General features: G+C 55.7%; 46 protein-coding genes and 1 tRNA gene (2 of these 47 cut by a window edge). 33 read left to right on the top strand and 14 right to left on the bottom strand.

Going from position 1 to position 57,671, the window contains the following annotated elements; translation table 11 throughout:
• Positions 1-1,134, bottom strand: partial view of an MATE family efflux transporter gene (locus RTU96_RS06045; protein ID WP_312635556.1) — the 5' portion only. Its footprint begins 279 nt before the window's first position; only the first 1,134 of its 1,413 coding nucleotides appear in the window; the start codon lies at positions 1,132-1,134; its stop codon lies off the left edge, out of view.
• A gap of 215 nt (positions 1,135-1,349) precedes the next feature.
• Positions 1,350-2,483: a cysteine desulfurase family protein gene (locus RTU96_RS06040; RefSeq protein ID WP_312635554.1), complete on the bottom strand. Its 1,134-nt coding sequence runs from the start codon at positions 2,481-2,483 to the stop codon at positions 1,350-1,352.
• A gap of 124 nt (positions 2,484-2,607) precedes the next feature.
• Here RTU96_RS06040 and mtaB point away from each other — a divergent pair, with 124 nt between their 5' ends.
• The 3 genes from mtaB (at position 2,608) to RTU96_RS06025 (ending at position 4,740) form a co-directional block, all read left to right on the top strand.
• A complete protein-coding gene (gene mtaB, locus RTU96_RS06035) occupies positions 2,608-3,903 on the top strand; it encodes a tRNA (N(6)-L-threonylcarbamoyladenosine(37)-C(2))-methylthiotransferase MtaB (protein WP_312635552.1) in 1,296 nt (431 codons plus the stop codon).
• Positions 3,900-4,475 carry a 5'-deoxynucleotidase gene (gene yfbR / locus RTU96_RS06030; RefSeq protein WP_312635551.1) on the top strand — a complete coding sequence of 192 codons (576 nt, stop codon included), beginning with the start codon at positions 3,900-3,902 and terminating at the stop codon, positions 4,473-4,475. The genes mtaB and yfbR overlap by 4 nt, the downstream gene beginning before the upstream one ends.
• Positions 4,476-4,557: 82 nt before the next feature.
• Positions 4,558-4,740: a DUF4177 domain-containing protein gene (locus RTU96_RS06025; RefSeq protein ID WP_312635549.1), complete on the top strand. Its 183-nt coding sequence runs from the start codon at positions 4,558-4,560 to the stop codon at positions 4,738-4,740.
• Between the two features lie 44 nt (positions 4,741-4,784).
• Here the strand turns inward: RTU96_RS06025 and RTU96_RS06020 are convergent, their stop codons facing one another.
• Both RTU96_RS06020 and RTU96_RS06015 read right to left on the bottom strand, forming a co-directional pair.
• Entirely contained in the window at positions 4,785-5,903 is a 1,119-nt protein-coding gene (locus RTU96_RS06020) for a DUF362 domain-containing protein (protein ID WP_312635547.1), read from the bottom strand.
• 79 nt (positions 5,904-5,982) lie between these two features.
• Positions 5,983-6,396, bottom strand: a complete 414-nt coding sequence (locus tag RTU96_RS06015; protein ID WP_293008175.1) for a hypothetical protein — start codon at positions 6,394-6,396, stop codon at positions 5,983-5,985.
• Positions 6,397-6,605: 209 nt separating this feature from the next.
• On the opposite strand from RTU96_RS06015, the gene murI reads away from it, so the two are divergent.
• The 6 genes from murI (at position 6,606) to RTU96_RS05985 (ending at position 11,060) form a co-directional block, all read left to right on the top strand.
• On the top strand, positions 6,606-7,421 hold the full coding sequence (murI, locus tag RTU96_RS06010) for a glutamate racemase (protein ID WP_312635545.1): 816 nt from the start codon (positions 6,606-6,608) through the stop codon (positions 7,419-7,421).
• Positions 7,387-7,851, top strand: a complete 465-nt coding sequence (locus tag RTU96_RS06005; protein ID WP_312635544.1) for a DUF1934 domain-containing protein — start codon at positions 7,387-7,389, stop codon at positions 7,849-7,851. The genes murI and RTU96_RS06005 overlap by 35 nt, the downstream gene beginning before the upstream one ends.
• 51 nt (positions 7,852-7,902) lie before the next feature.
• Positions 7,903-9,648: an arginine--tRNA ligase gene (gene argS, locus RTU96_RS06000; protein ID WP_312635543.1), complete on the top strand. Its 1,746-nt coding sequence runs from the start codon at positions 7,903-7,905 to the stop codon at positions 9,646-9,648.
• A gap of 85 nt (positions 9,649-9,733) precedes the next feature.
• Complete coding sequence (locus tag RTU96_RS05995; protein WP_293008183.1) at positions 9,734-10,018, top strand: hypothetical protein; 285 nt, start codon at positions 9,734-9,736, stop codon at positions 10,016-10,018.
• Positions 10,019-10,023: 5 nt separating this feature from the next.
• A complete protein-coding gene (locus RTU96_RS05990) occupies positions 10,024-10,734 on the top strand; it encodes an AzlC family ABC transporter permease (RefSeq protein ID WP_312635542.1) in 711 nt (236 codons plus the stop codon).
• Complete coding sequence (locus tag RTU96_RS05985) at positions 10,725-11,060, top strand: branched-chain amino acid transporter permease (RefSeq protein WP_312635541.1); 336 nt, start codon at positions 10,725-10,727, stop codon at positions 11,058-11,060. Before RTU96_RS05990 ends, RTU96_RS05985 begins: the two co-directional genes overlap by 10 nt.
• 187 nt (positions 11,061-11,247) lie before the next feature.
• Here RTU96_RS05985 and RTU96_RS05980 read toward each other — a convergent pair whose 3' ends face one another.
• Complete coding sequence (locus RTU96_RS05980) at positions 11,248-12,414, bottom strand: S-layer homology domain-containing protein (protein WP_312635540.1); 1,167 nt, start codon at positions 12,412-12,414, stop codon at positions 11,248-11,250.
• Positions 12,415-12,586: 172 nt separating this feature from the next.
• Here RTU96_RS05980 and RTU96_RS05975 point away from each other — a divergent pair, with 172 nt between their 5' ends.
• On the top strand, positions 12,587-12,940 hold the full coding sequence (locus RTU96_RS05975) for a hypothetical protein (protein WP_293008191.1): 354 nt from the start codon (positions 12,587-12,589) through the stop codon (positions 12,938-12,940).
• Positions 12,941-13,020: 80 nt separating this feature from the next.
• Here the strand turns inward: RTU96_RS05975 and typA are convergent, their stop codons facing one another.
• Complete coding sequence (typA, locus tag RTU96_RS05970; RefSeq protein WP_312635538.1) at positions 13,021-14,844, bottom strand: translational GTPase TypA; 1,824 nt, start codon at positions 14,842-14,844, stop codon at positions 13,021-13,023.
• A 398-nt stretch (positions 14,845-15,242) separates the two neighbouring features.
• Between typA and RTU96_RS05965 the strand changes: the two genes are divergently transcribed.
• Entirely contained in the window at positions 15,243-16,409 is a 1,167-nt protein-coding gene (locus RTU96_RS05965; RefSeq protein WP_312635537.1) for a phosphoglycerate dehydrogenase, read from the top strand.
• Between the two features lie 56 nt (positions 16,410-16,465).
• On the opposite strand, the gene RTU96_RS05960 is transcribed toward RTU96_RS05965, so the two are convergent.
• Entirely contained in the window at positions 16,466-17,122 is a 657-nt protein-coding gene (locus RTU96_RS05960) for a CoA pyrophosphatase (protein WP_312635536.1), read from the bottom strand.
• A gap of 30 nt (positions 17,123-17,152) precedes the next feature.
• Complete coding sequence (locus tag RTU96_RS05955) at positions 17,153-18,043, bottom strand: YegS/Rv2252/BmrU family lipid kinase (protein ID WP_312635535.1); 891 nt, start codon at positions 18,041-18,043, stop codon at positions 17,153-17,155.
• 178 nt (positions 18,044-18,221) lie between these two features.
• Here RTU96_RS05955 and RTU96_RS05950 point away from each other — a divergent pair, with 178 nt between their 5' ends.
• From RTU96_RS05950 to RTU96_RS05920, 7 genes are all read left to right on the top strand, one after another.
• Positions 18,222-19,508 carry an AI-2E family transporter gene (locus RTU96_RS05950; RefSeq protein ID WP_312635534.1) on the top strand — a complete coding sequence of 429 codons (1,287 nt, stop codon included), beginning with the start codon at positions 18,222-18,224 and terminating at the stop codon, positions 19,506-19,508.
• 161 nt (positions 19,509-19,669) lie between these two features.
• Entirely contained in the window at positions 19,670-21,226 is a 1,557-nt protein-coding gene (locus tag RTU96_RS05945; RefSeq protein ID WP_312635533.1) for an ABC transporter substrate-binding protein, read from the top strand.
• A gap of 46 nt (positions 21,227-21,272) precedes the next feature.
• Positions 21,273-22,217: an ABC transporter permease gene (locus RTU96_RS05940; protein WP_312635531.1), complete on the top strand. Its 945-nt coding sequence runs from the start codon at positions 21,273-21,275 to the stop codon at positions 22,215-22,217.
• Complete coding sequence (locus RTU96_RS05935) at positions 22,214-23,047, top strand: ABC transporter permease (protein WP_312635530.1); 834 nt, start codon at positions 22,214-22,216, stop codon at positions 23,045-23,047. Before RTU96_RS05940 ends, RTU96_RS05935 begins: the two co-directional genes overlap by 4 nt.
• Entirely contained in the window at positions 23,040-23,837 is a 798-nt protein-coding gene (locus tag RTU96_RS05930) for an ABC transporter ATP-binding protein (RefSeq protein WP_312635529.1), read from the top strand. The genes RTU96_RS05935 and RTU96_RS05930 overlap by 8 nt, the downstream gene beginning before the upstream one ends.
• 65 nt (positions 23,838-23,902) lie before the next feature.
• Positions 23,903-24,637, top strand: a complete 735-nt coding sequence (locus tag RTU96_RS05925) for an ATP-binding cassette domain-containing protein (RefSeq protein WP_312635528.1) — start codon at positions 23,903-23,905, stop codon at positions 24,635-24,637.
• A gap of 5 nt (positions 24,638-24,642) precedes the next feature.
• Entirely contained in the window at positions 24,643-25,743 is a 1,101-nt protein-coding gene (locus tag RTU96_RS05920) for a DUF3810 domain-containing protein (protein WP_312635527.1), read from the top strand.
• 268 nt (positions 25,744-26,011) lie between these two features.
• Here the strand turns inward: RTU96_RS05920 and RTU96_RS05915 are convergent, their stop codons facing one another.
• Positions 26,012-26,740, bottom strand: coding sequence for a FadR/GntR family transcriptional regulator (locus RTU96_RS05915; protein WP_397356534.1), 729 nt, complete (start codon positions 26,738-26,740; stop codon positions 26,012-26,014).
• 600 nt (positions 26,741-27,340) lie between these two features.
• On the opposite strand from RTU96_RS05915, the gene dgoD reads away from it, so the two are divergent.
• The 13 genes from dgoD (at position 27,341) to RTU96_RS05850 (ending at position 41,321) form a co-directional block, all read left to right on the top strand.
• The gene (gene dgoD / locus RTU96_RS05910) at positions 27,341-28,489 is read left to right on the top strand and encodes a galactonate dehydratase (RefSeq protein ID WP_312635524.1); all 1,149 of its coding nucleotides are present in this window, start codon (positions 27,341-27,343) and stop codon (positions 28,487-28,489) included.
• A 49-nt stretch (positions 28,490-28,538) separates the two neighbouring features.
• Positions 28,539-29,486 (top strand): ABC transporter ATP-binding protein, encoded by a 948-nt coding sequence (locus RTU96_RS05905; protein ID WP_312635523.1) that lies wholly within the window; start codon positions 28,539-28,541, stop codon positions 29,484-29,486.
• A complete protein-coding gene (locus tag RTU96_RS05900) occupies positions 29,483-30,184 on the top strand; it encodes an ABC transporter permease subunit (RefSeq protein ID WP_312635522.1) in 702 nt (233 codons plus the stop codon). Before RTU96_RS05905 ends, RTU96_RS05900 begins: the two co-directional genes overlap by 4 nt.
• Before the next feature lie 5 nt (positions 30,185-30,189).
• Positions 30,190-31,653, top strand: coding sequence for a GldG family protein (locus tag RTU96_RS05895; protein WP_312635521.1), 1,464 nt, complete (start codon positions 30,190-30,192; stop codon positions 31,651-31,653).
• The gene (locus tag RTU96_RS05890; RefSeq protein WP_312635520.1) at positions 31,650-32,987 is read left to right on the top strand and encodes a DUF4340 domain-containing protein; all 1,338 of its coding nucleotides are present in this window, start codon (positions 31,650-31,652) and stop codon (positions 32,985-32,987) included. The genes RTU96_RS05895 and RTU96_RS05890 overlap by 4 nt, the downstream gene beginning before the upstream one ends.
• A gap of 111 nt (positions 32,988-33,098) precedes the next feature.
• Entirely contained in the window at positions 33,099-33,584 is a 486-nt protein-coding gene (locus RTU96_RS05885; RefSeq protein ID WP_312635519.1) for a TRAP transporter small permease, read from the top strand.
• Positions 33,585-33,586: 2 nt separating this feature from the next.
• Positions 33,587-34,876 carry a TRAP transporter large permease gene (locus RTU96_RS05880; RefSeq protein ID WP_312635517.1) on the top strand — a complete coding sequence of 430 codons (1,290 nt, stop codon included), beginning with the start codon at positions 33,587-33,589 and terminating at the stop codon, positions 34,874-34,876.
• A gap of 70 nt (positions 34,877-34,946) precedes the next feature.
• Positions 34,947-36,053, top strand: coding sequence for a DctP family TRAP transporter solute-binding subunit (locus RTU96_RS05875; protein ID WP_312635516.1), 1,107 nt, complete (start codon positions 34,947-34,949; stop codon positions 36,051-36,053).
• A 99-nt stretch (positions 36,054-36,152) separates the two neighbouring features.
• Positions 36,153-36,623, top strand: coding sequence for a PH domain-containing protein (locus RTU96_RS05870; RefSeq protein WP_312635515.1), 471 nt, complete (start codon positions 36,153-36,155; stop codon positions 36,621-36,623).
• A 109-nt stretch (positions 36,624-36,732) separates the two neighbouring features.
• Positions 36,733-38,427, top strand: a complete 1,695-nt coding sequence (gene ilvD, locus RTU96_RS05865; protein WP_312635514.1) for a dihydroxy-acid dehydratase — start codon at positions 36,733-36,735, stop codon at positions 38,425-38,427.
• Between the two features lie 251 nt (positions 38,428-38,678).
• Entirely contained in the window at positions 38,679-39,335 is a 657-nt protein-coding gene (locus tag RTU96_RS05860; RefSeq protein ID WP_312635513.1) for a bifunctional 4-hydroxy-2-oxoglutarate aldolase/2-dehydro-3-deoxy-phosphogluconate aldolase, read from the top strand.
• Positions 39,336-39,373: 38 nt separating this feature from the next.
• Complete coding sequence (locus RTU96_RS05855; protein ID WP_397356529.1) at positions 39,374-40,393, top strand: PfkB family carbohydrate kinase; 1,020 nt, start codon at positions 39,374-39,376, stop codon at positions 40,391-40,393.
• Between the two features lie 121 nt (positions 40,394-40,514).
• Positions 40,515-41,321, top strand: coding sequence for a TRAP transporter large permease (locus RTU96_RS05850; RefSeq protein ID WP_312635512.1), 807 nt, complete (start codon positions 40,515-40,517; stop codon positions 41,319-41,321).
• A 112-nt stretch (positions 41,322-41,433) separates the two neighbouring features.
• Here RTU96_RS05850 and RTU96_RS05845 read toward each other — a convergent pair whose 3' ends face one another.
• The 3 genes from RTU96_RS05845 to RTU96_RS05835 all read right to left on the bottom strand — a co-directional run bounded on the left by RTU96_RS05845 (position 41,434) and on the right by RTU96_RS05835 (position 48,429).
• The gene (locus tag RTU96_RS05845) at positions 41,434-45,027 is read right to left on the bottom strand and encodes a response regulator (RefSeq protein WP_312635511.1); all 3,594 of its coding nucleotides are present in this window, start codon (positions 45,025-45,027) and stop codon (positions 41,434-41,436) included.
• Positions 45,028-45,081: 54 nt separating this feature from the next.
• Positions 45,082-47,280 (bottom strand): EAL domain-containing protein, encoded by a 2,199-nt coding sequence (locus RTU96_RS05840; protein ID WP_312635510.1) that lies wholly within the window; start codon positions 47,278-47,280, stop codon positions 45,082-45,084.
• Between the two features lie 267 nt (positions 47,281-47,547).
• Positions 47,548-48,429, bottom strand: coding sequence for a GDSL-type esterase/lipase family protein (locus tag RTU96_RS05835; RefSeq protein WP_312635509.1), 882 nt, complete (start codon positions 48,427-48,429; stop codon positions 47,548-47,550).
• A gap of 286 nt (positions 48,430-48,715) precedes the next feature.
• On the opposite strand from RTU96_RS05835, the gene RTU96_RS05830 reads away from it, so the two are divergent.
• Both RTU96_RS05830 and RTU96_RS05825 read left to right on the top strand, forming a co-directional pair.
• Positions 48,716-48,792: transfer RNA gene (locus RTU96_RS05830), tRNA-Val, on the top strand.
• A 263-nt stretch (positions 48,793-49,055) separates the two neighbouring features.
• Complete coding sequence (locus RTU96_RS05825) at positions 49,056-49,589, top strand: protein kinase domain-containing protein (protein WP_312635508.1); 534 nt, start codon at positions 49,056-49,058, stop codon at positions 49,587-49,589.
• A 279-nt stretch (positions 49,590-49,868) separates the two neighbouring features.
• On the opposite strand, the gene RTU96_RS05820 is transcribed toward RTU96_RS05825, so the two are convergent.
• Both RTU96_RS05820 and RTU96_RS05815 read right to left on the bottom strand, forming a co-directional pair.
• Entirely contained in the window at positions 49,869-56,903 is a 7,035-nt protein-coding gene (locus RTU96_RS05820; RefSeq protein ID WP_312635507.1) for a S8 family serine peptidase, read from the bottom strand.
• A gap of 96 nt (positions 56,904-56,999) precedes the next feature.
• On the bottom strand, positions 57,000-57,671 hold the final stretch of the coding sequence (locus RTU96_RS05815) for an S-layer homology domain-containing protein (RefSeq protein WP_312635506.1). The gene runs 3,363 nt beyond the window's last position; the window shows 672 of its 4,035 coding nt (coding positions 3,364-4,035); its start codon lies off the right edge, out of view — the gene reads right to left on this strand; the stop codon is at positions 57,000-57,002.

Genomic DNA, 57,671 nt, shown 5'->3' with positions numbered 1-57,671 from the left:
ATAGACCGTGCACATGGTCACCGCCACCTTTACGGCGGTTTCCGTCAGGCTGAACAGCGGATAGAGAATTGGAATAAACAGCGTGGGAAGCAGCACCGCCAGCACCACGGCAACCCCCGCTCCCAGTAAAAAAGACACCAGCAAGAGGCAATAGCTCAGATTGTAAACCTCCTCCTCCGAGGCCCGCTCACCGATGCGCTTGCCCACGATGACGGCGGTGGAGCCCGCCAGCCCGAAGCAGGCCACCGTGGCAAATTTGTCAATATTGCCCATGATGGCATAGGCCGCCAGCATATCCGCGCTGATCACCGTATGTCCCATAATCGCGGTCATCACCGCTGTGCCAAGACCCCACAGCGTTTCGTTCACAATGACCGGCCCTGCATAGACCACCGCGCTTTTTGCCATGGCTTTGCCGGGGCGCAGCAGCGCCCGGGGGACCAGCGGAATCCGCCGGTTGGTAACGGCGTATATAAATACAATGGCAAATTCCACCACCCGAGCAGTCAGCGTGGCCAGCGCCGCGCCGGCAATTTCCAGCCGGGGCGCGCCAAACTTTCCAAAAATCAGGCAGTAGTTCAAAAATGTATTCAACAGCATGGAAATAGCAAATACCACCATGCCAAAACCGGGATTTTCCGTACTCCTCTGCATTCCAACATACACAGAACTGACGGCGTTGAACACATAGGATATGCCCACAATCCGCACATACGGCGCACCCAGTACAATCAGCCCCGCGTTGTTGGTGACAAGGCCCATCACCCATTCCGGAAACAAAAACAGCACCAGCGCCGCAAGCCCGGAGACAACAAGTCCCGCATACGCCGCCACGCCCATCACACGGTTGATGGAAACGGTATCTCCCTTGCCCCAATACTGGCACACCAATACCGTAAGGCCGCTCATCACCCCAAAAATGATCACCTGCACCAGAAATATCGGCGTGTTGGCGGCAGTGACCGCGGACAGCTCATCGTTGCCCAGCAGGCCCACCATGAAGGTGTCCACAAAGCCAAGGGACGTGGTAATAAGATTTTGCAGAATAATCGGAAGCGACAGCTTCCACAGTCGGCCGTAAAAGCCTGGCTTTTGGCGAAGCACGGAAAACATAATTACCTCAATCGTTCTCAAAATATTTCATACAGAATATGCCCCCAACTGTTTCTACAGCAATTCCACAGAAGAATGCGAAAAAAGGAAGCAGCGTAAAATGGCTGCAAGGCGGAGGACGCTGACGGGCTGACGCCCGTCAAGGACAACAACGCAGCAGACTGTCATTTTGCACGCTGAACTTTTTGCAGTTTTTTGTGGAATTGCTGTAAACAGCGCGGGAATTTTCAGACGCGTCACAGCATGGGAAACCGGGCGTCGTGATGCCGATGCAGGGCGTCCGCCGCCGCGTCAATTTCCTCTTTTGTGGTTTCCGGTCCAAAGCTCAGCCGCACCACTCCGGCGGCTTCCCGCTTTTCAAGACCCAGCGCCGCCGTCACCTGACTGGGCTTTCCCTGATGGCAGGCGGACCCGGCGGAGATGCAGATGCCCGCCTCTGACAGCTCGTTCACCACGTTCTGGCTGGGATACCCCGGCATGGAGACGGACAGCACATGGGGCGCGGTCCCCTTTGCGACAAACTTCAAATCTGGGATTTCCCCCAGCCGCTCCACGGCGTAGGCTTTGATCTCCGCCATGTGCCGCAGCTTCACATCAAAATCCTCCAGCCGCAGCTCCACCGCTTTGGCAAAACCCGCAATCTGGGCGGTGGCCTCCGTCCCGGCGCGAAAGCCGGACTCCTGCCCTCCGCCGGGCAGCAAGGGGCGCGGAGCGCGGACCCGCCCGCCGATATACAGCGCGCCGATGCCCTTGGGCCCCCCGATTTTGTGGGCGGAAAGAGCAATGAAGTCCGCGCCCAGCGTTTTGGCGGAGAAGGGGATTTTCAAAAAGCCCTGCACCGCGTCGGTATGCAGCAGGGTTTTTTCATTTTTCGCTCCCAGCCCGGCGGCAATTTCCGAAATAGGGTAAACGTTCCCCGTCTCATTGTTCACCAGCATCACGCTCACCAACACCGTGTCCGGCCGGACAGCCTTCAGCACCTTCTCTGCCGGAATATTCCCGTCCCTGTCCGGGAGGATGCGGGTAATCTCATACCCATCCTGTTCCAGCCAGCGGCACCGCTCCAGCACGGCGCTGTGCTCCACCGCGGTGGTGACAATATGTTTTCCCACCCGCCGGTTCTGCCACAGGGCGGCGGTGAAGGCCCAATTGTCCGACTCGGTTCCGCAGGCGGTAAAAAACAGCCGCGCCGTCTCGCAGCCAAGGGCCTGCGCCACGGTTCCGCGGCAGTCCTCCACCAGACTTTTGGCGCGGCGGCCATAGGCGTACTGGGAGCTGGGATTGCCGTATTCCTCCGTCAGCACGCGGACCATCTCCTCCGCCACCGCCCTCGGCACCGGCGTGGTGGCGGCGTGGTCGAGATAAATCATGAAAACACTCCTTTGATTGGGGCTTGCCCCAGCGGTAAAATACACGTATAATAGAGTTGTGCCGCCAATTGCGGCTCAATCGTATTATTATAAAGAAAATCGTCTGAAATAGCAAGGAGAATCCATGAAAATCGCCATTTACACCCTGGGCTGCAAGGTGAATCAATATGAGACGCAGGCCATGGAGCAGGAGCTTTCCCGCCGTGGCCACGAAATCGTTTCCTTTTCAGGCGCGGCGGACGCCTATGTGGTGAACACCTGCTCCGTCACCGCCGTCAGCGACCAGAAGTCCCGCCAGATGCTCTCCCGCGCCCGGCGGGAACACCCCGGGTCGGTGGTGGCCGTGTGCGGCTGCTATCCCCAGACCCGGCCCGAGGACGTGCGCAAGCTGGACGTGGACCTGATTGCGGGCACCGGGGACCGGATGGGCTTTCTGGACCTTCTGGAGCAGGAGCTGGAGGACCGCAGGCCCATGGAGGCCGTGGATCGCGTGTTTGACCGCCGCGCCTTTGAAATTCTCCCCGCCGGAGGGCTGGAGGGCCGCACCCGGGCCATGCTGAAGGTAGAAGACGGCTGCGTCAACTTTTGTTCCTACTGCATTATTCCCTACGCCCGCGGCCCCGTGCGCTCCCTGCCGCCGGAGGAGGCGGCGGCGCGGGCCAAAGAGCTTGCGGTAGCGGGATATCAAGAGATGGTGCTCACAGGCATCGAGATTTCCTCTTGGGGAGCGGATTTAAAGACCGGTCAGAGCCTGATTGATTTGATGGAGATTCTCAGCACCGCCGCCCCCGGTCTTCGGCTGCGGCTGGGCAGTCTGGAACCCCGCACCATCGACGAGGACTTTTGCCGCCGGGCCGCGAAGCTGCCCAATCTCTGCCCCCAGTTTCACCTGTCCATGCAGTCCGGCTGCGACGAAACCTTGAAGCGCATGAACCGGAAGTATGACACCGCGCGGTATTTCCGCTCCGTGGCGCTGCTGAAGGAATACTTTGACCGCCCCGCCGTCACCACCGACATGATCGTGGGCTTCCCCGGCGAGACAGAGGAGGAATTTTCCCAATCGCTGGACTTTATTCGCCGGTGCGGCTTTGCCCGGATGCACATTTTCCCCTATTCTATCCGCCCCGGAACCCCGGCAGCAGAGCTTGCGCAAATTCCCGCCGCCGTGAAGGAACACCGGGCCGCCCGGGCCGCCACCGTGGCGGACGAAATGCGCAAAGAATATCTTGCGGGCTGTGTGGGGCAGGTGTACCCCGTGCTGTTTGAGCAGGCCAAGGGAAATCACTTTTCCGGTCACGCACCCAACTATACGGAAGTTTTGGTTCCGGGCGGCGAGAACCTTCACAACCGCGTGCTTGCCACCCGCATCACCGGCACAGAGGGATTTGCCCTGTTGGGAGAATTGGAGGAAACGCCATGAAAAGCCACTTTTTTGCATATATATCCCGGCTGCGGTTCATCTCCCGCTGGGCGCTGATGCGCAACACCGCCCCCGAAAACGTGCAGGAGCACAGCCACCAGACGGCGGTGCTGGCCCATGCGCTGGCGCTCATCCGGAACAAGCGCTTCGACGGTCATGTGGACCCCGGTGCGGCGGCGGTGGCGGCGCTGTATCACGACGCGTCGGAAATTCTCACCGGCGATATGCCCACTCCCATAAAGTATTACAGCCCCTCCATCCGCTCCGCCTATCAGGAAGTGGAAGCGGAAGCAAACCGGAAGCTGCTGGAAATGCTGCCTTCGGAGCTGCGGGAGAGCTATGCCCCGGTGCTGGAAATTCCAGACCCGGAGCTGCGGGCGCTGGTGAAGGCGGCGGACAAGCTCTCCGCCTATATTAAGTGCGTGGAGGAGGTCAAGGCCGGAAACGGCGAGTTTGGCGATGCGGCAAGGCAGACCCGCGCCGCGCTAGAGGCCTTCGGCCTTCCCGAGGTGGACTATTTTCTCAAGACCTTTATGGACAGCTTTTCCCTGACGCTGGACCAGCTAAAATAAGGTGCGCTTTCAGTATTTTTGGTAACAGTGGGCTATTTGGGGCCAGAAGCAATCACGCGCAAATTTGAAAGGACGGATTCTTATGAAGCAATATGAATATAAGTTTGTGAAATTCAATATTGAGACGGGCTTCAATTATGATAAAAAGATTACCGACTTGGAGACGCAATGGAATGCGCTGGGCGAACAGGGCTGGGAATTTTGCCGGGATGGAGATGGATTTTCCGTATTTATTAGAGAACACAGCGCGGCGGAAGGTTTTTGACAAACAAGCGCGGGCTTCGGAGGATTCCGAAGCCCGCGCTTGTTTTAAATCTTAATCAGCTCGTATTCCCGGGTTCCAAGACCCAGCTTTTCTCCGTGCTCCAGACACACGCGCCAGTCGGTGTCGGGATGGAGCGCGACGAAATGGTCGCCACAATTGCAGTCCCACGCCCCGTCGGACAGGGCGGAGCCCGCCATCACGGGCTGGGCATTCACCGCGTCGGCACAGGCCTGATCCAGCGCCACCGGGTCAAAGGAGGCAAACATCCCCACGTCCGGGGCAATGGGCGCGTCGTTTTCCCCGTGGCAGTCGCAGTTGGGCGAGATGTCCAGCACCAGCGACACATGGAAGCAGGGCCGTCCGTCCACCACTGCCTTGGTATACTCCGCGATTTTTTTATTCAGGATGTTGGGGGCCTCGTCATTGGCGGCAACAATCGCATCCTTGGGGCAGACCCCAAGGCACCTTCCACAACCCACACATTTGACCGGGTCGATAGAGGCCTTGCCGTCAGTGACGGTGGGCGCGTCGTGAGCGCAGATTTTCACACACGCGCCGCAGCCAATGCACCGCTTCTGCTTGACATAGGGCGTACCGGAGCTGTGCATCTCCATCTTCCCCGCCCGGGAGCCGCAGCCCATGCCGATGTTCTTCAGCGTGCCGCCCATGCCGGTCTGCTCGTGGCCCTTAAAGTGGGTCAGAGAGATGAACACGTCCGCGTCCATCACCGCCCGGCCAATTTTGGCTTCTTTCACATATTCGCCGCCCACCACTGGCACCAGAACCTCGTCGGTTCCTTTCAGCCCGTCGCCGATTAGGATGTGACAGCCGGTTGAAAAGGGGGAAAACCCGTTTACATAGGCCGACTCGATGTGGTCCAGGGCATTCTTCCGCCCGCCGACATACAGTGTATTGCAGTCCGTCAGATAAGGTCTTCCGCCCTGAGACTTCACAAGGTCCGCCACTACCTTGGCCCAGTTTGGCCGGAGATACGCCAAATTCCCCGGCTCGCCGAAGTGCATTTTGATCGCCGCGTATTTTCCCTCCATGTTGATGTCGCCAAACCCGGCGGTCATCATCAGGCGCGCCAGCTTTTGGGGCAGATTTTCCCGCCAGCTTGGGGCCCGGAAATCCGCAAAATAAACCTTTGCCTTTCCTGCCATCTTCAGTTTTCCTCCCTGTTTTCTCTTCCTGTGCTCTTTTCCTGCGCTTTCTTTGTTCTATTCCCGAAATTGCCTCTGCTTACTCGTCCAGCTCCACGTTCACGTGGTCCGTCCCGTGCTCTTCAAATTCGTCCATATAAGTATCGATGCGCTCCATCAGCTCGTTGTAATTCTCTCTGGTCATGGGCTCTCCGTCCATGTCCCGCAGGGCCAGCTCCTCCGCCAGAATTTCATAGAACACCACATCCTCATAATCTGCGATGGCCTCGTGAATTCCGCCGTCGGCAAACGCGCGGGAGGGGATAATCTCCCCGTCCAGATGCTCCGCCAGCTTATGCATTCCGTGGGCGGGGCAGTGAGAGAAGATCAGGCTCTCCACCTTGTCGTATTCCGCAATGCGGTCGTCCTCACGGGCGGAGTTCATCACCCAATTCCCGATGTACACCAGATCCAGCAGATAGCGATACTGCTGCTCTGTCAGCTCGATCTTCACGGCAAACACCTCCCTCATCCGGTTTTTTCGGCCGCAAGGCCGATCCTTTCAGCATTATACCAAATCCCATTTGGAAATTCCACATCAAAAACCGGGAAAAAAGCCTAAAATCTGTCTTGCCCGGTGTTCACATACATAGTATAATGGTCAAGTTGGGGCTATATGATAGGAATATGGCCCTTTCAGCCACAGATATGGAGGCACTTTGCATGGATAAGCGACCCATCGGCGTGTTCGACTCCGGGCTTGGCGGGCTGACCGCCATCCGCTCCCTGCGGGAGATTTTGCCCGAGGAGGACCTGATTTACTTTGGAGACACCTCCCGCGTCCCCTACGGGGGCCGGTCCCGGGAGACGATTTTGAAATACGCGCGGCAGGACGTGCGGTTCCTGCGATCCTTTGACCTCAAGGCAATTTTGATTGCCTGCGGCACCGTATCCACCACCTCTTTGCCCGCGTTGCAGGCGGAAAACGATTTGCCCATGGTAGGCGTGGTGGAGCCCACCTGCCGCCGGGCCGTTGCGGTGACAAAAAACAAGCGGGTTGGCATGATTGCGACACAGGCCAGCGTCCGGGCGGGGGCTTATGCAAAGACCCTTGCGGAGCTGGACCCGGAGATTGAGGTGTTTTCCAAGGCATGTCCCCTGTTCGTCCCTCTGGTTGAAAACGGACGTTTCCGCAAGGGGGACGCGGTGATTGAAACCGTGGCCCGGGAGTATCTTGCGTCCATGCAGGAGACAGGCGTGGACACCCTGATTCTGGGCTGCACCCACTATCCCCTTCTGGAGGAAATTATCGGCGGAGTGATGGGACCGGAGGTAGAGCTGGTGTCCGCCGGAGAGGAGTCCGCCTTTGAGCTGAAACGGCTGCTGAAGGCGGGAGAGCTGCGAAACAGCGAGGGTCGTCACGGCGACGCCACATATTATGTCAGCGACCGGGTGGAGAGCTTCGAGGAAACCGCCTCCTGGTTCCTGCGGGAGGATTTGCGCCATGGAGCCAATCAAATTGATATCGACCGATACTGAAAGCCCGCCCCTGCCGGTGATTATCTCCGTGCGGGGAGAGCAGTATTTTGACGGCTGCGATCCCGACGGTACGGAGCTGACCACCGAGGGGACGCTGCGCCCGCTCCCGGACGGGCTGCTGCTGCGCTATGAGGAAAGCGCCCTCACCGGGATGGAGGGCACCGTCACCACCTTCGAGCTGCGGGGGCAGAAGGTTTTTCTGACCCGCGCGGGCAAGGTGAACTCTCAGATGATTTTCGAGGAGGGGCGGCAGCACACGTCTTTGTATGAAACGCCCATGGGAGAACTGAGCGTGGACATTTTAACCAGCTTCCTGCGCCACAGCCTGACGGAGCGGGGAGGCCTTCTTGAAATCCGATATTCCATCGCGGTGGACCACACCGCCACGGGAAAAAATGCGTTTAAAATCCGCGTACGGCCCAAAAGCTGACAGAAGGAACGTGCCTTCCGTCACCACACCAATGAAAACGAGGGATATACCATGCTGCATATGATTCAAAAAGCAAAGGACCAGGCGGCGGAGCTGACCAGAAGCGCCTATCGCGCCGCCGTTTCCGACGGGACCCTTCCCGAGGCGGAGATTGCTTCCGTTCCTGTGGAAATTCCCAAGGACACGAAAAACGGCGACTTTACCACCACCTTCGCGCTGGCTGCGTCCAAGGCCCTGCGCCAGCCGCCCAGGGCCATTGCGCAGGCGCTGCTGGAACGTCTGGCGCTGGAGGGCAGCTATTTTGACTCCGCCGAAATCGCCGGCCCCGGCTTTTTAAACTTCCATCTGGGGCAGGCGTGGTTTGGCGACGTGCTCTCCGCCGTGGAGAGCGAGGGAGAGCAGTACGGCCAGAACGACGAGCTGGCAGGCCGGAAAATCATGGTGGAATTTGTCTCCGCCAACCCCACCGGCCCTATGCACATGGGCAACGCCCGGGGCGGCGTGCTGGGAGATACGCTGGCTTCCGTCCTCTCCTTCTGTGGGGCGGAGGTGTCCCGTGAATTTTACGTCAACGACGCGGGACATCAGATTGAAAAATTTGCCCAGTCCATCGAGGCCCGCTACCTCCAGCTTATCCGGGGCGAGGACGCGGTTCCTTTCCCGGAGGACGGGTATCAGGGCGAGGACATCCGAGATTTGGCGCAGGCCTACCGCGCCGAGCACGGAGACGCGCTGGCCGACGCGGAGGATGAGGTCCGGCGAGACACGCTTGCCCAATTTGGCCTAAGCGTGAACCTGCCCAAGATGAAGACCGATCTGGCCCGGTATAAAATTCAGTACGACACCTGGTTTTACGAATCCGCACTCCACGAGTCCGGGTATGTTGCCGAGACGGTGGACAAGCTCACCGACGCGGGCTTCACCTATGAAAAGGACGGGGCCCTGTGGCTGAAAACCGCGGAAATTATGGCCGCAAACCTCCGCCGGGAGGGAAAAAAGGACGCGGACATCGAAAAGCTGGAGCTGAAAGACGACGTGCTGCGCCGAGCCAACGGGTTTTACACCTATTTTGCCGCCGACATCGCCTATCACCGCAACAAGCTGGCTGTCCGGGGCTTTGATAAGGTCATCAACGTCTGGGGCGCGGATCACCACGGCCACGTCGCTCGTCTCAAGGGCGCGCTGGACGCGCTGGGACTGGACGGCGCAAACCGGCTGGACATTGTGCTGATGCAGCTTGTAAAGCTCCTGCGAGACGGCGAGGCTGTGCGCATGAGCAAGCGCACAGGCAAGGCCATTTCCCTGTGCGATCTGCTGGACGAGGTGCCCGTGGACGCGGCAAGGTGGTTTTTCAATGCCAAGCCGGACACCCAAATGGAGTTTGATCTGGGACTTGCCGTCCGGGAGGACAGCGAAAACCCCCTGTACTACGTGGAATACGCCCACGCCCGCATCTGCTCGCTGCTGCGGGCCATGGAGGGCGAGGGGCTGCGCGTCCCCGCCGCTGCGGACGTGGACATGGCGCAGGTGAGCGGCGAAGCGGAGCAGGCCCTGATCAAGCAGTTGGCCCAGTTCTGCGAAATCGTCCGTCTTTCCGCCAGAGATTATGACCCCTCTTTCATCAATCGATATCTTCAGGAGCTTGCAGCCTGCTTCCACAGGTTCTACACGGCCTGCCGCATCAAGGGCGAGGCCCCGGAGCTGGCACAGGCACGCCTGAAGCTGGCGGACTCCGCCCGCGCGGTTCTGCGCAGCGGACTAAAGCTCCTCGGCGTGGACGCGCCGGAGAAAATGTAACGCGAACGGATCCATTCCATCAGAGACAGCGAGGCCCGCGCCGGTCGGGCGCGGGCCTCATTTCAAGAGAAAGAGGGAAGCTCTCATGAGTATTTTTGAGGCGCTGATGCTGATTTGCTTTGGCCTTTCGTGGCCGGTGAATATCCGCAAGTCGTGGGTGACCCGCTCCGCCGTGGGCAAGAGCTTATTTTTTCTCATTATCATTGAGTTTGGCTACATCTGCGGAATGCTGAACAAGGTTTTGGTACGGTTCGACTGGGTGTTTTTCCTATACGTGCTGAACTTCCTGATGGTGGGGACCGACGCGCTCATTTACTTCCGCAACAAAAAACTGGATCGCCTGCGGGCGGAGCAGGAACAGGAGACCTGAATTTCATGAACGCACCCCAGAACAAGACAGAGCGCCGCCTTGGCCCCGCCCTGCGCGCCGCCTTTCCCCACACCATCCCGGTCTTGACCGGCTTTCTCTTCCTTGGCATTGCTTACGGCGTTCTGATGAACGCCAAGGGCTACGGTCCCCTCTGGTCCACCCTGATGAGTGCGGTGGCTTTTTGCGGAAGTATGCAGTTCGTGGCAATCACCCTGCTGACCACGGTGTTCGACCCCGTTCAGGCAGTGCTGTTGTCCTTCATGGTAAATGCCCGGCATCTTTTTTACGGCATTGTCATGCTGGAAAAATATCGGGGGCTGGGCAAGGCCCGCATTCCGCTCATCTACGTTTTATGCGACGAGACGTTTTCCCTTGTTTCCACGGTGGAACCGCCGGAGGGCGTGGATAAAAAGTATTTTTACCTCTCCATCTCCCTGCTGGACTATTTATACTGGGTGGGGGGTACGGTTCTGGGTGGCCTGTTAGGGGACTTCATTCCCTTTGACACCGCAGGGCTGGACTTTGCCCTGACGGCGCTGTTTGTGGTACTGTTTATGGAGCAGTGGAAAAAGAGGGAAAACCGGGCCGCCGGACTGATCGGTATCGGCGCAACAGCGGCGTGCTTGCTGGCGTTTGGGCCGGAAAATCTGGTGATTCCCGCCATGCTTGCAATCGTCGCAATTTTGCTGATGGGGAGGAAAAAGCTGTGTACCTGAGCGTGCCGCAAACGCTGATACTCATTCTGGCCGTGGCTGTGGGGGCGCAGCTTACCCGGTGGCTTCCCTTTTTGCTGCTGCCGGAGGGAAAAGAAGTCCCCAAAACAGTAGAGTATCTCGGAAAGCTTCTTCCCGCCGCCGCCATGGGCCTATTGGTGGTATACTGCCTGCGAAACGTCTCTCTCTTTGCCTCGTCCCACGGGATTCCGGAGACGGCGGCGATTCTTACGGTGGGTCTGCTCCATTGGTGGAAGGGAAACGTCCTGCTGTCCATCGCCGGGGGAACCACCCTTTATATGGTCCTGATTCAAACGGTGTTTGCCTGAGCGGACACGGGTGACCCGGATCGGTTTACCTGTCCGCACCGGCTTTTGGGGACATGCTTTTCACTCCCCGACCCGCTCTTTTTACCGTGATTTGAGATGATTGAAATAAGTCCGCCGCACGACCCAAAGGGCCGCGCGGCGGACGTTTCTATTGGACATAAAATTGCGGTGTTTTCACCTTGGCGCGTTAACCGCTGCTGCGGGCATTGGCCTGATAGGTGAGATACCGCTCCAGCATGGCCGAGGCAGCCGCACGGGTGACGGAGGCATTGGGAGCCAGCGTTCCGTCAGACCGGCCGGAGAGGATGTTGTTTGTGACGCACCATGCAACGCCTTCATAGGCGTACTCCGAAATGCTGTCGCGGTCCGGGTAATCCAACTGGAACATCCACGCGCCCTGGAAGCCGCCGCCCCGGTGCTGCTCCCAGCGATAGAGAAACGCCGCAAGCTGCTGGCGGGACACCACTTCGTTGGGGCGGAAGGTGTTGTCGGAGTAGCCATTCACCAGCTTGTTGCCCACGGCCCAGGTCAGCGCGTTCAAATAGTCCCCGCCGTCCTGCACATCCTCAAACCCGGGAATGGACTGAATCACCACGGGGCTGCCCGCCAGTTGGTAAAGCGCTTTTACCAATTCTGCCCGGGTCAGCGCGTCGCCGGGGCGGAACGCCAGCGTGGAGTCACACCGCAGAAGGCCACGGGAGGTGACGGAAAGAATGCTATCATAAGCCCAGTAGCCTTTCTCCACATCGGTAAAGGGCAGGCCGTCGTAAGCAAACAGCACCGCCCGGGTCACTTCCGCGCCGCTGCTCCAAGCCAAAAACCATGTCCCGGGAATCAGGTCCCGATAGGTAACGAGGTTTTTGGTCAGATAGGGTGAGGTCTTCGCGTCAAAGGGGATGGTCATCCGCTCCCCTTCCCGGGTAGTAAGCGCCACACCGCTCTCGTTCACCGTGTCCACCGCCGCCACCTGCTGATAGGTGGGGGCCTTTGCATTTTTCGGCAAATTACGCAGAATGATTAAGGCCCGGGCCTGCGGCGGCTCACTCAAAGCCATGATGGGGTCCACATACATCCGCACGCTCTCCCCGTCCTTCAATCCGGTCATGTTTGTGGCCACACCGTCGGTGGCATCCACAATGTAGGTCGTCTCGCCATAGCCCACGATTACCTGACTGCCGTCTTCTTTGGTCAGCAGCAGGGTCTTCTCTCCTGTCTGCTTCACCGTGCCGTCCAGCAACACAGGCCCCAGAGGGGCTGAAGCCACCGGCTCCGCCTCCGCTCCGGCGGCGGGAACCGCCAGCAAAACGGCACACAGCACAAGCCCCAGCAGCGCACCCATTCTCTTTTTCTTCACAGCATATTCCTCCTTTGAAAATTCTCGCGGCTCTCACCGCGTCGGTCATTGTCTCTTGAGACGCTTGAACAGGCAAAAAAGTTTCCGAACATTGACATCACCGGGTAAATCCGTTAAAATATCTTCAAATCCACAAGCCCCCGCCGGGATATCCGGAAAGGAGTGCAGCTTCATGGCAAAAATCACCGTGCTCGTGAAATTCCCCGGTCAGCCGCTTTGCTATATGCAGGTTCCCACCGACCGGATTGAGAAAATTTACAGCAGCATTGCCGGGCTGCAATCCACCGAGGTCAACACGTTTTCCTTATATCGCGGCTTCTATTACATTCTTCTGGATGGAAACCGCGAGAAAAAGAAGCTCCCTCCCAACATGACCGCCTATCTGGTGAACCCCCAGGGGGATACAAGCGTGTTGGATATCAGAGGGGTGTTTGTCATTTGCAAGCTTCCCACCGGGCTGACAGGACCTATGACCGACATGACCCCGCAGGACGCGGAGCAGGTGGTCAAACTCCTGCGAAACTGAATATGCAAAAAAGGCCGCGGAGGGACTTCCTCCGCAGGCCCTTTTTATTTGTCCGGGTTGGAGAATGCTCCGCCCGAATTTTATCTCTTTCCGTGGAGGGACTTCATGCGCCGCTCGTGGTCCAGAATCCGCTTGCGCATACGCAGACTCTTGGGCGTGACCTCCAGAAGCTCGTCGTCCGCCAGAAATTCAAGACACTGCTCCAAGCTCATCTGCCGGGGTGGCACAAGACGCAGCGCCTCGTCCGAGCCGGAGGACCGGGTGTTGGTGAGCTGCTTTTTCTTGCAGATGTTCACCGTCATGTCCTCGTTACGGGGATTCACGCCGATGATCATTCCGCCATATACCGGCACGCCCGCTCCGATGAACAGCGCTCCCCGTTCCTGCGCGTTGTACAGGCCGTAAGTGATGGACTCGCCGGTTTCAAAGGAAATCATAGAGCCGCTGGCCCGACGCTGGATATCGCCCTTATAGGGAGCGTAGGTTTCAAAGATGGAAGCCATGATGCCCTCGCCCTTGGTGTCGGTCAAAAAGTCGTTCCGATAGCCGAACAGGCCACGGGCGGGAATCAAAAATTCAATCCGCATGCGGTTGCCCACCGGAGTCATCTCCAGCATGTCCGCCTTGCGCTGGCCCAGCTTTTCAATCACCGAGCCCACGCTGTCGCCGGGCACGTCCACCACCAGCCGCTCAATCGGCTCGCACTCTTTCCCGTCGATCTCCTTGTACAGCACACGGGGGGGAGACACCTGAAATTCATAGCCCTCCCGGCGCATCGTCTCAATCAAAATGCTCAGGGACATTTCGCCCCGGCCCGCCACGTTGAATGCCTCGGAGGTGTCCGTGTCGGAAACCCGGAGGGACACGTCCTTCAGCGTCTCCTTATACAGCCGCTCCCGAAGCTGGCGGGAAGTGACAAACTTCCCCTCCCGGCCCGCGTAGGGCGAGTCGTTCACGGAGAAGGTCATCTCCATAGTGGGGGCGGAGATGGCCACGAAGGGCAGCGGCTCCACGGCGGCAGGCTCGCAGATGGTGTCGCCGATGGTCACGTCGGGAATGCCGCTCATGGCAATGATGTTGCCGGCGGTGGACTCGGTAACGGCGTTGCGGGCAAGGCCCTCAAACTCGTAGATGGCGGTGGCCTTCGCTTTGCGGGGCGTGGCCTCCGGCGCGTGATAGTTGCAAACCGCAATCTCCTGATTCTGCTTCAAAACGCCCCGCTCGATGCGGCCGATGGCAATGCGGCCCACAAACTCGTTATAGTCGATGGAGGACACCAGCATCTGGAAGGGCTGCTGGGTGTCCGCCTCCGGCGCGGGAATGTATTGCAGAATCGTCTCGAACAGGGGGTCCAGATCGGTCCCCAGATTCTCCGGCGTGTAAGAGCAGATGCCCTGCCGCGCGGAGCAAAACAGCATGGGGCTGTCAAGCTGCTCGGCGGTGGCGTCCAAATCCATCAAAAGCTCCAGCACCTCGTCAACCACCTCGTGGATACGCTGGTCCGGGCGGTCGATCTTGTTCACCACCACGATGACCCGATGGCCCAGCTCCAGCGCACGGCTGAGAACGAAGCGGGTCTGGGGCATGGGGCCCTCGGCGGCGTCCACCAGCAAAATGACGCCGTTGACCATTTTCAAAATGCGCTCCACCTCGCCGCCGAAGTCCGCATGGCCCGGGGTGTCCACCACGTTGATCTTCGTGTCCTTAAAGCGCACGGCGGTGTTCTTCGCCAGAATCGTGATGCCCCGCTCCCGCTCCAGATCGCCGGAGTCCATGACGCGCTCCACCGTCTCCTGATTTTCGCGGTATACGCCGCCCTGCTTGAGCATTTGGTCCACCAGCGTGGTTTTGCCGTGGTCAACGTGGGCGATGATGGCGACGTTTCTCAGTTTTTCATTCTGCATATTTTGTTCTTCTCCTTATTGTATGGCGAGGGTTCCGGGCAGCCCCCGCGTCACGCGCCCACCTGTCGAGCACGCAAGTATTGCACGTTTTTTTGCACAGCCTTATATTATATGCTGAATTTCTGTTTTTTGCAAGGAAAACATTCTGAAAACCCGCAAAATCTCCAAGACGACCTAACTTTTTACCGACAGAGCATGGTCTCTGCTTGGAGGTATAAAAGGTAATACCATTCTACCAAAAACTTTTCTCAAAAGCGGCTCAATTTCGCTCTTTCGCTGATTGACGGGGTCTTTCGCCCCGTCCTATACTAAATGTGCTGTGACGGAAGCGGTGCCAGCACCGCACGTTCCGCCGCAAGTACTGCGGCCCGCTGGGGCCGCCCCGGAGGCACATTGCCATGTATCATATCAAAACCTTCAACAAAATTTCTCCCGCCGGGCTGAGTCGCCTGCGTTCGGAGCACTATGCCGTCTCCGACGCCGAGGAGGCCCCGGAAGGCATTCTGGTTCGCTCCGCCAAGCTGCTGGATATGGACTTCCCCAAAAACCTGTTGGCCATCGCCCGGGCAGGGGTGGGGGTAAACAACATCCCCATCGACCGCTGCTCGGAAAACGGCGTGGCTGTGTTTTCCACCCCGGGAGCCAACGCCAACGCTGTAAAAGAGCTGGTGCTGTGCGCCATGCTGATGACCTCCCGGGACGTGGCGGGTTCCTGCAATTGGGTTCGGAGTCAGGCCGCCGCAGGTGTGGTCGTCTCCGGCGTGGTGGAAAAGGGAAAGTCGGCCTTTGCCGGCCCGGAACTCTATAAAAAAGCCGTCGGCGTGATCGGTCTGGGCGCCATCGGGGCTCTGGTGTCCAACGCCTGTCTGTCCATGGGCATGGATGTGTACGGCTACGACCCCTACCTCAGTGTGGACGCCGCCCTGCGGCTGGATCGCCACATTCACGTGGTAAAGGACGTCAGCGAGCTATATCGCAGGGCGGATTATATCACCCTCCACATCCACTTTACCAAGGAAACCTATCATATCATTGACGCTGCCGCCGTCTCCAACATGAAGCGGGGTGCGCGGCTGATCAATCTGGCCCGGGGCGAGGTTGTGGACGATGACGCGGTTCTGTCCGCATTGGAGTCGGGCAGACTCTCCTGGTACGTGACGGACTTTCCCAACAACCGACTGCTGCAAAGCAAGCGGGTCACTCCCTTCCCCCATCTGGGAGCCTCTACCCCGGAAAGTGAGCAAAACTGCGCGGTGATGGCGGTGGACTCTCTGCGGGAATATCTGGAAACAGGCAACGTCCACAACAGCGTGAACCTTCCGCCGGTAAATTTCCCCCGCAGCGGATGCATGCGCATGTGCATTATTCACAGAAACATTCCCGCCATGCTCGCAAATATCATGAGAGTTCTGAGCACCGACGGGGCCAATGTGGCCAACATGAGCAACAAGTCCCAGGGTGCTTACGCCTACACTGTGGTGGATTTGGACACCAAAATTGACCATATTCTAGTAGACGACGTGACGGCTCTGAACGGTGTTATTCGTGTCCGAATCATTGAATAATTGTAAAAACCACTGAAACGCGATTTGCGGCGGAACCGTTTGGCTCCGCCGCATTTTTATTCGGAGCCGCCTTCCTGCTTCGGACGTTCCGCTTCCGCCATGGTTTCAATCAGGTTTTTCACGATGCGCCCGGTCATGCCCCACACGGCCCGGCCTTCCCAGCGCCAGATGGGAACGTCCACTTCGCCGCCCTCCCAGTTATAGGGCGGGGAAACGCCCACCGCGTCATAGGGAAAGTCCGAGGGGCTTTCCGGCTCCAGCGTATAGAAGTACATCTCCGGGGGATTGCTGCGGAAAAATTCCAGCGGCACGGTGAATACCTCTGCCACCTCCGCCGGGGAGGGGCGCAGAGCACAAAAGCCCGCCTCGTCCACCAGTCCCGGCACCGGCTGAAGAAAAAAGTGCCCCGGCTGGCAGAGATAGTCCGACCGGCCCAGCAGTTGAATGCTGCTTGGGGGAATGCACAGTTCCTCCTCCGTCTCCCGCAGGGCGCATTGCTCCGCCGTCTCCCCCGGCTCCATCCGTCCGCCGGGAAAGCAAACCTGACCACCCTGACGGCGCAGCGTGGCGGCCCGCACCTCGAAAAGCAGATGCAGCCCGTCCTCCCTCTGCACAAAGGGACATAGCACCGCAAATTCATTTTTTCGCCCCAAAAGCCCCGGCGTGTGGTCCCGCCAGAGGGCTTGAAGGGTTTTTACGTTTATTTCTTTCATTCTGCCAAATCCTTTTTCCTGTAAACTCCCTCAGCCCAGCAAAAAAGAGAGGGCCTGCTTCCGATTTTCAATGTCTACCACCGGCACGGCGGGGGCATACTCTCCATCAAGGGACCACGGAACCTCGTTCTCTGTCTCCATGTGAATAGAGGATACATGGCGGAACACCAGCCCGCCCCGGTCATACTCCTGATTCAGCAGCGCCAGAATGAGGTTGTTCAGCTCAATGGGGGTTTTGGGGCTGGGGACAAGCAGCATTTCAAACTTTCCGTCGTCCAGCACCACCCGCTCCGGGTCCAGCTTCATCAGTCCGCCGATAGAGGTGGAGTTGCACACCGCGCCGAACAGGTATTCCCCGTCAAGCTTCTCTCCGTCGGCGGTGATGCGGAGCCGATAGGGCCGCAGGGTGTTTAAATCCTTCATGCCCTCCAATATATAAGCAAAGTGGCCCAAGGCGTTCTTCGCGTCCTGCGACGCGGTATACGCCGTGCGCACAAAGGCCCCGAAGGAGGCCACGTACACAAAATACCGCCGGTTCCATTTTCCGATGTCCAGCCTGCGGGCCTCGGCGGCCATGGCCTTGCGGGCCGCCTGCACCGCGCCGCCGGGAATCCCTAGGCTTGCGGCAAAGTCGTTGGTGCTGCCCCGGGGGATATAGCCCAGAATCGGCGGATTCTCAAGGTGCATCAGGCCGGAAACCGTCTCATTCAGCGTCCCGTCCCCGCCCACGCAGACCACCGCGTCGTAATTTGCTCCTTCTGCCGTCACCGTCTCCGTTGCGTCGCAGGCGCCCACGGTGTTGTGAATTTTCACAAGATAGCCCGCGTCGGAAAAAACACCCATCGCGTCAAACAGCGGCGAGCGGGACTGCGTTTTTCCCGACCGTGGATTCACAATCAGAAGCAGTTTTTTATTCTTCATCGCGGGCCTCCTGTCTGCAAGCCATTAAGAATTTGTAAATAGTTAAAAAACAGGGGTCTTTCAACCCGCTGAAACAGTATAGCATGCCCCGCGCGGTATTGCAATTCTCTTTCTCCCCGTGTTACAATAATGAAAAATGGCTCGCAATTTGCGGCCGGAATAAAGGAGGCGAAGCCGCGTGCGGCAGAGCAGATATTGGAAGGTAGGCGTCACCGTGTTTTTGACCACGGCGGCGATTCTCCTGTTTTACGACGTGCTGTTTGGGCAGCGGGCCGCAGTGGTGCTGGTGCTGCACCTGTTCACGGCGCTGGAACCGATTCTTTACGGAGCCTTGATGGCTTATCTTCTGGCCCCCGTGGTGGATTTTTTCGACCGGCGCATTGCCCGGGGCCAGCGCGCCATTCTGAGAGGGGACGGTTCGCTTCGGGCCACCGGCGTGCGGGCGGTAAGCCTGCTTATGACGTGGATTGTCATTACCGTCTTTGCCTATCTGCTTTTAAGCATTCTTCTGCCTCAGGTCTATAAAAGCGTCCTGCGGCTGATCGCAAACATGGAAAACTACTATAATACCATCAACGTCTGGATTGCCGGACTGCTGGAGCAGAATCCCTCTTTGGAATCCTGGGTCACGGCCCAGTTGAACGTATACTATAAGGACCTATCCACGCTGATTACCGATCAGGTGCTTCCTCAGGCACGGAATCTGATGTCCGCCGTGGGCGGCGGTGTGCTTTCGGCGCTGAACCTGCTGAAAAATCTGCTGGTGGGAGCCATCGTCTCCGTGTACCTGCTGGCCACCAAGGAGCGCTGCGGAGCATACGTCCGCAAGCTGGTGTGCGGCTTCTTCCGTCCCTCTCAGGCGGGGTGGATTTTCCGGGCTGTGGGCAAGGCAGACAGCATTTTCAGCGGCTTTGTCCGCGGAAAGCTGCTGGATTCTTTGATTATCGGTATTCTCTGCTTTATCTGCTCAAGTCTATTCAAGTTCCCCTATGCGCCGCTGGTGTCCGTCATCGTGGGCGTGACTAACGTGATTCCCTTCTTCGGCCCCTTCCTGGGCGCGATTCCCAGCACCTTCCTGATTCTGCTGGACTCTCCCATCAAGGCGCTGTATTTTGTGATTTTCGTGCTGGCCCTCCAGCAACTGGACGGCAACGTGATCGGCCCCAAGATTCTGGGTGACCGGACAGGCCTTTCCAGCCTCTGGGTCATCATCGCCATTCTGGTGGGCGGCAGCTTCTTCGGCGTGCCGGGGATGTTTTTCGGCGTGCCCGTGTTTGCGTGCCTCAATACCTTTGTGGAGTTTTTAGTGAACAGCCGCCTGAAAAAGCGTGGGATGCCTATCAGCCCTTCCTCCTATTTGGGCCAAACGCCTGAGGCAAAGGCGGTTTCTCCGGCGAGTAAGCAATCCGGGCCGGAGGAAGCGCGCAGCCCCGAAGAAAGCCCGGAAGAGCAGGAGAATCCGTAAAATTTTCTTGCAATTACGGGTGAAATCGTGTAAAATACGGCCTTGCGGAACGTTTTTTCTAAACGGCCCGCAAGGCCCCTTTTTTGGGACAAAACTGAATAGGAGCCAAAAATTTTTCAAACCCGGTGGACCCATTGGGCCGCCAGGGGAAGGAGAAAGCAATGAAACAGCGTATTTTGGCAGGATTCCTGGCGACACTTCTTTGCGCCGCACTCTCCGGTTGCGGGGGCGGCAGCAGCGCAAGCGACTCGACAGGAGGACAGAGCACGGGCGGAAGCGGCCCGATGCCCGCGACGGATTCTATTACCGTGGGCATTTCTCAGGATTTAGACGAAAGCCTTGACCCGCACCTTACGGTATCGGCAGGGACCAGAGAAGTCATGTTCAACGTATTCGAGGGGCTGGTAAAGCCCACTCCCGACGGGGATCTGATCGACGCGGTCGCCAGCCACCACGAGGTATCAGCCGACGGAACGGTGTACACCTTCACTCTGCGTGAGGGCGTGACGTTCCACAACGGCGCGGCGGTGAGCGTGGACGACGTGATTTGGTCCATCGAACGCTGCGCCGACGCTGGTGAGGGGAAAGCCCCGCTGGTGGAGGCGTTTTCTGCTATTCAGTCGGTCAAGGCGACGGACGAAAAAACCGTGGTCATCACGCTGAATTCGGCGGAGAGCGAATTTTTGGCGGCGCTTACCACCGCCATTCTCCCCAAGGACTACGACGCGCAGGCCACAGCTCCCGTGGGCACCGGGCCTTTTAAATTCGTCAAGCGCGTGGCCGGAGACTCCATTGCCCTTGAGCGGTTTGACGGCTATTGGGGGGACAAACCCGCCCTGAAAAACGTGACCTTTAAAATATTCGAGAGCGGCGACGCGATGGTGCTTGCTCTACAAAGCGGGGCGCTGGATATCTGCGCCCATCTCACACCCACACAGGCCGCCCAACTGGGAGACGGCTTTCAGGTTTTGAACGGCACCATGAACCTTGTTCAGGCGCTTTATTTAAATAATGCAGTGAAGCCGCTGGACGACCTGCGGGTGCGTCAGGCCCTTTGCTATGCCGTGGACAAGCAGCAGGTGATTGATCTGGCGGGCGACGGGACGGGCAAGCCTCTCGGTTCCAGCATGTACCCCGCGTTTGTCAAGTATTTTGACGATTCCGCCACCGATTATTATACCCAAAACCTTGAAAAGGCCAAGGCCCTGCTGGCAGAGGCCGGGTATCCAAACGGCTTTGACCTGACCATCACTGTCCCCTCCAACTATCAGCCCCATGTGGACACGGCGCAGGTGCTGGTGGAACAGCTCAAGGCGGTGGGCGTCAACGCCAAAATTGAGCTGGTGGACTGGAGCACCTGGGTCAGCCGGGTCTATACCGACCGGAACTACCAGTCCACCGTGGTGGGCGTGGACGCCAGCAGCATGACGGGACGGGCCATGTTGGAACGGTTCACCTCCGGCTACGGCAAAAACTTCGTGAATTACGCCAACGCGGAATACGACGCCCTGTTTAAGCAGGCCCAACTGGTTTCCAGCGCGGGCGACGATGCGGAGCTGGTGAACCTGTACAAGCAGATGCAGGAAAATCTGGCGGCCAACGCCGCCAACGTCTACTTGCAGGATTTGGGCGATCTGGTGGCCATCCGGGCAGGGCTGGACGGGTATCGGTTCTATCCCATCTACGTGATGGACCTCTCCGGCGTGAAGGCCGGATAATTGTGCAAGCATGCGCACACCCGGAGACGGAAAGGAGGCGGCGGCCTTGAAATACGCGGCAAAAAAACTGGCGGCGCTGCTTGCGACCATGCTGGCTGTCTCTTTTCTGGCCTTCGCGGCATTTCAAGTGGTGTCGGGGGACCCCGCCACCGACCGACTGGGAACGGAGGCCACGTCCCAGCGTGTGGCGGAGCTGCGGCACGAAATGGGGCTGGACCGCCCCTTTCTGGTGCAGTACGGAAGCTGGCTTGGGGGATTTGTCACGGGTGATCCCGGGCAGTCCTATTCCGGCGGACCTGTTGCGGACCTGCTTTCCGCCCGTCTTCCGGTAACTCTGGCCCTCAGCTTGATGGCCTTTGCACTGACGCTGGCGCTGGCTCTTCCTTTGGGCCTTCGCTCCGTGCGGCGGGGCGGGCGGCTTGAGGGCGCGGTAACCACGGTGGCAACCCAGTTTTTGATGGCCCTGCCCCCGTTTTTCACCGGCATTTTGCTGACATGGCTGTTCAGCATTCTTCTGCATTGGTTTCGCCACGGGGCCTTTCCCGGCTTCAGCGTAGATGCGGGCGGGTCCCTGTGGTATCTGCTGTTTCCCGCCGTCGCTCTCGCCATCCCCCGGGTGGCCCAGACGGTGCGGATGCTCCGCAGCACCGTGCTGGCGGAGATGGATAAAGACTATGTGCGCACCGCCATTGCCCGGGGAAACGACCGGTCGGGGGTGCTGTACCGTCATGTGCTGAAAAACTCCCTGGTTCCGGTGGTCACCTTTCTGGCCCAGACCATGGCGGAAATCGTGGCGGGGAGCATTGTGGTGGAGCAGGTGTTTAACCTGCCGGGGTTGGGGCGGCTGCTGCTCACGTCCATCTCGGGGCGGGACTATCCCACGGTGCAGGCCATCGTGGTAATTCTGGCCCTTTGGGTAGTGCTGGCAAATACCGCGGCGGACCTGATTAACCGCTTCATCGACCCAAGGCTTGGAGGTGCGCGAACATGAAAACGCTGCAAAAAGCCCTCCGCGTCCACCGAAACGCCTGCTTTATTGCAGGCTGCATCATCACAGGGGTTCTGCTGGCCCTGATTCTGCTGGGCGCGGTGTGGACGCCCTATGACCCCACTGCCATGCGCGGCAGTGAAACGCTGCTGCACCCTTCCTTTACCCACCTGTTCGGAACGGACAACTTTGGCCGGGACATTTTCAGCCGCGTCCTCAAAGGCGCGGGATTCACAGCTTTGGTGGCCGGGGGAACGGTGGCAATCGGCGGAATCTTCGGCACCCTCATCGGAGCGCTGACCGGATATTTCGGCGGCGCGGTGGACGAGGCGCTGATGCGCCTGAACGACACGATCACCGCCTTTCCCAGCATTTTGCTGGCACTGGTGTGCGTGGCCGTCTTCGGCTCTGGAAAATATCAGGTGCTTCTGGTGCTGGGGATTGTGTTTATTCCCAGCTTTGCCCGGGTGTCCAGAACGGCGTTTGCCGCCCTGCGGTACGCAAACTTTGTCCAGAGCGCCCGGCTGATGGGCGCGGGCAGCGCGCGCATTCTCTTTGTCCATATGCTGCCGAACACGCTTCATATTTTGCTCCCCGCCCTGACCATTGGGTTTAACAACGCCGTGCTGGCGGAGGCGTCTATGAGCTTTCTGGGCCTTTGCGGCCAGCCGCCGGAGGCGTCTCTCGGCGCGCTGCTCTCCGAGGCGCAGGGGATGTTTGTCACCGCCCCATGGTACGCGCTCTGCTCCGGCGGAATGATTGTGGCGCTGATTTTCGGCGTGGGCCTTATCGGCGAGGGACTTCAGGACGGAAGGGGGGAGCGGAATGCTTGAAATCCGGGACCTTCATGTAAAATTCCACTCCCGTTGCCGGGAAGCCGTGGCCGGCGTGTCCCTTTCCATTGCCGACGGCGAGATTCTGGGCCTTGTGGGCGAGTCCGGCTCCGGCAAATCCGTTACCGCCATGTCGGTGGCGGGGCTGTTGCCCCGGAAGCAGTGCAGCTATTCCGGCGACGTGCTGCTGGATGGGCAGGACCTGCTCCACGCAGACCGGGCCGCCCTGCGGAAAATTCAGGGCCGGGACATTGGCGTGGTGTTTCAAGAGCCGCAGTCCAGCATGGACCCGCTGATGAAAATTGGGCGGCAGATTGAGGAATGCCTGTATCTTCACACGGATATGAACCCGGCGGAGCGCCGCGCCCAGGTGCTTTCCGCCATGACGCGGGTGGAGCTGCCCGAGCCGGAAACGCTTTATGACAAATACCCCCATCAGCTTTCCGGCGGTATGCTTCAGCGGGCAATGATTGCCGCGGCAGCCGTGATTCATCCCAAGCTTCTGTTGCTGGACGAGCCGACCACCGCGCTGGACGTGACGATTCAGGCCCAGATACTGGAGCTTTTAAAGCGGCTGAACCGGGAATACGGCATGGCCATGCTGTTCATCTCCCACAATCTGAACGTGGTCCGCAGGATTACCTCCCGTGTGGCGGTGATGCAGACTGGGGTGATTGTGGAGTCGGGAGCCACAGAAGAGGTCTACTCCAATCCCCAGCATCCCTATACGAAGAAGCTGGTGGCCGCCATTCCCTCCCGGAATAAGCCTAATTCCGATTCCAATGTGTAATATTTTGACTGGATATTTCTATTTGTGATGAAAAATACTCGTATTGACGGAGGGAGGGTTTTACAATGACCGATCAGCCTGCCCTGTCCGTCCGCCATCTTACCTGCGGGTATGAAAGCGGCGGAGGACTTCTGGGAAAAGCAAAGCGCCGGGAGGTGCTGCACGACGTCACCTTCGACGTGCGCGAGGGAGAGATTCTCGGTCTGGTGGGAGAATCCGGCACGGGAAAATCCACTCTGGCAAAGGCGATTCTGGGCATGATTAAGCCTGACTCCGGCGAAATCGTCCACTACACCAAGCGTCCCCAGATGATTTTTCAGGACCCGTACAGCTCTTTGAATCCCGCCTATTCCGTGGCGTGGATTCTGGAGGAGCCGCTGCGGATTTTTGGTAAATACAACGCGGACGAACGGACGCAGCGCGTGCGGGACATTCTGGACCGGGTAGAACTGCCCGAGGAGGTGCTGGACGCGAAGCCTGCGGAACTTTCCGGCGGGCAGCGCCAGCGGGTTTCCATTGCGGCGGCGCTGATTCAGCGTCCCAAATTTCTGGTGGCGGACGAGCCGGTGTCGGCCTTGGACGTGACGATTCAGGCCCAGATTCTGGGGCTTTTAAAAAAGCTGAACCAAGAGCTGGAGCTGAGCTATCTGTTCATCTCCCACGATTTAAACGTTGTGTATCAGCTCTGCCACCGTGTATTGGTGATGAAGGACGGGCGAATTGTGGAGCAGGGGACGGTGGAAGAGCTGTTCGGCAATCCCAAGGAGGACTACACCCGCCGTCTTCTCGCCTCGGAGTGACGGATATGAAACCATTTTTTCTACGGCACAAAAAGCTACATCTTTGGCTGGCGGCAGACCTGCTGCTTCTGGCGGTCTTTTTTGCCGTCCGGTGGAACGGCGTGTGGATGACCGCCCTGACGGAGCGGGTGACGAATCCCTTTCGCCGCCTGCTGGGTTCTTTCAGCTATCGGGTGGATTTTTCCGTGATGGAAGTCCTGTGCGGATTGCTGGTGGTGTTTGTCGCCGTCTATCTAAGCCTTGGAACCATTGCCGTTCTTCGGGAGAAGGAGGGTCGGGGCCATCGGGCCTACGGCGCAGTGCTTGGAGCCGTGTGCACAGGGCTGACCGTCTGGCTGGCGTTTTGCTGGCTGTGGGGCGTGCAGTACCGGGCGGACGGCTTTCAGGCCAAATCCGGCATTGTCGCCGAGGATGTGTCCTTGGAGGATTTGACCGCTGTCACCCAGTATTTCGCGGACCGGCTGGCGGAAACGGCGGGGCAGGTCCCCCGGGATGAAAACGGCCTGTTCTCTATGTCCACAGAGGAAATTCTGAAAAAGAGCGTTGGCGTTTACGGCCCGGTCTCAAAGGAGTTTCCCTTTCTGTCCTTTGACGATGCGCCGCCCAAGGCGGTTTATTTCTCCCGCGTGATGAGCATGCTGGACTTCACAGGATTTTACTGTCCTCTGGTTGGGGAAAGCAACGTGAATGTGGACAGTCCCGCCGTGTTTCTGCCCTCCACCGTTGCCCACGAGCTGGCCCATCAGCGGGGCTTTGCCTCGGAACAGGAGTGCAACTTCATCGCGGTTCTGGCCTGCACCGTCTCCGGTCTGCCGGAATACGCCTATTCCGGGTGGCTTTTGGGCTATGTACATCTTGGGAACGCGCTTTATCAGGCGGACCCGGACCGCTGGCGCGCGGTCTACGAGGGGCTTCCCGACACCGTGCGGGCAGATTTGGCGTACAACAACGCCTACTGGGCGCAATTCCGCGATTCCACCGTAAAAAAAGTCTCCAACAAGGTCTATGATGGGCTTTTAAAGGGCTATGGCGACGAAAACGGCATGAAGAGCTATGGCATGGTGGTGGACCTGCTGACGGCCTATTACAAAGAGTCCGCCGCCTGATTCGGCCATCTGAAAGAGGATCGAAAAATGAACGCTGCGCCGTCCAGTTCACACCCCCTTGAACCACCCATGTGAACCTTAAATAAAAAGCGTAAAATACGATTAAACCTTGCCCGCAAAATTGGTGTAGGCATCAATTTTGCGGGCGTAGTTTATTCTTTCGCAGTCGGATACCTAAATGGTTTAAACGCCCGCTGCATTAGAGGCAAAACAAAGCCGTTTCAAAAGCAAATGCTTTTGAAACGGCTTTAAAGCGTCTAGGCAGGACTCAAAGGTTTTCGCTTGATAATTGTTGTTTGTGCGCTTTTTTGTATTCCTGCTTGATCACATTCCGATTGAGTGCCAAGTGCATGGACATGGCCGCCCGCGCCCCCATGGAATCCCAGTCGGCGATACAGTTTACAACCTGCTCATGGGTTTCAATGGTTGCCTCCAGCAGCTCTTTACGAGTGATATTCGCAATCAAAACAACTGCCGCATCAATGATGGGCATCAGCGGCGCCACCACCATATTATGGGAACATTTGGCAATATAGGAATGAAATATCACGTCTTCATTTAAATAGTCCTGCCCTGCTTCAATTTTTTTGCGGACAGCATCGCTGTATACTTTCAAAAGCGCGGCTTCCTCATCTGTACGATTGAGAGCAGCCATCTCGGCAATCGTTGGCTCCAGCATCATCCGCACATCCGTGAGGTCTAATGCCAGTTGGATTTTATCCTCAACTGCTTTCAGTCCCAGCGGATCCTCCCGAAGCGGCGTTGTGGAAGAAACATATGTGCCGGAACCGTGCTTAACATGCAGAACACCGCGTGAAACCAATAGTTTCACGGCCTCGCGAATCGTCCCGCGGCCAACATCGAACCGATCCGCCAACTGGTATTCATTTGGAAGCTTCGTACCAATCGGCAGCCCCTCATCAAGAATATACTGAAAAAGTTTCTCTTCTATCCGCTCAGTAAGTGCCCGAGTCTTAATGCTGGATAATTCTCCCATATTATCCTCCTTCAAAACCAAACTCAGTCTTTAATCTTTTTAATGACACAACATTGTGCGGCAAATTTCGAAAAGCGGTGACCCGGCAACGCACTGCACAATCTGACTGAATAGCTATCTTGCACACAGTATCGCTGAAAAAGACGAGCGTGTCAAGCCCCACGTTTCCGTCCGGCCTGTGGAGCAGCGCGGGACGCCCTTTCTGGGTGTCCCGCGCTTATCTTTCCTCCCCGTTGCGGCAATTTTCCCAAAGCAGGACACAAAGGAATCAACGGACATTCAGCCGAAAAGAACGTATTGAGTGCTTTAATGTCAAAAAGTCATCGGATGTCTTTTTAGTCAAAAAGCGCAAGCAAGACCGTGTCAACGCCAAAAAAGGCAAAAATAATTGATTTTTTGGTGAAACACACAAAGCAAGCAAAAAATTTAAGTAAAAAGTAGAAATGATTTTAGACAACTTGTGTCGGCTTTTTTTGAAATTTATAATTAGAGCGCGAATATACGAGAAATAATTTGCCGCATTCCAGTAAGGCTGTATATATCCCGGTTATGCAACGGCTTCCCCATTGCGGAGAGAAATAAGGAAAGTGTGGTCATTCTATGAAAATCACTGCTGTCAACGCCTATTACGTCCGTCCCAGATGGGGCTTTGTAGAAATTGAAACTGACGAAGGCTATACCGGCTGGGGTGAAGCTGTCCTGGAGGGACACGCAGACGCTGTTTTGGCTTGCGTGAACGAGTACAAGTCCTATCTGATCGGGCAGGATCCCTCTCGCATTGAGGACCTGAATGCAACCATCTATCGTGCCGGGTTCTACCGCGGCGGCGGCGTTCTGATGAGTGCACTGTCCGGTATTGATCAGGCACTCTGGGATATTAAGGGGAAGCTTTTCAACGCCCCTGTTTACGAGCTGATGGGCGGCAAATGCCGTGACAAAATCCGCGTCTATTCCTGGATCGGCGGCGACCGTCCCGCTGATACCGGCGCAATGGCCAAGGAGCGCATGGACGCCGGTTTCAGCGCCATCAAAATGAACGCTACCGAAGAATTGCAGATGATTGACTCGTACGAAAAGGTTGACGCTGTTTTGGCGCGTGTGGCCGCTATCCGTGAAGCTTGCGGCAAGTACTTTGGAATTGCTATTGATTTCCACGGCCGGGTGCACAAGCCCATGGCAAAGGTGCTGGCCAAAAAGCTTGAGGAGTTTGACCCCATGTTCCTAGAGGAGCCCGTCCTGTGTGAAAATATGGAGTGCTTCAAGGAGATCGCCGCTTGCTGCAACATCCCCATCGCAACCGGCGAGCGTCTGTTCACTAAATATGATTTCAAGCGTCTTTTGCAGGCCGGCGGCGTAGATATTATCCAGCCGGACCTGAGCCATGCCGGGGGCATTACCGAGGTCAAGAAGATCGCCTCCATGGCTGAGGCCTATGACGTTGCTCTGGCTCCTCACTGCCCCTTGGGGCCCATCGCACTGAGCGCATGCCTGCAGGTCGACGCCACAAGCTACAACGCTGTCATTCAGGAGCAGTCTATCGGCATTCATTACAATGTCGGCAAGGAAGTTCTGGATTATGCACTCAATCGTGAGGACTTCCAGTTTGAGAACGGTTTTACGAAAATGCCCACCAAACCCGGTCTGGGTGTTGAAGTTAACAAAGCATTGGTTCTGGAAGAAAACGAGCATCCCCACCAGTGGAAGAATCCCGTCTGGCGCCATGCGGACGGCTCCGTGGCTGAGTGGTAACTTTTCTTCAATAATTTGCTCATTGCGTAGCATACAGAGGCGGATTCACATGATGATCGAAGCCACACATCTGACAAAACGATATGGTACAGCCAACGCACTGTTCGATGCGAACTTTACCATCGAAAAAGGTGAAATTGTGGGATTTTTAGGTCCTAACGGAGCCGGGAAATCCACCACGATGAATTTGCTCTGCGGGTATCTGACCCCCTCATGGGGTCAGGTTCGAATTGCTGGCGCAGACATGGCAGAAAAACCCCTGGAAGCCAAACGGCACATCGGCTATCTGCCGGAGGTCCCGCCGCTGTATATGGACATGACCGTGGCAGAGCAGTTGGAATTTGCCTGTGAGCTGCGGGGACTTCGGATAAAAAAGTCTCTCCTGCGTGCATACATTGATAATCTTTGTGCCCGCACGCAGGTTTCGGACACCCGGGATCGCCTGATCCGAAACCTGTCCAAGGGCTATCGGCAGCGTGTTGCTGTCACGCAGTTGTTGGTAGGCGATCCGGAAATTCTCATTTTGGACGAGCCCACCGTGGGGCTTGACCCCCGGCAAATCCGAGAGTTTCGGGATTTATTGAGCGACCTGAGCCGGGAGCACACGATTATTCTCTCCTCTCATATTCTCTCGGAGATTAGTTCCATTTGCGGCCGCATTCTGGTTTTCTATGAGGGAATGCTCATTGCAGACGGGCACCCCCAACAATTGCAGGAGCAGCTATCCAAATGCCGTGTGTTGGAAGTGGAAATCCGCGGCGACGCCGAAGGCGTCGTTACACTGCTTCGCAATCTCCCTGATGTGTTGACGGTAAAGGAACAAGGGTCTGGAATTTATCAGGTATCCCATCGGGTCAGCACGGATATCCGCAGCGCTTTGTACCGCACACTGCGCACCACTGATTACGATCTGATGATGATGAAGCCGGAAGAGATCTCGCTGGAGAGCCTATATCTCCGCATTACCGAAAATGAACAGGAGACGACGCAATTATGAGTGCTGTATATCGCAAGGAGATGCGTCAGTACTTCCATTCCGTCATCGGATATGTGTTTCACGCCATCTTCTTATTCATTAACGCCTTCTATTTTTTGCTGCAAAATCTTTTGCCCCGCAGCGGTGATATTACAGACTATTTTCAGGCGACGATCACGCTGGAAATGTTTCTGATGCCCATGCTGACGATGCGGAGCTTTTCAGAGGAAAAGAAGCAAAAAACAGACTTGCTCTTATACACCATGCCAGTGGATTGCTGGCATGTGGTGCTGGCAAAATTTTTGGCAGCCGAGAGCATGTTGCTGCTGGGTCTGGCGGCAACGCTGGCATTTCCCATCATTCTGGCTCTGTGCGGCAGCGTGCAAATCTGGATTGCTCTGGGCAATTATGTCGGCATTATCCTGCTGATGAGCACATTTATCGCCATCGGAATTTTCGTCTCCGCATTGACGGAAAACCAGATTGTTTCCGCGATTATTTCCTATGTCCTGATTTTTGTTCTCTGGTATTCCTATGGACTTGGTTCTGCTATCCAGAACCCGGTGCTTCTGGCGCTTTTCAACAAGCTGTCCCTGATGCAAATGTATTATGAACTGGCTCTGGGCATCTTGAATCCTGCCGGCATCGCTTTGAATTTGGCAATCACGGCGATCTTCCTGCTTTTGACCACCGCAGTCGTGCGGGGAAGGAGGGGATGAGCACTGTGGAACATCAAAGAAGAGCCAACCGTGGGGTGATTCCTGAAGAGGTGCAGCGCAAGGCCCGGAAAGAAAGCACACTTCAGATTACCTGCCTGCTTCTGTCCATCGCTGTGATCATCGGTATTTACAGCATGATCAGCGCAGCGACAGACCGTTTTTCTTGGAAATTGGATCTGACGGAAGATCAGGTATTTCGCCTGACAGATACGACCAAAAGCGTTCTTTCCGAGTTAAATGATACAGTGACATTTACCTATTGTAATGATCGCTCCGCCGCAGACACCAATCTGAAGGAAGTGCTTAGCCGCTACGCTGCCGCTTCCCCAAAAATCGATGTGGGCTACGTGGATTTGGACGCCAATCCCGCTATGGTGGAGGAGTATGGGCAAAAAGACATTGCGCTTAGTTCTGACGGAATTCTGGTGACCTGCGGCATTCAATCCCGCTTCATTCCGTGGAGCGAGCTTTATGAGATGCGTACCGCCTCCTCCGGGGAAGAAAACCAAAGCTATTCCATCACCGGCCTGAAAGCCGAGATCATGCTGACCTCCGCCATCGTTGCTGTCAGCGAACAGGATTGCCCCGGCGTCGCCTTTACCGCAGGCCATTCCGAGGATGACAGTGAGACCCTGCGGAATCTGGTGGCAAACAGCAACTACGAAGTGTCTCAAGTGGTGTTGGGCGTAGATGAACTCAACGAAAACGTTGAGGCAATCATCATTGCCGGCGCCAAGCGCGATTTCTCCGAAGCAGAGTTGGAAATTCTGGATGCGTTTATGGACCGGGGCGGCAATCTGTGTATATTCCGTGATCCGGAAATAAATAGTCTGCCCAATCTGGACGGCTATTTGGCTGACTGGGGCATCTCTGTCACAGATCAAATCGTACTGGAGCCCCAGCAGCAAATGGACAGTCCTCTGAACATCATCCCGAATTTCGGCGTCAGCATGATCAATGTCTATTTCTCCGAGCATTCCACCTATTTGGTACTGCCGGAGTGCCGGGCATTGGAACTGAGTAACGCCAACGCCAGCATTACCAACGCAGTGCTGCGCTCCACTTCCGCCTCCTATGCCAAGGAATTTTCGTCCATGAATTCGCTGACGCAAAGCGGGGAGGATTCATCGGGTCCCTTTACCGTGGCTGCCACCGGCGAGCGCAGCTTTACCAATGGCGACGGCGAAAATGACACGCAGTATGTATTCGCCGCGGCCTGCACGGGCTTTTATCAGGAGCGTTACCTCAAGACGGAAAGCCTTGGCAATGCCGACCTTGTCCTGCAAGTCCTCTCCCAGATGACGGACAATGAAGTAACACTGAATATCCCGACGAAAAACCTGACGGCTGACAGCTTATCCCTCACGCGGACCACAATCATCCTGTTTGGAGCTTTCTTTGTGGTCCTGCTGCCCCTGAGCCTGCTGCTGATAGGTCTTTGGGTGTTCCTGAAAAGGAGGCACTCATGAAAGCGACCAAAAGAACATTGTTTGGGCTGATTTCGGCCCTGATGGTCTGTATTGCGGGCACGCTTGTGCTGACCTTTGCAGGTCGCGGTGAGGCGGCAGCCGACCAAGCCCCCACGTACTACTTTACTTCCTATGCTTCACCGGAAAATGTGGTGTTGGCAAATCTGGAAAACAGCACCGGCAGCGTGGTGCTCGCCTCTGTTAACGGAACCTGCTATGCGCAAGGGGATATTCAACTGGACGCCGATGCTGAAGCGATATCGGACTTCTTCAATACCGTGTACCGGTTACCGATGAAGCGCCTGCTAGACGGAGCAGACGCCTCCGATTCCCAGTATGGGCTGACAGCGCCTCAGGCCGAAATTCTGCTTCAGGATTCTGAAAAAAACGGCATTCTTTTCCGCGTGGGCAATGCCACACCGGACGGCGAGGGATATTACGCCTGCCTCAGCGGCGATGCGCGGGTATTTGTCATGGATCGCGCATATGCCCAGGTGCTTCTGGACAATGTCGATCGCTTTTTTGACCTGAGCTTGTATCCCTCTCTGGACGGGGAGCGCATCAGCACCTTGCGCAGTCTCTCTGTGCAGCGGAACGGGGCTATAGCCTATGAGGTTCATGCGTCCTCGGATTCCAAGGACAGCAGCTCCGTGATCCTCTCCATGACGACGCCTTATTCTCTGGTTTTAGGAATGAATCAGGCGAGAAATGAGATTTTGACGCCGCTGGGTGCATTGGCCGGTGTGGATGTCATTCCCCAACCGGACGAGTTATCAAGCTATGCGCTGTCAGATCGCAGCAACTGCTTCACGCTGACTTATCAGGACGGCACCTCCGCTGTGATCCGGGTGGGAAAGCAGGTGGGCACTGAGACCTACGTTCTGTGCGAGGACAGCGGTCTTACGATGCTGGTGCCCACCGCCAACCTCTCTTTCTTTTATGATACCGCGCTGCGGGTTGTTGGTCAAAATCTGGTAGAGGTATCCATGGGAGATCTCGCCTCCTTGCAGATTGGAAATGATATTTATCGGATTTCCGGAACCGCTCCTGCGCTGGATGTAACGCTGAATGGTGCCGAGCAATCTCTAGAGGTATTCCAAAACGGCGTTTATGCTGCCCTGAATCGCATTTCCCTTCTGGGTGAATGGAATGGCCCCAAAGCGGGCGAGCCGCTGCTTGAGATGTCCATGCAAACCGGGCAGATGGATGAGACTCTGCAAATGGCCTATGCTTTCTTTTCCTTGGAAGGGAACCGCTGTGGTATTGCGGTAAATGGTCAGCCCGCATTTCTATGCAGTCAGTCAGCCGTACAGCAGCTAATCGACGCCGCCTGAATACAACTGCACTTTTTTCAGTGATCCGCCGCGCCCGCGGCTGTCATAAACTTATAAAGAAAGGATTTCAAGTAAATTATGTGTGTTTTAAAAAAAATCAACAATGGGCTGATGGCATTGATTAAGGTCGTCTTGATTGGCGCCGGTACCTTGATGACCGGTCTGGTAATCATGAACGTGATCCTGCGTTATGTCTTCAATTCCGGCCTTTCCTGGTCCGAGGAGGCCTGCCGCTTCCTATTCATCTGGGTCACTTTCCTTGGCGCGATACTGGCAAATGATACCGCGCTCCACGGCGAGCATATGCGAATGGACTTCGTCGTTGAAATGTTCCACGGAATTCCTCGTAAGATCGTGGAGGTCATCGCCCTGCTGCTGGTACTGGCGATGCTTGCCATCCTGTTCATAGGCGGCATTGAACTGGTGCAGGGGACATGGCCCATGCTGACTTCTGCTCTCCGCATTCCCAAGGGTGCTGTTTATCTCTGCGCCCCCATCGGTTTTGGCTATATGTTTATCCAGACTCTGGTGAAGCTTGCAAAAATCATTACTTTCAGCAGCGAGGCGCTGGAAACTGCAGATACGGAGGCTGAATAAGAATGTTAGCTGTTTTTTTGATCGCCCTTTTCGGCTTGGTTATCATTGGCGCTCCCATTGCGTTCTCTCTGGTGGGCACGGGTTTCTTCATGATGTTCACCCAGTCCCTGAGCCGTCCCTCCGCATGGTCCTTTTTTGCCCTCGCCCAAAAATTTGTCAACGGCACTGACAGCGTGCCCCTGCTGGCCATCCCCTTCTTCATGATCGCCGGTGAAATCATGACCCGCGGCGGCATTTCCCGTCGTATCGTTGATTTCGCATACTCCGTGCTGGGCCGCTTCAAGGGTGGTCTGGGTTACGTGGGTATTCTGGCTTCCATGATTTTCGCAGGCGTGTCCGGCTCCGCAGTGGCTGATACCACCGCAGTCGGTTCCATGATGCTCCCGATTATGGAAGGCGCTGGCTATGATAAGGCCAAGTCCGCCGGCATCATCTGCGCCGCCGGCTGCATTGGCCCCATCATTCCCCCGTCCACCCAGATGATCTTCTACGGTGTTTGCGCAGAGGTCTCCGTTTCCGCTCTGTTCCTGGGCGGCATCGTCCCGGGCATTTTGATCGGCATCGGTCTCATGGTCGCATGGTTCTTCCATGTCCGTAAGCGCAACTATCCTGTTGGCCCTAAGACCAACCTGCTCAGCATTTTCAGGGCAGCCAAAGAAGCGTTCTTTGCGATTTGCCTTCCCGCGTTCATCATTCTGTGCATCACCACCGGCATTGCTACCGCTACCGAAACTGCCGCTCTGGCTGTTTTGTACGCACTGATCGTCTCGGGCTTTGTGTATCGTGAATTCAAGTTTAAAGAGTGGCCCCATCTGATGTGCAACGCCATGAAGTCCACCGCTGTCATGATGTTTGTTGTCGGTTCTGCTCAGGTGGCCGCTTACATGGTCACCACCTGTGCGATTCCCCAACTGCTGGCGAAGGTCATCCTCTCCATGACCAACAGTCCTGTGACCTTTATGCTGCTGGTGAACCTGCTGCTTATTCTGGTCGGCTGCGTAATGGACTCCGGCCCCGCGATCATGATTCTGACTCCGATCCTGCTGCCTATCGCCAAAAGCTTTGGCCTGGACCCCGTTTACTTCGGTGTTGTCATGGTCGCCAACCTGTGCATTGGTCTGGCCACTCCCCCCGTCGGCAACGTGCTGTACTGCGCCGTGTCCCTGTCCAAGGTTAAGCTGGCTGATCTGATCAAGGCCAGCCTGCCCTTCGTCGGCGTGATGTATCTGGTCCTGCTGGGCATCACCCTGTTCCCCGAGCTGATTCTGTTCGTGCCCAATCATCTGGGCTGATACCTACCTCTTGAAATGCGCGGGTTCTCTATTATCCCGTTCATAAATATTTTACTTAGGAGGAAACACCATGAAAAAGAATGTTCTTGCACTGCTGCTGGCTCTGGCCATGACTGCATCACTGGCCGGTTGTGGTCTGGCCGCAACCAAGGTCCCTGCCGGCAGCTCCGGCTCCAGCACCTCCACCCCTGCCACCGGTGAAGGCACCGAGGTTGGCCCTTACGGCTCCTCTGCCGAGACACAGGGTAAAACCAACCCCATCGTTGTGAAGGTTTCCAACGGTGCCGGCGAGACCTCTCCCGGCGTCAAGGCGCAGTTGTCTGTGTTCGCTCCCATGGTCGAGAACAACTCCAAGGGCAACATCGGTGTTGAGGTTTACTCCGGCGCGCAGTTGGGCGACGATACCACCGCTACCGAGATGGTCGTTGCCGGTCAGTTGGAGATCAACAACACCTCTACCGCCCCCCTGGTGGGCTATGTGCCCGAACTGGGTATCTTCGACATCCCCTTCCTGTTCAATGACGAAGCCGAGGCTGACAAGATTCTGGCTTCCGTAGTTGGTGACTACCTGAACGCCAAGCTGGCTGATAAGGGCATCATCAATCTTGCATGGAACGAAAACGGTTTCCGTGAGCTGACCAACAGCAAGCACGCTGTTGCTTCTGTTGCCGACGTTGCCGGCCTGAAGATCCGTACCATGGAAAACAAGTTCCATCAGGAGCTGTGGAACAGCCTGGGCGCTGCTGCCACTCCGATGTCTTCCTCCGAGCTGTACACCGCTTTGGAGCAGGGCACTGTTGACGGCGAGGAGAACCCCATTGCAAACTTCTATAGCTATCAGTTCCAGGAAGTCCAGAAGTACATCACCATGTCCAACCACATTTACAGCCCCTTCCTGTTCGACATGTCCAAGAAAATCTGGGATACCTATGATGCTGACACCCAGGCCATCCTGACCGAGGCTGCAACGGCCTTCGGCAAAGAGGAGAAGACCATCAACCGTCAGGCCGCTGCCGATAACCTGCAGTCCTGCATTGACGATTACGGCATCGAGGTCACTTACCTGACCGACGAGGCCAAGGCCGAGTTCGTGGAAAAGACCGCCCACATTCGGGATATGGTCGCTCAGGATACCGGCTCCGAAATCATGGACCTTTTGAATCCTGCTAAGGGTTAATGTTCACCGCTTCGTATGAAGCCGTTCTTTCGTAATCAGACTGGCCCGGCAAATGCCGGGCCAGTCATGAAAAAATGATAAGGTAAGGAGGCATTTCCTATGGAACAGGAAATCCATTTGAAAAAAGCGGAGGATCTGTATGCATACAGTTGCACCCATGGCTTCGGCAAGGGCTTGAACCGGGCATGGGGCATCAACAGCTTTCGCTTGGTGGAGCAGGCCATGGATGAAGATGAATTTGCCTACCTGACTTTCATTGGCCTGCATCGATTCCACAGCATGTCCGCTCACCAGCGCAATTTCGCCTATGCGTTTACCAACAAGCGCATTCTGATGGCCAAGATGCGTTTATTCTCGCGCTCCCGTATAGAAATCATCCCTTTGAACGCCATTTTGAATTTGTCTTTTGATAATAACGACTCGATTGGTATTGTCAAAATACATCTGCCCAACGACGCAATCTGTGTCGGAATGTCGCAGGAAAGCATCGATCCACTCAGCAAACGGTTCACCCAGCTTTTGCCTGTCATTCAGCAGTATGCGCAGCAGCTTCCCCCCATTGAAAATTGATTTTTTATCTTGTACACTTCCAAAATTTCTGTCTTGGTTGAATTAAATTTGAAAATTCCGGGCTTCGTCCCGCTTTTGAAATTGACACATGGATATAAGGAGAACTCTTATGGAACGCAGCAAAAAATATTTAACCGGCCTCGGCAATCAATATTATCGTGCCACCTACAAATCGATGGGCTTCACCTCAGATGATCTGGCCCGTCCTATCATTGGTATTGCAAACTCTTGGAGCGAGTCTGTCCCCGGCCACTTCAACCTGCGTCAGGTTTCACAGCGCGTCCGTGACGGCGTTTACCGTGCCGGCGGCACCCCCGTGGAATTTGGCGTGATTGGCGGCTGCGACGGCATGGCAAACGGCCATACCGGTATGCACTACATCCTTCCCCATCGCGAACTTATCGCCAACTCTATTGAGTCCATGGCGCAGATCAATCAGTTTGATGCGCTGGTTCTGCTGGGCTCCTGCGATAAAATTGTCCCGGGAATGCTGATGGCAGCCGCCCGTCTGGATATCCCCTGCATCGTGCTGCCCGGCGGTCCCATGGAGGGCGGCAAGGTGTTTGACGGCCGCGAATCTGATCAGACCTCCAGCACCGAGGCCTATGGCATGCTTTCTGCGGGTAAGATCACCGAGGAAGAATACGTGTCTCTTGAAGATACCGCCTGCCCCGGATGCGGTTCCTGCTCGTATCTGGGCACTGCCAACACCATGTGCTCTCTGTCTGAGGCTTTGGGTATGACGCTCCCGGACGCCAGCTTAGCGCCCGCCACCTCTGCCCGCCGCCTCGCTCTGGCCGAGGAAACCGGCATCAAAATCATGGAGCTGGTTGAAAAAGAGCTTACCTCCCGCAAGATCATTACCAACGGCAGCATCCGCAACGCCATTAAGGCCTGCATGGCCATGAGCGGCTCTACCAATGCCGTGATGCACCTGATCGCCATTGCTCACGAGGCTGAGCTGGATATTGACGTTCTGGCCGAGTTTGACGCCCTCTCCCGCACCACGCCCCAGATCGCCAAAATGAATCCCGCCTGCAACTACAATGTCATTGATTTCTTCAAGGACGGCGGCGTGATGCGTATGATGCAAAACCTGACCCGCGAGCATCTGGATTACGATCAGATGACCGTTACCGCACATACCATTGGTGAGAACATTGCTTCCCACAAGTATCTCTATCCCAATACCGGCCACACCATCCGCACCCTTGACGATCCCTTCGGTTTCACCGGTGGCGTCGCAGTTCTGCGGGGCAACCTGGCCTCCAACACCGGCATTACCAAGCCCGGCGCCTTTGACAAGAGCCTTCATCACTTCCAGGGCGAGGCTATTTGCTTCGATTCTGAGGAAGCCGCCGAGGAGGCGATTTTGGCGGGCAAGGTCCACGACGGCCATGTGGTGGTCATTCGTTATGAGGGTCCCAAGGGCGGCCCCGGCATGCGCGAGATGTACAAGGCCATGAAGTATCTCTATGGCCGCGGGCTTTCAAAAACCACCGCTCTGATCACCGACGGTCGATTCTCCGGCACCAACAACGGCTGCTTTGTCGGTCATATCTCTCCCGAGGCTTCTGAGGGCGGCACCATTGCTCTGGTCCGTGACGGCGATCGCATTGCCATTGACGTGGAGGAGCGTTCTCTGAACGTTCTGGTCAGCGACGAAGAGCTGGCCGTCCGTAAGGCTGCGTGGAAGGCTCCCGCGCCCAAATTCACCCGTGGCTGGCTGAGTCTGTACTGCAAGCTGGCAGGCTCCGGTGCTGAGGGTGCTGTCATGGATATGAAGAAGCTGGAGAACCTGTAATCTCTTTTTAAATCATCTACATCAAGAAGCGCCGGGGCGGAGGCACTTCCTGTGTCTCATTAAGTCCTCTGCAGAGGAAAAGGCCGCTTTAAAGCGGCCTTTTCTCTTGCCGGAAATCTCTGCTTCCGCAGCGCTTCCATGCATTCTTTTGCCTCAAATCTCTATTTTCTTCGGCAGGATGCCTATACGGATACCACTTCCGTTTTTCAATTACAATCAATATTTTTAACGAACAAAATAGGAGGATTATGATGACGATTGCAGAAATCAAAGAACAGGTCGATCAAGAAAAGGTCATTGCCATTGTCCGCGGCATCAAAACCGAGCAGTGCATGAAGGTGGCAGATGCGCTGTACGAGGGCGGCATCCGTCTGATGGAAGTCCCCTTCAATCCGAAGACCCCCTCTTCCGACGAGGAAACCGCCAATTGCATCGCTGCCATCGCCAAAAAGTACGCAGGCAAAATGTTGGTTGGCTCCGGCACCGTTTTAACCGTAAAGCAGGTCGAGCTGACCGCGCAGGCAGGCGGCAGCTATACCATCGCCCCCAACACCAACGCCGACGTCATCCGCCGCACGGTTGAGCTGGGCATGGTGGCAATGCCCGGCGCGATGACACCCACCGAGATCGAGTATGCACACGAGTGCGGCGCAGCGTATGTAAAACTGTTCCCTGCCTCAAATCTGGGCGTGGATTACATCAAGGCCATCCGCGCCCCCTTAAGCCACATCAAGCTTTTGGCTGTGGGCGGTATTAGTGAAAAGAACTTTGCTGATTTCCTGAAGGTCGGAATGTCCGGCGCCGGTGTCGGTGGGAATCTTGCCAACAAGGCCTGGATTGAAGCCGGAGAGTACCAGAAGATCACCGAGGTGGCGCGGCAGCTGGTGGAAATTGCACACAACGCTTGAGGACACCAATTACTTATCTGAAAAAGGAGTACATCGCTATGAAAATCGTTACCTTTGGTGAGATTATGATGCGCCTGAATCCGGAAGGGTACCAGCGCTTTGTCCAGTCCGAAAAATTTGAGGCCACCTATGCCGGGGGCGAGGCCAACGTCGCTGTGTCTCTGGCCAACTATGGCGTTGATGCCGCATTCGTAACCAAGGTCCCTGCTCATGAGATCGGTCAGTGCGCCATCAATGAGCTGCGCCGCTATGGTGTTGATACCAGCATGATTGCGCGCGGCGGCGACCGTCTGGGCATTTATTTCGTGGAGAAGGGTGCTTCTCAGCGTCCCTCCAAGGTCATCTATGACCGTGCCAACTCCGCTATTTCTCAGGCTCAGTCCTCTGATTTTGATTGGAACAGCATTTTTCGGGGCGTTGATTGGTTTCACTTTACCGGGATTACACCGGCGTTGGGCGGCAAACTGCCTGAAATCTGCATGGAAGCATGCAAGGCCGCGAAAGAGCTGGGCGTCATCATTAGCTGCGATCTAAACTTCCGCAAAAAGCTGTGGAGCCGTGAACAGGCCGGCGAAACCATGAGCAAGCTGATGCCCTATGTGGATGTCTGCATTGCCAACGAAGAGGATGCCAAGGATGTATTCGGCATCGCCGCGGCTGATACCGATTTGGATACCGGTAAGATCAGCCATGAGGGCTATGTCAGCGTGGCTAAGCAGCTAAGCGAACGTTTTGGCTTCAAGAAGGTCGCCATCACTTTGCGCGGAAGCCTCTCCGCTTCTGTAAACGACTGGGCCGGTATGCTGTACAGCGACGGCAAAGCCGTCTTTTCCCCCACCTATCGCATTGATATCGTGGATCGCGTGGGCGGCGGCGACAGCTTCGGCGGCGGCCTGATCTATGCTCTGATGAACGGCTGCGAAAGCCAGAAGGCCATCAACTTTGCCATCGCAGCCTCCTGCTTGAAGCACACCATCGAGCATGATTTTAACCTCGTTTCCATTTCCGAAGTGGAAAATCTGGCGGGCGGCAACGCTTCCGGCCGTGTCCAGAGATAAAACAGCTTCTTTTAGTAAGAATTTTGACGTAGCCCTGTTGACATAGATACAGAGAGAAATCCGCAGATGACTGTCGCAGTCACAGCGTGGCTGTGCGGTAATACGTCATTATTGATGAGAAGTGCCTTCCTCAAAGGAGGAAGGCACTCCCTTTGTTATTTACGGCGTGGCCGCCCAGTGCTCTATTTCCGATTTGTTTTTGGCGGGCATTATTCCTGGCATCATGATCGGCATTGTGCTGATGGGCGTTAATTACTTCACCTCAAAAAGGTACAATTACGGCACCAATAAAAAGTTTCAGATAGGAACCCTGATTGCCACCCTGCGCACCTCCATCTGGGCGCTGCTTGTGCCGGTGATTATTCTGGGCGGAATCTACGGCGGCATTTTTACCCCCACCGAATCCGCCGTGGTGGCCATTGTCTATTCTCTTCTTGTGGGCGTGTTTGTGTACAAGGAGCTGGATAAGAAGGCCTTTTATGAGGCCCTGCGGGACACCGTTCTGATTAACGGGCAGACCACCTTCCTCGTGGGCATTTCCATGGCCTTCGCCCGGTTTTTGACCATGTCGCAGGTTCCTACCAGCATCGCCAGCAGCATTCTAAATATCAGCAACCCCATTTTAATTCTGCTGGTAATAAACATATTCCTGCTGATTGTGGGCTGCGTCATCTTGACGCCCATTCTGCTTCCCATTGTCACCGGCATCGGGATGAGTCCCATCCAGTTCGGTATTGTGATGACCGTTAACTTGGCCATTGGATTCATTACTCCGCCATACGGCTGCAACCTGTTTTTTGCCTCGGCCATCTCCGGGATGCCGGTTACAAAAATTGCCGCCAAAATCCTGCCCATGATTTTAGTAATGATCTGCGTTCTTATGCTGCTGACGTTTGTGCCCGCATTGAGCATCGGCATTTTGGGATGACTCTCCTTTTTCCCGACCATTCTTAGATGTGTACATCCGCGCAGGAGTCTCGTTTTTATGATGTACTCCACGCAAAAGGTCCCGGCGTGTTACAGCACGCCGGGACCTTTCTTTACAAATTCTCATCTTCCGCGCAGATAAACCCATGCAGCGCGCGATACAGTGCCTCCGGCTCAATCGGCTTGGCCAGATGGGCGTTCATCCCCGCCGCCAGACTTTTTTCCACGTCGTCCTCAAAGGCGTTGGCGGTCATGGCCAAAATGGGCGTTCGGGCGGCGTCCGGCCGATTCATACCGCGAATCGCACCCGCGGCGGTCAGCCCGTCCATCAGCGGCATGCGAATATCCATCAGCACCGCATCATAATACCCCACGGGAGATTTCTTAAACAGCTCCAGCGCCCGCAGTCCGTTGACGGCGGTATCCACCTCAAAGCCCACCCGTTCCAGCAGCTTCACGGCAATCTCAACATTCAGGGGATGGTCCTCCGCCAGCAAAATGCGTCGGCCCTCAAAATTGTGGGCCTCGGCGCAGGACCGGGCCTTCGACTGTGTCTTGCCTGAGGAAGCCCGCACAAAAGCGGACTCCAGCGTGGAGCGGAACAGCGGCTTTTCCAGCAGCACGTCCACACCGGCGGAGCGGGCTTGCTCCTCGATGCTGCCCCAGTCATAGGCGGTCATCAGGAAAATCATGGGTTCCCGCCCCGCCAAGGCGCGCAGCCGCCGCGCCGTCTCTACCCCGTCCATCTCCGGCATCTTCCAGTCCAGAAAAACGGCGGCAAAGCACTCGCGGCACTCCATCAGTGCCTTTGTCCGGGCGATGGCCCGGGGGCCGCTGTCCACGCCCTCGGCAACAGCGCCCATCTCCCGAAGCATCTGCACCGTGCTTTGACACACAGCGGCATCATCGTCTACCACCAGACACCGCATCCCCTTGTATGCAAGGGCCTCCTCCTTTTGAGGCTCCTCTTCCGGGCCTGCGCCCAGCCGCACGTCCACCGTGAACTCAGACCCCACCTCTGGAATGGAGCGGACGGTAATATGTCCGTTCATCATGTCCACAATGTTCTTCGAGATGGCCAGACCCAGCCCAGTACCGCCATATGCAGTGGTGGAGCCGCCGCTCTCCTGAGCAAACGCGTCGAATACCCGGGGCAAAAAGCCCGGGTCGATGCCAATTCCGGTGTCCCGGATCACAAAGCGAAGCGTGGCGTCGCTCTTCCCGCGGTTCACCTCCTCGGCTGAAAAGGTGACCTTTCCGCCCCCGGCGGTAAACTTCACGGCGTTGGTCAGGATATTCACCAGCACCTGCTGGAGCTTCATCTCGTCGCCGGTGTAGCCCTCGTCCAGCCCGGGATACAGAACGCAATCAAACTCCACGCCCTTCTGCCCCGCCTGTGCGCGAATGATATCGGCGGTGTTGCAGATCATGTCCTTAAGAGAAAAGGGCTGATTTTTGAGCAGCAGCTTTCCGCTTTCAATACGGCTCATATCCAAAATGTCGTTGATAAGGGACAGCAAAAAACGGGAGGAGACGCCGATTTTTGCAAGACAATCTGAAATCTCCTGCCTGTCATCCCTGGCGGAGGCGGCAATGGACGCCATCCCGATGATGGCGTTGAGCGGCGTGCGGATTTCGTGGCTCATGCGGGAGAGAAAGTCGCTCTTAGCCAAATTGGCCTGCTTTGCCGCCTGAAGAGCGGTAAGCAGCGCCTCCTGCTGGCGCTGTTCACTTTCAATAATGTCGGTGATATCCACCCTGTTAAGACACACATGGCCGGTGATCTTGTCAATATAGGAAAGGCTGTATTTTTTATATCGCAGCCCCTTGTTTGTCTGACTAGGCACTGTGAAAGAATAGGAGGGACTCGTCTCCAGCCGGGCGCGGATGTTGTCAAAATCCAACTGCCTGAAATATTCCGCACGGGACGCCTCCGGAATCGCAGCGGCGGAACCCCTGCGGAACTCCACATGAAATTCCCCTGTGTCGGGCAGGTTCATCACGCCCGCCTCGCCCCGGGCCGCGACGTGATAGCGGTTGTTTTCAATGTCCACGTCCATTAGAAAATCATAATCCATGATGGACGCCTGCTCCAGAAGCCTGCGGGAAAGCCACTCCTCGGTAATATCAAAGCTGTAAATAAACAACGTCAGGTGGCTGGTTTCCGGGGTGAGATAGGTGCGGCCCACCGTCCGGCACCAAATCATCTTCCCATCCGCGCGGCGGCGGCGGTACTCCACGCTGTGGTCTGTCTCTCCAGCGGCATAAGCCTCCATCAGGCGGTCACGGGAAAACCGCTCCAGAAAACGGGCCGCATCCTCTCCGGAGGCGGCACTGTCGGCTATGTAGCGCATGGCCTCGTCCACGGTGGCAGCGGCAAAATACGCTGCCGTGGCGGCGCCGCCCACTCCGAAATAGGACTCAAATGCGTCTTCCGTTAAATTCGCCATGGCCTTTGCAACCAGATTCGGGGCCGCCAGCTCCGTGGCATGGTCTGATTCCCGCTGAAACCGCCTGCGAACCCGCGCCCGTTCCTCCACCTGCTCGGTCACGTCGGTCAGCATACAGAAGAGCACAGGCTCGCCACCGTCGGTTGCAACCGTAATGTGTCCCCGCAAAGCAATCCAGATAGCCTCGCCGTCCCGTCGGTTCAGGCGGCACTCGGTGTACACGCTTCCGGCTCCCGCAGCAAGCTGCGCGTGAAAGGCCGGGAGAATCTTTTCCGCGTCCTCCGGCTCCAGCAGGGCTGTCAGCCGGTTTCCCGCCACCGCCAGCTCCTCCGGTCCATACCCGGTGATGCCGTACAGCACGTCGCTGGTGTCCAGCACCTCCAGACCCTCGGCATAGCGGCAGCGCAGCACCGCGCCGGGAATGGTATTGAGCAGTTGGCGACGGTCCTCTTGCGCGATGCGCAGGGCCGTGATATCCACGCACACGGAAATAATTGCGGGCTTCCCGTTTTCCGCCGTGACGCTGCGGCCAATATCGTGTACCCAGATGTACTCGCCTGTTTTTTTCCTCATCCGGTACTCCACCGTGTATTCGCCGCTTTCGGCAATCTGCCCGACGATCCAGTGCGCTACCTCGGCCCGCTCCTCCGGATGAATGCCGTTTGATATCAGCCCCGCAATATCCGTCACAAATTCCTGCTCGCTGCCATAGCCCAGATAGTCCAGCATCCGCTGGTTCACAAAGTAGAACGGGAAGCCCGGCTCCTGATAGCCGCCGATCATACCGCCGGGAATGGCCTCGTTTAAAAGGTCGCTGCGCTGGCGGTTCAAGCTTTCCATCACCAGCGTGTGGGGATAATGCTCCCCACCGCGCTGATTGCCCGTGGCTTCAGAAATATGGATATGGCAAGCACGCCAAAGTCCCTTCTCCATACGAAGCAGGAAGGAAAACCGCAGTCGCCAGCTATATTCTTTATTTTGCAGGAGTACCTCCAGCTTCACGCAGGCGCAGCCCTGTGCCATCTGCTGCTCCCATGGGTGGAGAAATACAATGTGAAACTGGCCCGGCTCCTCCCGGCAGTCCTGTGTGAGATAGTCCTTCATGGCGGCGGCGCCCAAAACGTCTTCTCCGCCGCCGGGGCCTATAAAGCCGATTTCGTCGGACAAATACCGGGACGCGGTTTCTGCATCCCGGCGGCAAAACCAAACCCGCAAAAATTCCTGCACCTGCCCCATGGCTCCGGCACACTCTTTCATTGGCAGCACCCCTTTTCCAACAGCGGTTTTCGCCTTCCTGACCCCGCCTCTGTCTCAGGCAAAGCACACACCTTTTTGATTGCGCTTTGCCCGGTAAAGCGCCTGATCTGCCCGGGCAAAGGCCGCATCAAAGGATTCCCCCTCCCCCATCAGGGCCATGCCTGCGGAGCAGGAGGGGCAAAATCCGTCCGGCAGGTGGGGACTGCTGTCCCGAAAGGCCTGACAGATCTCCTGCCCTTTTTTCATGGCGGCCTCTGCCGAGCGCATCCGGGGCATCACGGCCACAAACTCGTCCCCGCCGATGCGGGAGAGAATGTCCCCGCCCCGGGTATGAGAGCGGAGCACACTGCTGAACCGCCTGAGCATCTCATCTCCCCCCGCGTGGCCCTTGGAGTCGTTGCAGTCTTTCAGATTGTCCATGTCAAACACAAAGACCGACACGCTGGTCTGTGACTGGTCCAGCCGCGCCATGGCGTCGTCCAGCCCCCGCCGGTTCAAAAGGCCGGTCAGATAGTCCTGATAGGCAGCCATCTCCAAAATATGAGTCTTTTCCAAAATGTCCGCGTTCTTCAGGGAATTTTCCTCCTGCGAATCATCCACATCCTCGAGAAACTGCTCAAACTCCTTCCGGGGAAGCGGAGGCGCGTAATAATATCCCTGGGCATAGTTGCACCCCATGCTCCGCAGCTTTTCCACCTGCTCGGCGGACTCCACACCCTCGGCGGTGACCTGAAGGTCCAGCCATCGGGCAAGGCTCACCACGAAGCTGAGGATTCCGCGGCGCTTGCTCCGCTCCTGATCTTCCTTCAAAAACTTCATGTCCAGCTTCAGAATATCAATCGGCAGTTCATTGAGCATATTTAGCGAAGAATAGCCGCTGCCAAAATCGTCCATTTCAATGGTAAACCCGGCGTTGCGAAGCTTTGTCACCTCGTCGCAAAGCTGACGGCGGTCCTCCGTATAGGCCGTCTCCGTAATCTCCAGATGAAGGAGGGACGGCTTGATTCCGTACCGCTGTCGAATCCCCAGCAGTACGGACTCCAAATTGGCGTTATAGATGTCGGCCCTTGAGACGTTGACGGAGACGGGCACCAGCGGCATTCCCCGCAGCTCCCACTCCTGCAGGGCGGAGGCGGCCTCCTCCCAGATATACCGATCCAGACGGGTAATAAAGCCATTGCGCTCAAAAAGCGGCATAAAGCTTTCGGGCAGCAAAAACCCCAAAGTGGGGTGATTCCAGCGCACAAGCGCCTCCGCGCCGCAGATGCGGCCGCTGCGCAGGCTGAATTTAGGCTGATAAAAAATCTCAAACTGACGGGCGGCCAGAGCGGATTCCATTCCGTCCTCCAGCGTTTTTTCCCACAGCCGCGTCTGGCGCAGCTCGTCGTTGTAAAAGGCCACCAGCCGGCCGTATTCCCCCCGAATGGAGTTGCAGGCCAAAAGCGCCCGGTCGCACATCTGCTCCACGGGGATGTGCAGATCTGTAATGGAATAGACCCCCCACTTCATAGAAAAGCTTTTCACGCCGGACTCTCCCCGGATGCGCTCCGTGGCCCGGTTTAGCGCGGCCTCCAAATCTATGGAGCCTCGCCGGATCATACACACGAAAATGTCCGCCTGCAGCCGCCCGCAAAAGTGCTCGCCCGGCAGCCCGTCCCGCAGTTCTCGGGCAATCAGGCGCAAAATCTGATCTCCCACCGCAAGACCGAACACCTCGTTGATAAACTTAAAGTTCTTCACGTTGGAGCACAGCAGGTCATAGGGCTCGTCCGGATTCCGGCGCAACGCTTGACGCACCTGCTGATAGAAAAACGCCTGACTGTGCAGTCCGGTCAGCCGGTCGTGCTCCATTTGATTCACCAGCGCTGCCGTCTCTCGCAGGGAGATGATGTTGGCGGCCCGGTGCAGCACCACGCCGGGCTTGTACGGCTTTGTAATAAAGTCCATGGCCCCGTGAGTCAGCGCCTCCACCTCGTCCTCCTCCCCGCCGCTTTGGGTTACAACAATCACGGGAATGGCGGATAGAAGCTTGTCCGTCTGCACGCTTTTCAAAAACGCGTAGCCGTCCATCACAGGCATCCTGATATCCAGAAAGATCAGAGAAATTCTCAGCGACTCCCGGTTTAGAATCTCCAGCGCCATCTGCCCGTCGGAGGCCTCCAGCGTTTCGTATTCCCGGGAGAGAATTTTACAGAGCGTCAGGCGGTTGGCAACACTGTCGTCCACCACCAGAATCTTGCGCCGCGTATTCATCCCGCTTTTTCCCCCGTTCTTTCCCAGCGTGCGTGTCCGCCCTTGCCGAGTCCGCCGCAAACAGTGACGCTAGAGGCGGCGGGGCTTTGGCGCACGGTGGATGAAATAATAATAGGTTATTGTATTATATAATTATAATATTAAAATTACAACGCTTCATCTTATTTTCAGCCCGTTTTTTTCTTAAATTTAAAATAAATAACACGAAAACCGCCGCATTTTCCACTTTTCTCGAAAATGCGGCGGTTTTCGCGCCTGCCTCCGGGATTACACGGGGTGTTCCCTCAGATATTCCAGCCACTTTTTGCACCCTGCGGTGTTGAGATGCACCCCGTCGGTGGTCAGTTCCGTGGGGAGGGTTCCGTTTTCATCCATCACGGCCGAGGCCACGTCCAAAAATGTGCAGCCCTCCGCCGCCGCAAGCTCTTCAAGAAGCCCGTTAAACAAAACGATGCGCTCATTTTTTACATAGCTTCGCTTGGCGTCCTGCTTTGCGCTGACGGGCGGCAGGGACTCAATTACAATTGCCGTTCCGGGGTGGTCCTCCCGAATGCAGGCAATCACCTTTGCGTACTGCTCGGTAAACTCCTCCGTGCGGTACCAGCCCAGCTCGTTGATGCCCAGCATCACATAGATTTTTCCGTAGCTTCCCCGGGCGAGCGCGTCTAAAATTGTCTCGGCCCCCGAAGATCCCTCCTGCGTCGCCTTATCCATGACCGTCTGGACGGTGGCGCCCACCGCACAAAAATATGTACCTTCCGTCAGGCCGCTGTATAGCTGAAAGCCCTCGGTCCGGGAGTCCCCAACGAAGGCCGCGTCTGCAAAATAGCTTTCTTCCACAGAGCTGCTTTCCCCACCTGCTTCAGGTTCCGGCAAAGCGTCCGTTTCTTCGCCCTCTTCGGCGGGCGCTTCCCCGCCGAGAGCGGCAGGGCCGGTGGGCCCGTCCAAAAAATCCGCCCAAGCCTTGGGAGGCGTCTGCGCCTCCGTCTGTGGAACGGCCGGGGTGGCCGCCGCCGCCACAGAGGCCAGCGAGGCGTCCAGCGTGGGCGTCAGCGGTGTGGTCACTGTAAGACCCACCGTCAAAAGCAGCACCAGCAAAACACCCTTACGTATTCTTTTCTTTTCCCGCTCTTTTCGTCTTCCCGCCACGCTGCTCGCTCCTTTAACCGGTTTATGTATTCCATTGTATACAAAAAGGACGCGTCAAAGAAGAAAAAAGTGAAGACAATCCGGTTAAAAATAATGACAAATTTCGTCGAAAGAGTTACAGTGCCGCGATATAGGTAGTTCTTTACGCTTGGGCGACTTTGTTTTGACTTACGATGAGAAGGTTCTTTTAAAGCCGCAGACAACATTTTTTTATTTTCCATGCTTGAATTTTTGAAAAGCTGTTGACAAACTTGTCGTTTTCGTGTATTATTCATTCGTTCGCTTCGGACGATTAGCTCAGCTGGCTAGAGCACCTGCTTGACGTGCAGGGGGTCACAGGTTCGAGTCCTGTATCGTCCACCAAAACACGATAATCCGAACCTTTTTCCAATTGGGAATGGGTTCGGATTTATCTTTTTTATTGGGACCTGATTCATTACGAATATATCAAGGGAGGAAGACTGGATTAGTCTTTCTCCCTGTTATTTTTGGAAAATATTACTGTTATACTTGTGGTAACGATAAGAGCTTAAAATCTTAAGATAGTTTCACGTTTTAACAATTTAGAAGCAACTCAGCAAACCCCTTCTGTGGTTATAATTTTGGTGTTATAGGAGGTTTAATTTATGATTATTACTGTCGGTTCAAAAATCAAAGACAACAAAGAAAACTCTTATATTCTTGATAGTGTTCTTGGAAGTGGCGGTTTTGGAAATGTATATAAAGCCCATAGAGAAAATGATGGCACTATTTTCGCCGTAAAAATGTTACTCTCATCTTTTGAGAGTTCAGAAAATCTTTTGTCCTTCCAAAATGAATTGCATGAGACCCTATTTATTTCATCTGATCATGTAATAGAATATATTTATGCGCATGACGGGAATACATACCCTGAGTGTTCGCCCTACATAATTATGGAATATGCGGATAGCACTCTGACATCGCTTATTGAGAATCAGAAGGAAACGGGAGTGCAATCTGAAAATATTTTCCTTCTAAATATATTCGAATTGCCTCTAAGGCTCTGCATACGGTGGAGTAGCCCATGGCCAGAAGCTTTACAATACTGCGAATGGAAGGAAACGCCTTCTTGTTGTTGCCGGCCTGCTGGAGCAGGCACAGGCAGACGCAGAAAGCGCCGCAAGGCAGCTTCCACTTGAAGATTTCGAGGGGAATCAGGGTGTAATTCTTTGCCACTGGAAGCAAGCAGGCGTAGGTGGTCTTTCCATAGCCCACGCGCCCGATCTTTTTCTGGTACTGGTAGCTACAGCCGGCGCGCTTTTGTGGGCGTTCTTGCTTAATATACGCGCTTTATTTTATTTTGCCTATCATATTTCAGCAAACATAGTGGGGCAGGACACATTTTAGTGTCCTGCCCCACATTCTTTAAACTGTTTTGGAACAATCTCCACTCAGGTCTGCAATATAGCCGGACGGATTTACTTCTGCGCGCCCAGCAGGCGATACAGGAATGCGGCCATCTGAGCACGTATGCACTTTGCGTCGGGAGAGAATGTAGTTGCGCTCGTGCCATCGGTGATACCGTTCGCAACCGCCCACGCAACCGCGTCCGAGTAGTACGCATCTGTCGGGACATCAGCAAAATTGTTGCCGCCGGCAGAAGTACCCTTAGCATACCGGGCAAGGAAAGTCACAATCTGGGCGCGCGTGCAGTCCGCATTCGGGTCAAACCTGCCGCCGCGGACACCGTTGGTGATGCCGTTTGCAACTGCCCACACAACTGCCTTTTCATAATAGCTGCCCGGGGCAACATCGGAGAATGCGTCTGTGGCCGTGATATCCGGGCTACCCGCCGCACGGTACAGGAATGTTACAACCTGTGCACGGGTGGTTTTCGCATCAGGGCTGAAGTGCGTGATGTCTGTGCCCTCGGTGATGCCGTTCGCAACCGCCCACGCAACCGCATCCGTGTAATATGCGCCAGCGGGAACATCCACAAAGCTGCCGGTGGGAGCGGCTTCGATTACCTTGAAGGATACAACAACCTTATCGGTGCTCTTTACCCCTGCAAGCTTACCGTTGGTCAGTGTAACTTCCTTACCGTTGACGGTAACCTTGTCCACTGCATAGCCGGCCTTGGGGGTTACGGTCAGCGTTCCGTTTTTCAAGGTAGCGGAACCGCCTGCGGGGTTGGTGACGGCAACGCTGTCAACTGCCGCACTACCACCGCCGCCGCCCGAGGGGGAGGGGGTTGTATTGCCATTTTGCCATGTGAGCAGTGTGCCATTGCTCCGGCGCACATCGTAGCCTGCCGTGGGCACGATGCTCTCTGCGTCAGAAACCACGATAAAGCGCTTTCCGCTTGAAACATTGTCTGCAAAGGCTGTTTTATCAACGGCAGATACCGTTTTGGGAAGCACAACCTCCGTCAGTTTGTTGTTGGCATAGGCGCGCTCCGGAATCAACTCCAAGCCGTCTTCATAGCCCGGCAGGCGGGGCTTGATCGTCAGGGACTCAATCTGATTGCTCATAAACGCCTCAATACCAATTTCTTCTGCGGTATCTGACATTTCAAGCACTTTAATCTGGTTGTTCTTAAAGGCGCGATCGCCGATGTGACCCGTGTATTTGCCCAGTTGAAGCTCTACTATTGTGTTATTTTCAAAGGCGCCTGTCCGAATGCGGTGAGTCAGCTCGGGCATGGCCACCTTTTCCAGCGCATTGTCACGGAAAGCGTATTCGTCAATGGAGCGCAACTTCGCGCTGTTAATATCCTTCAGATTCCAGCCAAAGGATTTCAGCCCAGTTTTCATAAATGCACCCGTGCCGATCGTCTCCACCGTGTCGGGCAAAACGACGGAGGTTAACTGGACACCGTAAAACGCAAACGGCGCTATCTCGGTTACGGATCCGCTGCTGCCAACCGCTGTCGGCAGCGTTAAGGCTCCACCATTTCCCATGTAACGGGTGATGACACTACCGCTCGTAATATACTGCTCGCCCTTATACTGCGTGACCGTTTCACTTCCGGCGGCTTTGCCATTGACCTTAATGGTCAATACCATACCAGCCGTCAGGTCGTTCACCGGGAGAGTAAAAAAGCCATCGCTGTTGGCTGTGGTCGTATAGGCCAGCTCCCCAGCGGTAACGGCGACCTCAGCTCCGGGCAGGGAGAAGCCGAGGATTTCCTTATCCACGTCTAAAATAGATGTGCGCAGTCTTGGGATAAGCGTATCGTAGTAAAAAGTCAGGGTGTTTTCCTGCTCCAGCTTCAGAGTAACAGGCTTGTCCGCGCTGCTGTAAATTTTGCCGTCTTTCCGGAAATCAGGCGGCGCAATGGTTACAGTCTTTCCGGTCTGGTAGAAGTTAGATACATCCTGATTCCTGCCAATGGAGGTTTGATTTACTCCGTATAGAGTGGTCTTGCCAAAAACGTCCTCTGAGTCTCTGGAATTAATCTCCATAACCGTCACTACGGCGGGATTGATAAGGTGCTGCTGGTTTACGGATGTGAGCGTGGTGTTTTTTGCTGTGTACACCTTGGCGTAGGGGAAATCCGAAGCATTGCGGACACCAAACGCCTCATCTGCAATTTCGGTAAGACTGTTGGCGTAAACCTTCATATCCCGGTTACCGTCGAAGGCAAGTTTCTCAATCTTTGTAACGCCGGGCATGGTGACCGTCATGGGGCTGGCAGCGCTCTGGAACGCTGACTCGGCAATGACCGTTACGCTTGCAGGAATCGTCAACTCCATGTCCTTGCTGTACTGGAACTTAAATGCACCTGCACCGATGGTTTTTAGTGTGGATGGGAAGGTAATGCTGCTAATTTGGTTGACCATAAAGGCGTCCACACCAATTTCTTCCACACCCTCAGGAATTACGACGCTGACAAGCTTTTTATCAGAATCCTTGCCAAAGCCGCTGAAGGCTTCGTTGCCAATGCGTTTAACTACAACGCCATCAATCTTTGCGGGAATTATCACTTTGGTTTGGCTGCCGCGATAGCCTGTTATTGTCTGCGTCCCCGCGTCAAAGACAAATGCGTTCTCATCATCAATAATCGGCGGGTCTACGTCATCGTCATCGCCGTTTTCGGTGTTTGTAGCGGCTCCTTCGGTATACAGCCAGTTGGCCTTGACGGCATAAGCGCCTGCGGGAGAAATGGAGGAGGTTGCCGTAAATGCGCCGTCATAAATGAACGACTTGTCAATGGCTTTCTCCTGGGCATCTGTGTCATAGTAGACGCCCATACACTCGGAGAACTCGTATTTGTCGTAGGTTACCGCCACATAAACGGGCTTGTCAGTCTCAATTGTAAATTCCGAAAAATCAATTGTATTCCAGGCATTGGGTGTGATGCCTTCCACTGTGCGGAAGGGGGCAAGCTCACGCAAGCGGCCTTTCTCATCATGAGCCAGCACACCCACCATGATGTGGTCGCCGCTGTAATAATTGTTCTTTACAAAAAAGATGTCAGCGCTCTTCAAAATCCCGCCCACGTGCGGTGACTGGAAAAGTACGGCTACGCCGTGCGGCCCGCTGGTAAACTGAATTGTCTGATAGTCGCCATTGCTGTCCGTAACCTCTACATAACCGTAATCAGTCTTCTCAGATATACGATCCCCAAGGAGCTGAAGCCGTATCTCCGGAATGGAGTTTTGGCCTGCGGAGAGCGTAATGGACTGTTCCACAGAACGATAGCCGTCCTTGAAGACGCGGACGGTATAGGTTCCCGCATAAGCATCTCCTGTGTAGGTTCCGGATGGATCTGTTGTGAGCACGGGCGCCATGGTATCTTCCACCAGCCGGAGGCTGGCGCCTGAGAGGGGGGCGCCATCGCTATCCATAATCTGTCCCGTCAGACTTGCGGTCTGCGCTTTCGTCATGAAAACGGGGGACACCGTAATATTGGCGGTTCCACTTGCCGCCACGCTCTCAGGTTCATAGCCGTAGGCTTCGATGTTTAAAGTATAGGAATCATTCCCGGCTGCCGCCTGTTTAATGGAATAGCTGCCGTCGATGACACTGGAATAGGTATAGCGTCCGGAGCCAGCAACTGTCACCTTCGCGCGGATGGGAATACCGGCGGTACCGTCAGATGTGCCCAAAGAATTGCCGCTGGCCTTGGCGCGAGGCTGGCCGATTCCCATCTGGTCGTTGTACCCCGTCACGTCGGACGGGCCGAAGCCTCTTGCAGCGCGCGCCTCAGTCCCCAGACTACCCTCTGGGACGAGTCCATTCGCCGCATTGGCTTGGTATTCGCCCTGCTGGCTACCGATGCTCACATTGTCGATGTGCCATCCCAGATTATAAGCGTCCAGATAGCCGCTGTCTATAACGGTGCGGAAGCGGATATCCACAGCCTTACCGGCATAGTCTTCCAGCGATGCCCCAATCTGCCACCAGGTAAAGGTCTGGTCATTGTCCATAACCGTCTCTCTGGAGATTAGCGGCAGCCAGTAAGAACTGTTTGCTTCCTTAATCTCCACTGTATAGCTGACAAATTCCGAAGAGGAATTATTTGCACAATAGGAATCAAAATAGAGATAGTCGCCGGCATTCACGGTGACAGCGGGAATCTGAAGATAGGAGTCCTGCGGCTGGGAGGGCTTTTTACCCAAAGGCGAACCCCACACATTTGTGCCGTTTTTCGCAAGGCCGCTCCACGCTGTTCGCGGCAGGAGAAGCATATCGTCCACATTTTCGGGAATATTGGGCTTGCCCCAAGCCCAGTCGTTTACCGCCTCGGAAAGAACGCCGGTTTGAAAACCGCCGTCGCTTTCCTCAAAGTCGTAGACGGCATTACCGGAATAGCTTTGATACGTAACCTCAAGTTCCTTAGAGTATGCGCCATAGTTTCCACTGAAGTCATAGGCACGAACCCGGTACACATAGGTGTTTCCGGCCTGAGCGTTCACATCCAGATAGTTTACATGGTAGTGCGATTCCGTTCTGGTTTCTTCTTCATTTTTATTAATGAACTGGAAGCTGTCTAAATTCTGATCGACGGTTGCAATTTCTTCAAATGTACCGCCAGATGTCTTGCGCTCAATGCTGTAACCGATCATATCGGTTTCTTCGTTGGCATCAAAGCTGACGCGCAGTCCTTTGCTGCTGATATTGGCATGGAGTGCCTGCACCTGATTCGGGGCAACAGTCTCGTTTGTCGTTACAGAAAAGTTATCCAGATACCAGCCGACACCTTCATCAGCATCGTGGCCATAAAAATATACGCGAATCTGCAACGGAAGCGCGTTGCCTGCGTACTTCTCCAGAGAAAAGGTGCCATGTGTCCAGTCTCTGTCGGTGATATCCGGGCGGAGAATTACATGATAAAGATCTTCCCAGGAATTTTCACTGCCACCAATCGTAGAGACCTGAATCTTTGCCTGACTGATGCCTGTAAATCCATTGTACATGTCAACGTTGAGGGATGGATGCTCCTCTGCACTCACATCACTCAGGTCAATGGGGGGCAGATAGAGATTGCTGTCAATTTTCCGGTCAAAGAACGAAAAGCCTGCGTCTATGCCGATATAGGTCGAGTTCCCGTTTCCGTTCATGCCTGCGGGCAATTCCGGCTCTGCATTCGTCTTTCGGGTGGAGAAATTCCAGCAGCCATCCATCAAAAATCCGGGCAGGCCGTTTTCGGCGTCTTCAAAATCCTGAGACCACGGAATAGTCATGCCCGGCTTGATTTCCATGTTCTTGGTAATGGCTACACTGTGATTTCCGTAGTCAACAGCCGTGACCTCCAGCGCAAGCGTACCCTTGACAAGCTCTGTTCCCGGAATGGTGTAGGCATACACGCCGTCATTCTGCAAACCGGATGCAAGTGTAAGGTCAGCCGTCTGCGCCTCTTTGCCGGATACTGTATAAGTAAGCTTGGCGCTGCGGACAGAGACATCGTCCTTAATTTGAACATTTACCTGTACATCCCGGCCAAGATAGCCCTCGTTCAGATCGAGGAACGAAGGCTCGGGCGGAGTTTTGTCATCGCCGTCTTGAAGCACGATGCCTTGGATGGTAACCGAATCTCTGCCCATAATCTTCGCAACCGCGTCATAGGCGTTTACAAGACCGTAACCATAGGCGATGTTCGGATACCCAGTATACGTGCTGTCGGTCAGCGGTTCGGCAGTCTCCTCTAAAAGGGCACGGATTTCGTCCAAGGTGTCATAAGCATCTTCCTTACCGGCTGCCTTTGCGGCCTGACGGATCAGTGCAACAACGCCTGCCACATGCGGAGCGGCCATGGATGTGCCGTTCCAGCTGACATAAGAACCGTGGGAGTCCACCGAGCGCACTTGTACGCCGGGGGCACATATCTCAGGCTTGGTTCCGGCATTTTCAAACGCTGACGGACCTTTATTGGAGAACCGACCGATTTTCTTGTCGCGGTCCACCGCGCCGACGGCCAGAACATTGGGGTAATTTGCAGGGTTGGAGACGGACCCTGCGCCGGGCACCTTATCAGAGGTATTGCCAGAAGCAAAGACCGGCACAATGCCTTCCTCTACCCAGGCGTCGACAACATCCTCAAACCATGGGTCGTCGTCATTGGCACCGCCCCATGAGTTGTTGATAACGTCGGGCTTCATTTCCAGCATCCACTCTGCGGCCGCAATTAGATCTGCTTCCTCGCCGCCGTCCACACCCATGGCGCGGGCGGTGATAAACTTTGCACCGGGCGCAACGCCGATGCGGTTGGTATTTTCCCCCTCTGCACCGACAATGGTGCCCGCAACATGGGTGCCATGATCATCAGACGTAGTGGTCTGCGGCACATCGGTTCCGTCTACAAAGTCACGATATGCGCCGCCTTCCCACTGGGAGGTGTTGGGGTTGTCCTCTTTAACAATGACTTTACCGGATGCTGGATCGTAATCCGTGTAAGCTTTTTTTAGCGCGGGGAGGTTGTAGTTCGCGCCACCGTCGATAATGCCGACGGTAGCACCGGTGCCGTCAATTGAAAACTCATCCCAGACTTTGTCGGCATGAACAAGCAAAACACCCCACTCAATGTCCCGCTCATCAGGCTGGTAGATAGATGCACTGGCAGCTTTTCGCTTGTTCTGATTGGTGTTGTCGTCCTCAACGGGCTTAATGCGCTCCACCTTGCCATTCCAAGTGATGGATTCCACATCTGCCAGCTCCGCCAGCTGATAAACTAGATCTTTGGAGTTAATCTCGGCGTGGATCAAATTGGTGATATAGAAGGATTCCCATAAGTCCACATCCCCCGATGCCTCGCCGTCTTTCAGCAAGTCCTTGGCTTCCTGCTGAGTGCTTGCCGCAATTTCTTTGCGGCTAAGCCCCTCGAAGCCATCTGAATGGAAGCGAATCATTAAATCATACGGCGCGTCTTTCCCGTTCAAAAGCTCACTTACGTATGTGCTGTCCTGCGGCACCTCCGCGGCGTATGAAGGCATGGTTACGGCGGATGCCGTCATCACCAGCGCCAACAGGCAGGACAACGCGCGTTTACCAATTGCTTGCGTAATTTTCATGTAGAGTCTCCTATTACTTTATAGTGCGCACAAGTACAAATCCGTTTTGTGAGGATTTGTACTTGTGCGCTTTTTAATTATGCTGCGCCGCTTTTCTCAGTCGGTCCAGGAGTTTCGCAGCGCTACGTCAAGCGTTGCAATTTGATAACCAACTTTGCTGAAGGTAATGGTGTAAATTGGCCATTTCCCATCCTGCCCTTTAGCAATTGCGCCACTTTCAACTGAGTCGCTTGAAAAACTCAGATCAAAATAATTGCTATAGCTGGAGTAGTATCCAACGGTGCCCAAGGCGGCGGTGTCGTCCGATGCGCCTTTTACTTTAATTGTCACCACAACGCCCGCCCAATTAGCGGAATCAAAGCTGGACCCGTCGGTTGCATAAATTTTGATTGAGGGACCGGAATAGCTGCCCGCATACAAAAGCGGCAAACCCTCCTGATTATTGTCGCTCTGCTCCATTGTTTTGTGAAGATCAATGGGCAGTACAGGCCCGTTAGGGTCGACCTCGCCGAAAGTCACCGTGAAGGTTGCATCGGGGGAACCGGCCAATTTAGCCGTAAGGGTCACGGCACTATTTTGAAGAGAGCTTGCGATGGATTTGTAAGGTATTTTCACATAATAGGTGTAACCGGATGCGTAATCTCCCTCAGAGCCTACGCTTGTTCCGTCAATCTTGTGATCTTGGAAATAGAGTTCAAGCCCCTCATAGCCATCCTCCGAGCCGCCAAGCTGTGCACTCACGGTTGCACCGGGCGTGGCATCCGTCAC

Origin of the sequence: Oscillibacter sp. (assembly GCF_032018205.1) — a bacterium.
Lineage (GTDB): Bacteria > Bacillota > Clostridia > Oscillospirales > Oscillospiraceae > Oscillibacter.
The sequence above is the reverse complement of the archived record's forward strand: the minus strand, read 5'-3'. Positions and strand labels throughout refer to the sequence as shown.

Coding starts and splice junctions, on each gene's coding strand:
- RTU96_RS06040 (WP_312635554.1), bottom strand. CDS start 2,483: ATGATTTATCTCGACCACGCCGCCACCACGCCGGTGCCGAGGGCGGTG.
- mtaB (WP_312635552.1), top strand. CDS start 2,608: ATGAAAATCGCCATTTACACCCTGGGCTGCAAGGTGAATCAATATGAG.
- yfbR (WP_312635551.1), top strand. CDS start 3,900: ATGAAAAGCCACTTTTTTGCATATATATCCCGGCTGCGGTTCATCTCC.
- RTU96_RS06025 (WP_312635549.1), top strand. CDS start 4,558: ATGAAGCAATATGAATATAAGTTTGTGAAATTCAATATTGAGACGGGC.
- RTU96_RS06020 (WP_312635547.1), bottom strand. CDS start 5,903: ATGGCAGGAAAGGCAAAGGTTTATTTTGCGGATTTCCGGGCCCCAAGC.
- murI (WP_312635545.1), top strand. CDS start 6,606: ATGGATAAGCGACCCATCGGCGTGTTCGACTCCGGGCTTGGCGGGCTG.
- RTU96_RS06005 (WP_312635544.1), top strand. CDS start 7,387: ATGGAGCCAATCAAATTGATATCGACCGATACTGAAAGCCCGCCCCTG.
- argS (WP_312635543.1), top strand. CDS start 7,903: ATGCTGCATATGATTCAAAAAGCAAAGGACCAGGCGGCGGAGCTGACC.
- RTU96_RS05995 (WP_293008183.1), top strand. CDS start 9,734: ATGAGTATTTTTGAGGCGCTGATGCTGATTTGCTTTGGCCTTTCGTGG.
- RTU96_RS05990 (WP_312635542.1), top strand. CDS start 10,024: ATGAACGCACCCCAGAACAAGACAGAGCGCCGCCTTGGCCCCGCCCTG.
- RTU96_RS05975 (WP_293008191.1), top strand. CDS start 12,587: ATGGCAAAAATCACCGTGCTCGTGAAATTCCCCGGTCAGCCGCTTTGC.
- typA (WP_312635538.1), bottom strand. CDS start 14,844: ATGCAGAATGAAAAACTGAGAAACGTCGCCATCATCGCCCACGTTGAC.
- RTU96_RS05965 (WP_312635537.1), top strand. CDS start 15,243: ATGTATCATATCAAAACCTTCAACAAAATTTCTCCCGCCGGGCTGAGT.
- RTU96_RS05960 (WP_312635536.1), bottom strand. CDS start 17,122: ATGAAAGAAATAAACGTAAAAACCCTTCAAGCCCTCTGGCGGGACCAC.
- RTU96_RS05955 (WP_312635535.1), bottom strand. CDS start 18,043: ATGAAGAATAAAAAACTGCTTCTGATTGTGAATCCACGGTCGGGAAAA.
- RTU96_RS05945 (WP_312635533.1), top strand. CDS start 19,670: ATGAAACAGCGTATTTTGGCAGGATTCCTGGCGACACTTCTTTGCGCC.
- RTU96_RS05935 (WP_312635530.1), top strand. CDS start 22,214: ATGAAAACGCTGCAAAAAGCCCTCCGCGTCCACCGAAACGCCTGCTTT.
- RTU96_RS05930 (WP_312635529.1), top strand. CDS start 23,040: ATGCTTGAAATCCGGGACCTTCATGTAAAATTCCACTCCCGTTGCCGG.
- RTU96_RS05925 (WP_312635528.1), top strand. CDS start 23,903: ATGACCGATCAGCCTGCCCTGTCCGTCCGCCATCTTACCTGCGGGTAT.
- RTU96_RS05920 (WP_312635527.1), top strand. CDS start 24,643: ATGAAACCATTTTTTCTACGGCACAAAAAGCTACATCTTTGGCTGGCG.
- RTU96_RS05915 (WP_397356534.1), bottom strand. CDS start 26,740: ATGGGAGAATTATCCAGCATTAAGACTCGGGCACTTACTGAGCGGATA.
- dgoD (WP_312635524.1), top strand. CDS start 27,341: ATGAAAATCACTGCTGTCAACGCCTATTACGTCCGTCCCAGATGGGGC.
- RTU96_RS05905 (WP_312635523.1), top strand. CDS start 28,539: ATGATGATCGAAGCCACACATCTGACAAAACGATATGGTACAGCCAAC.
- RTU96_RS05900 (WP_312635522.1), top strand. CDS start 29,483: ATGAGTGCTGTATATCGCAAGGAGATGCGTCAGTACTTCCATTCCGTC.
- RTU96_RS05890 (WP_312635520.1), top strand. CDS start 31,650: ATGAAAGCGACCAAAAGAACATTGTTTGGGCTGATTTCGGCCCTGATG.
- RTU96_RS05885 (WP_312635519.1), top strand. CDS start 33,099: ATGGCATTGATTAAGGTCGTCTTGATTGGCGCCGGTACCTTGATGACC.
- RTU96_RS05880 (WP_312635517.1), top strand. CDS start 33,587: ATGTTAGCTGTTTTTTTGATCGCCCTTTTCGGCTTGGTTATCATTGGC.
- RTU96_RS05875 (WP_312635516.1), top strand. CDS start 34,947: ATGAAAAAGAATGTTCTTGCACTGCTGCTGGCTCTGGCCATGACTGCA.
- RTU96_RS05870 (WP_312635515.1), top strand. CDS start 36,153: ATGGAACAGGAAATCCATTTGAAAAAAGCGGAGGATCTGTATGCATAC.
- ilvD (WP_312635514.1), top strand. CDS start 36,733: ATGGAACGCAGCAAAAAATATTTAACCGGCCTCGGCAATCAATATTAT.
- RTU96_RS05860 (WP_312635513.1), top strand. CDS start 38,679: ATGACGATTGCAGAAATCAAAGAACAGGTCGATCAAGAAAAGGTCATT.
- RTU96_RS05855 (WP_397356529.1), top strand. CDS start 39,374: ATGAAAATCGTTACCTTTGGTGAGATTATGATGCGCCTGAATCCGGAA.
- RTU96_RS05845 (WP_312635511.1), bottom strand. CDS start 45,027: ATGAAAGAGTGTGCCGGAGCCATGGGGCAGGTGCAGGAATTTTTGCGG.
- RTU96_RS05840 (WP_312635510.1), bottom strand. CDS start 47,280: ATGAATACGCGGCGCAAGATTCTGGTGGTGGACGACAGTGTTGCCAAC.
- RTU96_RS05825 (WP_312635508.1), top strand. CDS start 49,056: ATGATTATTACTGTCGGTTCAAAAATCAAAGACAACAAAGAAAACTCT.
- RTU96_RS05820 (WP_312635507.1), bottom strand. CDS start 56,903: ATGAAAATTACGCAAGCAATTGGTAAACGCGCGTTGTCCTGCCTGTTG.